The 57,671-nt window shown below is 34.9% G+C and carries 50 protein-coding genes, 1 tRNA gene and 1 pseudogene (2 of these 52 cut by a window edge); 18 read left to right on the forward strand and 34 right to left on the reverse strand.

What is annotated here, in order from left to right; translation table 11 throughout:
* Positions 1–2,468 carry the 5' portion of a caspase family protein gene (locus OLM58_RS13120; protein ID WP_264529260.1) on the reverse strand. The gene continues 1,537 nt to the left of window position 1, outside the view, so only the first 2,468 of its 4,005 coding nucleotides appear in the window; it begins with the start codon at positions 2,466–2,468; its stop codon lies beyond the left edge, outside the window.
* 204 nt (positions 2,469–2,672) lie between these two features.
* Between OLM58_RS13120 and OLM58_RS13125 the strand changes: the two genes are divergently transcribed.
* Together OLM58_RS13125 and OLM58_RS13130 are read left to right on the forward strand one after the other, a co-directional pair.
* Positions 2,673–4,634 carry a caspase family protein gene (locus OLM58_RS13125; protein WP_264529261.1) on the forward strand — a complete coding sequence of 654 codons (1,962 nt, stop codon included), beginning with the start codon at positions 2,673–2,675 and terminating at the stop codon, positions 4,632–4,634.
* Positions 4,635–4,781: 147 nt separating this feature from the next.
* Positions 4,782–5,708, forward strand: coding sequence for a hypothetical protein (locus OLM58_RS13130; protein ID WP_264529262.1), 927 nt, complete (start codon positions 4,782–4,784; stop codon positions 5,706–5,708).
* Between the two features lie 820 nt (positions 5,709–6,528).
* Here the strand turns inward: OLM58_RS13130 and OLM58_RS13135 are convergent.
* The 25 genes from OLM58_RS13135 to OLM58_RS13255 all read right to left on the reverse strand — a co-directional run bounded on the left by OLM58_RS13135 (position 6,529) and on the right by OLM58_RS13255 (position 35,019).
* Positions 6,529–7,536, reverse strand: a complete 1,008-nt coding sequence (locus OLM58_RS13135) for a PDDEXK nuclease domain-containing protein (RefSeq protein WP_264529263.1) — start codon at positions 7,534–7,536, stop codon at positions 6,529–6,531.
* An 83-nt stretch (positions 7,537–7,619) separates the two neighbouring features.
* Complete coding sequence (locus OLM58_RS13140) at positions 7,620–8,843, reverse strand: site-specific integrase (protein ID WP_264529264.1); 1,224 nt, start codon at positions 8,841–8,843, stop codon at positions 7,620–7,622.
* Positions 8,844–9,104: 261 nt separating this feature from the next.
* Positions 9,105–9,192 (reverse strand) — tRNA-Ser (locus OLM58_RS13145).
* 151 nt (positions 9,193–9,343) lie between these two features.
* Positions 9,344–9,742 (reverse strand): acyl-CoA thioesterase, encoded by a 399-nt coding sequence (locus OLM58_RS13150; protein WP_017495517.1) that lies wholly within the window; start codon positions 9,740–9,742, stop codon positions 9,344–9,346.
* 3 nt (positions 9,743–9,745) lie between these two features.
* Positions 9,746–10,879 (reverse strand): 3,4-dihydroxy-2-butanone-4-phosphate synthase, encoded by a 1,134-nt coding sequence (ribB, locus tag OLM58_RS13155; protein ID WP_264529265.1) that lies wholly within the window; start codon positions 10,877–10,879, stop codon positions 9,746–9,748.
* A gap of 2 nt (positions 10,880–10,881) precedes the next feature.
* On the reverse strand, positions 10,882–12,336 hold the full coding sequence (locus OLM58_RS13160; RefSeq protein ID WP_264529266.1) for an LptF/LptG family permease: 1,455 nt from the start codon (positions 12,334–12,336) through the stop codon (positions 10,882–10,884).
* 8 nt (positions 12,337–12,344) lie between these two features.
* Complete coding sequence (locus OLM58_RS13165; RefSeq protein ID WP_230000218.1) at positions 12,345–13,037, reverse strand: LolA family protein; 693 nt, start codon at positions 13,035–13,037, stop codon at positions 12,345–12,347.
* Positions 13,038–13,044: 7 nt separating this feature from the next.
* Positions 13,045–15,498, reverse strand: coding sequence for an FtsK/SpoIIIE family DNA translocase (locus tag OLM58_RS13170; protein WP_264529267.1), 2,454 nt, complete (start codon positions 15,496–15,498; stop codon positions 13,045–13,047).
* A gap of 18 nt (positions 15,499–15,516) precedes the next feature.
* Positions 15,517–15,891 carry a diacylglycerol kinase gene (locus tag OLM58_RS13175; protein ID WP_017495512.1) on the reverse strand — a complete coding sequence of 125 codons (375 nt, stop codon included), beginning with the start codon at positions 15,889–15,891 and terminating at the stop codon, positions 15,517–15,519.
* 9 nt (positions 15,892–15,900) lie between these two features.
* On the reverse strand, positions 15,901–16,398 hold the full coding sequence (gene tpx / locus OLM58_RS13180; protein WP_017495511.1) for a thiol peroxidase: 498 nt from the start codon (positions 16,396–16,398) through the stop codon (positions 15,901–15,903).
* 401 nt (positions 16,399–16,799) lie between these two features.
* On the reverse strand, positions 16,800–17,057 hold the full coding sequence (locus OLM58_RS13185; protein ID WP_017495510.1) for a DUF6952 family protein: 258 nt from the start codon (positions 17,055–17,057) through the stop codon (positions 16,800–16,802).
* 84 nt (positions 17,058–17,141) lie between these two features.
* Positions 17,142–17,450 (reverse strand): thioredoxin family protein, encoded by a 309-nt coding sequence (locus tag OLM58_RS13190; RefSeq protein WP_007805605.1) that lies wholly within the window; start codon positions 17,448–17,450, stop codon positions 17,142–17,144.
* Between the two features lie 223 nt (positions 17,451–17,673).
* Positions 17,674–18,312: a peroxiredoxin gene (locus OLM58_RS13195; protein WP_173967336.1), complete on the reverse strand. Its 639-nt coding sequence runs from the start codon at positions 18,310–18,312 to the stop codon at positions 17,674–17,676.
* 137 nt (positions 18,313–18,449) lie between these two features.
* Positions 18,450–20,057 carry a glycoside hydrolase family 3 protein gene (locus OLM58_RS13200; RefSeq protein ID WP_413614481.1) on the reverse strand — a complete coding sequence of 536 codons (1,608 nt, stop codon included), beginning with the start codon at positions 20,055–20,057 and terminating at the stop codon, positions 18,450–18,452.
* An 8-nt stretch (positions 20,058–20,065) separates the two neighbouring features.
* The gene (locus OLM58_RS13205) at positions 20,066–20,515 is read right to left on the reverse strand and encodes a GNAT family N-acetyltransferase (RefSeq protein WP_264529269.1); all 450 of its coding nucleotides are present in this window, start codon (positions 20,513–20,515) and stop codon (positions 20,066–20,068) included.
* A 125-nt stretch (positions 20,516–20,640) separates the two neighbouring features.
* The gene (locus OLM58_RS13210; protein ID WP_264529270.1) at positions 20,641–21,522 is read right to left on the reverse strand and encodes an XAC2610-related protein; all 882 of its coding nucleotides are present in this window, start codon (positions 21,520–21,522) and stop codon (positions 20,641–20,643) included.
* A 35-nt stretch (positions 21,523–21,557) separates the two neighbouring features.
* Entirely contained in the window at positions 21,558–21,899 is a 342-nt protein-coding gene (locus OLM58_RS13215) for a hypothetical protein (protein ID WP_264529271.1), read from the reverse strand.
* Positions 21,900–21,922: 23 nt separating this feature from the next.
* On the reverse strand, positions 21,923–23,245 hold the full coding sequence (locus OLM58_RS13220) for an MFS transporter (RefSeq protein WP_070907088.1): 1,323 nt from the start codon (positions 23,243–23,245) through the stop codon (positions 21,923–21,925).
* On the reverse strand, positions 23,232–24,803 hold the full coding sequence (locus OLM58_RS13225; RefSeq protein WP_264529272.1) for a glycoside hydrolase family 10 protein: 1,572 nt from the start codon (positions 24,801–24,803) through the stop codon (positions 23,232–23,234). Before OLM58_RS13225 ends, OLM58_RS13220 begins: the two co-directional genes overlap by 14 nt.
* Before the next feature lie 319 nt (positions 24,804–25,122).
* Positions 25,123–26,391 (reverse strand): acyltransferase family protein, encoded by a 1,269-nt coding sequence (locus OLM58_RS13230; RefSeq protein ID WP_264529273.1) that lies wholly within the window; start codon positions 26,389–26,391, stop codon positions 25,123–25,125.
* 15 nt (positions 26,392–26,406) lie between these two features.
* The gene (locus OLM58_RS13235; protein WP_264529274.1) at positions 26,407–27,615 is read right to left on the reverse strand and encodes an anhydro-N-acetylmuramic acid kinase; all 1,209 of its coding nucleotides are present in this window, start codon (positions 27,613–27,615) and stop codon (positions 26,407–26,409) included.
* Between the two features lie 232 nt (positions 27,616–27,847).
* Positions 27,848–29,353, reverse strand: coding sequence for a sodium:solute symporter (locus tag OLM58_RS13240; protein ID WP_264529275.1), 1,506 nt, complete (start codon positions 29,351–29,353; stop codon positions 27,848–27,850).
* 228 nt (positions 29,354–29,581) lie between these two features.
* Positions 29,582–30,403, reverse strand: a complete 822-nt coding sequence (murQ, locus tag OLM58_RS13245) for an N-acetylmuramic acid 6-phosphate etherase (protein ID WP_264529276.1) — start codon at positions 30,401–30,403, stop codon at positions 29,582–29,584.
* 263 nt (positions 30,404–30,666) lie between these two features.
* Positions 30,667–31,944 carry a RagB/SusD family nutrient uptake outer membrane protein gene (locus OLM58_RS13250; RefSeq protein ID WP_264529277.1) on the reverse strand — a complete coding sequence of 426 codons (1,278 nt, stop codon included), beginning with the start codon at positions 31,942–31,944 and terminating at the stop codon, positions 30,667–30,669.
* Positions 31,945–31,959: 15 nt separating this feature from the next.
* On the reverse strand, positions 31,960–35,019 hold the full coding sequence (locus tag OLM58_RS13255; protein WP_264529278.1) for a SusC/RagA family TonB-linked outer membrane protein: 3,060 nt from the start codon (positions 35,017–35,019) through the stop codon (positions 31,960–31,962).
* A 223-nt stretch (positions 35,020–35,242) separates the two neighbouring features.
* On the opposite strand from OLM58_RS13255, the gene OLM58_RS13260 reads away from it, so the two are divergent.
* From OLM58_RS13260 to OLM58_RS13275, 4 genes are all read left to right on the forward strand, one after another.
* Positions 35,243–35,992, forward strand: coding sequence for a DeoR/GlpR family DNA-binding transcription regulator (locus OLM58_RS13260; RefSeq protein ID WP_264529279.1), 750 nt, complete (start codon positions 35,243–35,245; stop codon positions 35,990–35,992).
* Positions 35,993–36,158: 166 nt separating this feature from the next.
* The gene (locus OLM58_RS13265; RefSeq protein ID WP_264529280.1) at positions 36,159–37,583 is read left to right on the forward strand and encodes a hypothetical protein; all 1,425 of its coding nucleotides are present in this window, start codon (positions 36,159–36,161) and stop codon (positions 37,581–37,583) included.
* 4 nt (positions 37,584–37,587) lie between these two features.
* Positions 37,588–38,166 (forward strand): hypothetical protein, encoded by a 579-nt coding sequence (locus OLM58_RS13270; RefSeq protein ID WP_264529281.1) that lies wholly within the window; start codon positions 37,588–37,590, stop codon positions 38,164–38,166.
* Between the two features lie 31 nt (positions 38,167–38,197).
* Complete coding sequence (locus OLM58_RS13275) at positions 38,198–38,593, forward strand: hypothetical protein (protein WP_264529282.1); 396 nt, start codon at positions 38,198–38,200, stop codon at positions 38,591–38,593.
* A gap of 175 nt (positions 38,594–38,768) precedes the next feature.
* On the opposite strand, the gene OLM58_RS13280 is transcribed toward OLM58_RS13275, so the two are convergent.
* Positions 38,769–38,978, reverse strand: a complete 210-nt coding sequence (locus OLM58_RS13280; RefSeq protein WP_264529283.1) for a hypothetical protein — start codon at positions 38,976–38,978, stop codon at positions 38,769–38,771.
* Between the two features lie 45 nt (positions 38,979–39,023).
* On the opposite strand from OLM58_RS13280, the gene OLM58_RS13285 reads away from it, so the two are divergent.
* Both OLM58_RS13285 and OLM58_RS13290 read left to right on the forward strand, forming a co-directional pair.
* On the forward strand, positions 39,024–39,953 hold the full coding sequence (locus tag OLM58_RS13285; protein ID WP_264529284.1) for a hypothetical protein: 930 nt from the start codon (positions 39,024–39,026) through the stop codon (positions 39,951–39,953).
* Positions 39,954–39,992: 39 nt separating this feature from the next.
* Positions 39,993–40,391 (forward strand): hypothetical protein, encoded by a 399-nt coding sequence (locus OLM58_RS13290; protein WP_264529285.1) that lies wholly within the window; start codon positions 39,993–39,995, stop codon positions 40,389–40,391.
* A gap of 101 nt (positions 40,392–40,492) precedes the next feature.
* Here the strand turns inward: OLM58_RS13290 and OLM58_RS13295 are convergent, their stop codons facing one another.
* Entirely contained in the window at positions 40,493–40,726 is a 234-nt protein-coding gene (locus tag OLM58_RS13295) for a hypothetical protein (RefSeq protein ID WP_264529286.1), read from the reverse strand.
* 152 nt (positions 40,727–40,878) lie between these two features.
* Here OLM58_RS13295 and OLM58_RS13300 point away from each other — a divergent pair, with 152 nt between their 5' ends.
* Complete coding sequence (locus OLM58_RS13300; RefSeq protein WP_264529287.1) at positions 40,879–41,115, forward strand: helix-turn-helix domain-containing protein; 237 nt, start codon at positions 40,879–40,881, stop codon at positions 41,113–41,115.
* A gap of 62 nt (positions 41,116–41,177) precedes the next feature.
* Positions 41,178–41,639 carry a GNAT family N-acetyltransferase gene (locus OLM58_RS13305; protein WP_264529288.1) on the forward strand — a complete coding sequence of 154 codons (462 nt, stop codon included), beginning with the start codon at positions 41,178–41,180 and terminating at the stop codon, positions 41,637–41,639.
* A gap of 503 nt (positions 41,640–42,142) precedes the next feature.
* On the opposite strand, the gene OLM58_RS13310 is transcribed toward OLM58_RS13305, so the two are convergent.
* Positions 42,143–42,826, reverse strand: a complete 684-nt coding sequence (locus tag OLM58_RS13310) for a hypothetical protein (RefSeq protein WP_264529289.1) — start codon at positions 42,824–42,826, stop codon at positions 42,143–42,145.
* 406 nt (positions 42,827–43,232) lie between these two features.
* On the opposite strand from OLM58_RS13310, the gene OLM58_RS13315 reads away from it, so the two are divergent.
* Positions 43,233–46,139, forward strand: a complete 2,907-nt coding sequence (locus tag OLM58_RS13315; protein WP_264529290.1) for an FAD-binding and (Fe-S)-binding domain-containing protein — start codon at positions 43,233–43,235, stop codon at positions 46,137–46,139.
* A gap of 429 nt (positions 46,140–46,568) precedes the next feature.
* Positions 46,569–48,509, forward strand: a complete 1,941-nt coding sequence (locus tag OLM58_RS13320; RefSeq protein WP_264529291.1) for an amino acid permease — start codon at positions 46,569–46,571, stop codon at positions 48,507–48,509.
* A 421-nt stretch (positions 48,510–48,930) separates the two neighbouring features.
* Here the strand turns inward: OLM58_RS13320 and OLM58_RS13325 are convergent, their stop codons facing one another.
* Positions 48,931–50,157, reverse strand: a complete 1,227-nt coding sequence (locus OLM58_RS13325) for an aminotransferase class I/II-fold pyridoxal phosphate-dependent enzyme (protein ID WP_264529292.1) — start codon at positions 50,155–50,157, stop codon at positions 48,931–48,933.
* 284 nt (positions 50,158–50,441) lie between these two features.
* Here OLM58_RS13325 and OLM58_RS13330 point away from each other — a divergent pair, with 284 nt between their 5' ends.
* From OLM58_RS13330 to OLM58_RS13345, 4 genes and pseudogenes are all read left to right on the forward strand, one after another.
* Complete coding sequence (locus OLM58_RS13330) at positions 50,442–50,900, forward strand: Lrp/AsnC family transcriptional regulator (protein ID WP_017495489.1); 459 nt, start codon at positions 50,442–50,444, stop codon at positions 50,898–50,900.
* A gap of 90 nt (positions 50,901–50,990) precedes the next feature.
* Positions 50,991–51,236, forward strand: coding sequence for a hypothetical protein (locus tag OLM58_RS13335; protein ID WP_264529293.1), 246 nt, complete (start codon positions 50,991–50,993; stop codon positions 51,234–51,236).
* Positions 51,226–51,516: a type II toxin-antitoxin system RelE/ParE family toxin gene (locus OLM58_RS13340; protein ID WP_264529294.1), complete on the forward strand. Its 291-nt coding sequence runs from the start codon at positions 51,226–51,228 to the stop codon at positions 51,514–51,516. Before OLM58_RS13335 ends, OLM58_RS13340 begins: the two co-directional genes overlap by 11 nt.
* A 246-nt stretch (positions 51,517–51,762) precedes the next feature.
* Positions 51,763–51,858: pseudogene (locus OLM58_RS13345) on the forward strand (AsnC family transcriptional regulator); the annotation flags it as partial.
* 36 nt (positions 51,859–51,894) lie between these two features.
* Here OLM58_RS13345 and OLM58_RS13350 read toward each other — a convergent pair.
* Positions 51,895–52,353, reverse strand: a complete 459-nt coding sequence (locus OLM58_RS13350; RefSeq protein ID WP_264529295.1) for an SRPBCC family protein — start codon at positions 52,351–52,353, stop codon at positions 51,895–51,897.
* Positions 52,354–52,648: 295 nt separating this feature from the next.
* Between OLM58_RS13350 and lpdA the strand changes: the two genes are divergently transcribed.
* The gene (gene lpdA, locus OLM58_RS13355) at positions 52,649–54,052 is read left to right on the forward strand and encodes a dihydrolipoyl dehydrogenase (RefSeq protein WP_264529296.1); all 1,404 of its coding nucleotides are present in this window, start codon (positions 52,649–52,651) and stop codon (positions 54,050–54,052) included.
* A 52-nt stretch (positions 54,053–54,104) separates the two neighbouring features.
* On the opposite strand, the gene OLM58_RS13360 is transcribed toward lpdA, so the two are convergent.
* From OLM58_RS13360 to OLM58_RS13370, 3 genes are all read right to left on the reverse strand, one after another.
* Positions 54,105–54,758 carry a hypothetical protein gene (locus OLM58_RS13360; RefSeq protein WP_264529297.1) on the reverse strand — a complete coding sequence of 218 codons (654 nt, stop codon included), beginning with the start codon at positions 54,756–54,758 and terminating at the stop codon, positions 54,105–54,107.
* A gap of 585 nt (positions 54,759–55,343) precedes the next feature.
* On the reverse strand, positions 55,344–55,718 hold the full coding sequence (locus tag OLM58_RS13365) for a DoxX family membrane protein (RefSeq protein ID WP_017495484.1): 375 nt from the start codon (positions 55,716–55,718) through the stop codon (positions 55,344–55,346).
* Positions 55,719–55,925: 207 nt separating this feature from the next.
* Positions 55,926–56,822 carry a DUF4349 domain-containing protein gene (locus OLM58_RS13370; RefSeq protein ID WP_264529298.1) on the reverse strand — a complete coding sequence of 299 codons (897 nt, stop codon included), beginning with the start codon at positions 56,820–56,822 and terminating at the stop codon, positions 55,926–55,928.
* Between the two features lie 278 nt (positions 56,823–57,100).
* Between OLM58_RS13370 and OLM58_RS13375 the strand changes: the two genes are divergently transcribed.
* Positions 57,101–57,671: the 5' portion of an anthranilate synthase component I family protein gene (locus OLM58_RS13375; protein ID WP_264529299.1), read on the forward strand. 716 nt of this gene lie beyond the right edge of the window; the window shows 571 of its 1,287 coding nt (coding positions 1–571); the start codon lies at positions 57,101–57,103; the stop codon falls past the right edge of the window.

The raw sequence follows: 57,671 nt of genomic DNA on the forward strand, positions 1-57,671 counted from the left end.
GAAGTTTTAATATCGTCATCAAATAGGTAATTCATGTTTATTGCTATAAATGTATTACTCGTTTTGCTGTGTTTATTACCTGAAAAATCTCTTTTGAAAGCGCTTGCTTTATTTAGGAAAACTTTATCTTCTAATGTAATCACTGGATTTTTAGAAAATTCGCCACAAAGACCTAATTTCTTTTCTTTGTATAATGACTTAGGATCCAGACTATTTAATGTAAGACTCAAGTTGTCAAATTCATTTGGGTCGTCAGAATCTTCACTTCGAACGCGTTGGGCTCCATTTTCAGCTTTATCAAAAAGTTCAATTTTTATATTTCCATAGTCATCATAACCGTTATTGCTCCAGCTATCAAAATTTCCATTAAATTCTTTAGTGACATAAGAAAGCTCATTTACATAGTTTATACTATAGATACTAACTTTTAGTGTATCTGAGTTCTTAAAATTAGTTGTGTTCGATTTAATAACATTTCTAATGTTTTCTTTATCTGAAACATCAAACTTTAAATAAAAAGGAGGTTTATCATATTTAAAGATATATTTTCGAATTTTATAAGGTATAGAAAATGTTTGCTTTTCCAGATCGATAACAAAGGTTTCAAATCCATTTTTTGAAAACGAGATGGTATTGGCGTTTTGAGTGATTTGAAAATAAAAAAGATCATTTTCACTTTTTGGCTCTTTATTGAAATTGTCAAATTCCATAATTTTGATACTGTTCTTTTTTAAAATCAACAGTCCAGAAGGTTCTTTAAAAATAGAATCTATAATGAGGTAACCATTTTCACATTTATCACAATTTACGTAAGTATTTTTAACTAAATTATCTTTAATCTCTTTAATAAGCTCATATTGATTTTCTTTGTACTTAAAATATAAACTGCTTGGAATGAATTTAATGAATTTGTAGTTTTTACTGTCGTAAACGAAACTACCTTTTTCTCTTACATAACCAACGATTTCTTTTTTATCTTGAGTGTAATAAATTGTACTATAGTTTTGGTTTTCAAAAAGAGGAATTTCTTTTAAAGTTGTAACATCAAATAAAAAATTTTTGATATTTCTTTTTGTTGTAAAGTCTTCACTTAATCTATTGTCTGTCTCAAGCTTTAACCATAGTTTTTCATTTTTGTTGTCTATTTGTAAGTCTTCGAATTTTCCTGTATCAAAAATTTGTACACTATCTAAAACTTTTAAATTCTTTATATCAATTTTATAGAGAAATATATTATCTCGTTTTGCTACTGAAACAATAACCGTTTGATCAAAATGCAAAACACTTTCTATAGATTCATAAGCATTACCAGATTTTGTTATTTTTAAAGAATTATTTTCACCAGTTTTAGTATTAAAGAAACTAATGCTGCCGTTATCAAAACCAGTGATCCAATATGGTCCAGATTTAGCAAAAGAACTGGTCTGTCTTTCAAGTCCTTTTAATAGTTTGTGAAGTTTATACTGAAAGAGGTAACCTGAATAAATGACACTATATTCGGTGGCAAAAATCTGTTCTTTAGATTCATAAAATTCCTGAATACTGCTTCGACCATCTACGCTGATTTTATTAATTATCTTATTTTGTTCTAAATCATAAACTACAATAAGTTCTTTTCCAATACTTCCATCGTTGTTGTCCAGATACAGTAGTTTTTTGCAATCATCAGAAAATCTTACCGAAGTAGGATAGTAGTCTCTATACATAAATTTTGTCGAATCGATAACTTGCCTCGACATAGTTTTAGTATTGAATATGCAAATGCTGTCTGTATAGCTAAGGGCTATATAGTGTTCATCTTTAGAAATAGCAGGTTCGATATTATTAAATTTTTCCGGTTTTTTTACTTTTAAAAGTAATTGGTCATTTGAGGATTGAACTAGATAATTTGTATTGTCCTCAAAAAAACAAACTATATTTTCATTTGTTTTTTCGATATATTTTAAATCAAGTTGATTTTCTTTTAAGTACTTTTTTATTAATTGTTTGGTTTTTGTTTTTAAATTATATTTAAGAATTTCAAATTCATGATAGGTATCGTCTATCAAATAAACTGATTGATAATCACAATAGAATATTTTATTAAATGGATATACTAAATCATTACTTATATTATATTCAGAAATAATGGTATTATTTAAAAAATCATAAATGATTATTTTTTTTGCTTCAGGGAAGAATATTAAAAGTTCATTTGAGTTTGGATTTACATCAATAAAAAAAGTACGAAAGCCAATATTGAAAATACGTTTAGTATCTATAGTGCATACATTTGCTTTATTTTGAATGTCCCAGACTTTGATTTCATTTTGTCTTTGACAACTGGTAAAAAGATATTTTTGATTTGCCGAAACTAAGACACGATCGGTCTGATCTTTTGAGCTTAAATTCACATGCATATTAAATTTTTGCCCCAAAACATTAAGATTTAAAAGGAAACAAAGCAAAAGAGTAGGATATATTTTCATTTAATTTTAATATTTAAGCATGATAAATTAAACCTGGACTATGATTGCGAAATGTGTAAATTAAATTTATTAATTTAAGGCCATTTGTAAAACACTGAAAATCATTTTATAAATAAAAGAAAAGTTATGTTAAAATTAGTTATTTTTGTTAAGATTTTATTTTTTTATAAAAACTATTTTTAAGTAATTGACAATATTTGCAACATGAAAAATAATATTTTGTTACTTATACTTGTTTTAAGTTTACAATTGCAGGCAAAAAAACTAGCACTCATAATTGCAGTTGGAACTTACCCTATTGAATCAGGGTGGGGAAATATCAGTTCTCTCAATGATATACTTCTAATTAAAAACAGCCTTTTGCAAAATGGATTTTTAGAAGAAAATATTACTATTATAACGGATGAAAAGGCAAGTAAAAAAGGTATTTTAGATGCAGTAGCAAAATTGCAGGCTAATGTAAAAAAAGGTGATATTGTAGTACTTCATTATTCGGGCCATGGGCAACAGATTTTTGATGACAATGGAGATGAAATTGATGATAAAGACGAAGCTATTATTCCTTATGATGCTTTTGCCGATTATTCTGATTCTTATAAGGGAGAAAAACATCTTAGAGATGATGAACTTGCAAGAATCATTACTAATTTTAGAAATAAGCTAGGTAAAGCCGGTCAACTGTTAGTCTTATTGGATAGCTGCCATTCAGGTTCAGCTACTCGTGGAGAAAAAACAAGGGGTGGCTATCCTACTTTTGCTCCTTTGGATTGGAAGCCTAAAACCAGTGAAAAAACTAAAGGAAGTGCTATGTTTGAAAAAATGGCGATAGATGAAGATAACTCACCTTTTATAATGATTACTGGTGCTTCTGCTGATGAATTAAATTATGAATATCAGGGTTTTGGTTCGTTAAGTTATGCCTTTTCTAAGGCGATGGCTGATTTGGGAACTGATTTCTCTTATAGGCAATTATTTTGCAAGATTGCTGCAAACATGAACGTGATTACTCCCAAGCAAACTCCAACTATCGAAGGAGATATTGACTACAAATTATTTAAAGGAGATTATTTAGTACAGCAAAGTTATTATGAAATTAGTAAATTTTCAAAACCAGATTTACTTCAGCTTAATGCAGGAAAATTAAATGGATTGTTCGATAAAACTACTGTTTTTGTTCTTCCTGCGGGTACTTTAAAGGTAGATAAATCGAAGGTCATTACTAGTGGAACCATTACAAATGCTAATTTTAATACCGCCATAATAAAATTAGATAAATCTTTACCCGATAGTAATCCAAAAAAGTATTGGATTTTTGTAGATCAATTCGGTTATGGAGATATTACTTTACAAGTTTATATAGAGCCTTCAGACATAGAATCTTCGATTAAGGACGGTGTCAACTGTTTTTTGATTAAAAATAATCTTGGAGAGGTTGTGGAAGATTCTCAGAGGTGCGATATTATTATTTCAGGAGGAAAGTCTGAGTATATATTAAAATCAGCTCATGGAGAAATTATTATAGATCACTTTACGACTACTAGTGAAGCAGATGATTTAGAAATAATTAACGAAAAGTTGTTCAATTACGCACAAGGAAAATATCTTAAGGATTTAAGTTTAAAAAATTATAATTACCAATTTGAATTTAAGTTGATACCTGTGGAATATAATGCAGATAATAATAGAGCGGGAGAATTAAAACCTGAAAATTCCTTTTATGATGAAAGTGGAATATTTAAGGTAAATACAACTGATAATTTTGTGGTATTGCAGGTTACTAATAAAAGTGAAATACCAATTTATTTTAGTATTATCGAAATTAATTCTAAAGGAGAAATAAGCTCTTTTATGCCTAACACTAATTGTGAATTAAATAATAATGAACGAAGATTGGATCCAGGAAAAACGATGCTATTTAAGGACTGTGTTTATTCTTTCAGTCCACCCTTTGAGAGGCTGGTACTGAAAGGATTCGCAACTTCAACCCCCATTAATTTTCAACCTACGGTCCAAACAAAAGGAAGAGGGACTCGCAGGAATAATGCAAATCCTTTGGAAAATTTTATTCAAAAAAGTTATACACACGGAAGGGGAGCAGATGGCAATTCGTCCTCCGAAGAAATCGATGGCTATAGTGCCGAATTTGTATATGAAATTGTGAAATGAAGTGCTAAGATTTTGTTGCTAAATACATAAACTCTATGCTAAAGAAAAGATAAAAGTTTTAATTAAATTTTATTTTATAAGGAAATTATTGTTTTAATTTTCAATTTGTTAAATTTGTTTTGTTAATTATTTGTTAAACAATGGTTTATGCTTTTGCTTTTAAGAGTAAATTATTTTAATTTTTTAATTGTATCACTTATGAGAATTATGAAAATCGCCATTCTTGCAGGATACCTGCTAATTTACATGTCAGGATTTTGTCAATCAAATTTTAAAACAACAATGAAAAGCTTACTTGGAAAAGATTTTCCAAATTACCAGTGGTTAAATGTACCGATAAATAATTATGGAGTAGCTACATGTTATGCAGGAACAAATACAAACACAAAAAAAAATAGTTTTTTATGTGGTACATACTCTTTCTTTGGAATTAAAAAGCTTCCTCAAAGTATAGATTCGTTGTTAATCCCCAATATAATGATTGAAAAAGGATGTAGTCCTTCTATAAATGCTACGATTCAGGTAGAGAAAAAAAGTATCTATAAAGCGATATTACCAAATATTGCGTCTTTATTTGGGCTGAATGCATCCCTTACAGATTCTCTTGCTCAGAATGCAGTAATTGATGAATTAGAAATTTGCGACAGACGTATTCAGGAAGGAGAAGTAAACACTTATATCGAAGATTTTAAAACAGACCCAAAAGAAATAAAGAAAAATTTTAGAAATCAAAGTTTAATACTTGTCGTAAAAGATATTGTTATAACAAAATTAAAAATATCAATAAAGAGTAATGCACAATTGGCAGCAGAGCTAGATTTGAAACTTAAAGGAAAGCTTGTAGAGCATGTTGGGGACAATGCTGAAATTGGAATGTATCTAAAAAAAATAAATAATTCCACTTATACTATGGAAATAAATTCTCCAATGGTAATTGGATTTTTAGCAGTAAAAAAAGGAGATGCAACCAGGGGAGGAAATAAAGGAAACGATAATGATTTTAAGCTTACAGGATGGAAAGGGTATGCAATTACTGAAGTACAATTGGATGATACTAGTTTTATTGCTAATTAGAGAAAGAATCAGCCTTACTGGCTATCAATTTTAAGGTTCTAATCATCTATTGTAAGAGACCGAGAATAGAAAATAAAAAGTAGAAGGATGAAATCATATTAGTAGTATTATTTATAAAGTACCTAAAATTGCAAAAATTTTCGTTAACAAGAATTTGATTTAACATTAATTTCGACTTTTTAGTTACTTGGGATCTATATATGTATTGTCAAATAGTGGAAGTACACCGATAAATTAATACTTTGCTGGATCTTATATTTAATAATTAAAATGGTTTAAACATGGCTTTCTCAAGCTTTATTAAGAAAAGAGTTACCAATAGATACACTCATTATTTAGAACATAAATGACTTAATTTATCAATAACTGTTTTCCATTCATTCAGATGTAATGCACTTTATATATATATCCAAAGAGAAGTTCTAGTTTTGATTAAGACTTTTGTTTGGGCGCTTACACATTCGAACCTAAATTTGTCAGCACTTGTTTCTAAAAGTTTCGAACCGAAGCTTGGCAGACCTTGATTTTGTTATAAGTCTCTTTTTCTAATTATCCGTGTGCCACGATTCTGCCACAAAATGCAGCATACTAAAATTTTCAATTATTTGTAGGGCTTCAGACTACGCAACATAAAGATGATTTGGAGAATTACCTTAATCGATTCAGCAGAAAGACTGGATTTTAAGAAAGCCTGCAGATTTTCTGCAGGCTTTCCGTTTTGTGCTCTATCTGTACCTCATTTTGCTGCAATGCCTGCGGATACTGCTCTGCGATTTTCTTGCACAGAAATTGATTTATTTCTTTTAGACTATTTTTAAAATCATTTTTTGTCTTCTTCGAAATTTGCCAGTTCTTTCTTGACTTCTTCAAGTAGTTGTTCTTCAGTCGGAAGGTATAAATGATACTGGCTTGCAATTATGCTTTTGTTGCTTTCGGGTAATGTGAATTTTACTACTCCGTCATTCTTATCAGCACACAGCAATATTCCTATAGTAGGGTTTTCGTTGTTGTTTTTTTCAATGCGGTCATAATAATTGACATACATCTGCAATTGTCCAATATCCTGATGGGTAAGTTTGTGCGTTTTAATTTCTATCAAAACAAAACACTGAAGTAATCGATTGTACAAAACCATGTCTACAAAAAACTCATCTCCATTAATATGTATTCTTTTTTGTCTGGAAACAAATGAAAATCCATTTCCAATTTCTAACAAGAACTCCTGAAGATGAGTGATAATTGCCTTTTCCAAATCTTTTTCATAGTATGCAGCTTCACGTTTTAAGCCTAAGAATTCTAAATACATTGGATCCTTTATGATTTCTCGGGCATCAGAAGGTAGTTTTTCATTTTGTGCAACTGCCAGTACACTTTCTTGATCACTGCTTATTAGGAGTCGTTCGAATAAACTGCTGTTTATCTGGCGCTCCAGCTGGCGAACTGTCCAATTATTTTTTACTGTTTCTGCAATGTAAAATTCTCTTTTGTTTTGATTATCAATTGCTAATAGTAGTTTGTATTGGCTCCAGCTCAATTGTGTCCACAGTGTAGACACAATTGGAAAAGTCCTGTAAAACTGTCGGTACCAATTTAACTGTCGGTATGAAAACCCACTCCCATATTCAGGTTGCAACTGCTCTGCAAGGTATTTGATTAAGTAAGTTCCGTAATCAGCTCTTTCTTTTCCCTGTTGTTCTTCCTCAAAAATGCGTTTTCCGATGGACCAGTACATCGTAGTTCTTTCATTATCGACGGCTCTAATTGCAAGTTCTTTTGAAGTCTCAATTATTGCTTTTATATCAGGGATTAAGGATTGGTTTTTAAGCATTTTTTTTAAATTTAATAGTTAGGCGTAGTTGATTAAAGTTTTAAAAGTAGGTTTTAAATCAAGAAACCTTTTTTGAAAGTATTTTATCTAAACTTAGATTTCAGTTTCTCCATATCTTCCATAATGTTTACATCCAAAACTTTTGCATAGTGCTGGGTCTGTTTAGTGTTGGTATGTCCCATCATAGCTGATACGTTCTCCAGTCTTACTCCGTTTCCTAAGGTTACGGTAGTCGCAAATGTGTGTCTTGCTACATACCATGTAAGATGTTTGTTTATGCCGCAGACATCAGCGATTTCCTTAAGATAAGCATTCATTTTCTGGTTGGAAATTTTAGGGATAAGACCTTTCTGCTGTTTTTTATATTTAGAAATAATTTTCTCCACGGTAGGCAGTACTGGGACATTGGCTCTAATAGCAGTTTTGGCTCTACTTGTCATAATCCATAAATTTCCATTCGAATCTTCGGATAAGTTTCTTTCAGTCAGTTCCAAGGCATCGACAGGCGCATATCCTGTGTAGCAGCTGAAAAGAAATATGTCCTTAACTTTTTCCAGACGAGGTGTTGAAAATATTTTATTCTCAATTGTGTTTAGTTCCTGCTGGGCCAGGAAAACAGCATCTTTCACGCTGAGCCTACCGTCATAAATGTTGAATGGGTTTTTTATGATCAAATCCATCTTAATGGCGTAATTGCATGCAGTTTTATACATTTTCATATATTTTACCACCGAATTGTTTTTGATGCCTGTCTGCTCTTTAAAACTGCTTTCATACTTAAGGAACTGTTCCAGTTTAAAGACAAATGAGCTGGATAGCTCAGATGCTGGCATATCTTCCTTTTTGTAGTTGCTACTGATGAAGCTTAAAAGCAGATCTTTAGCCCTTTTGTACTTCTGCAGAGAAGCTGGTGCGCGCTCTCCTGAGTTGACTCTTTTTGTGAAAAATAAGTTGTAATTGTCCATAATCTCAATTATGGTTGGGCCTTTAGGTTGATCGATTTTGACTTTTCCTGTGAGTTCAGCTTTTAATAATTGAAGGTTAACCTCAGGATCAATTCTGAAGAGTTCAGTGAATTTTTTGGCTGAATTAAGCTGGAAAAGGTCAAGCAGGTTTTTCATTACTATTTCCTTTTCAATTTTAAGCTGGTTTCTGAGGTTATTTGTGCTTGTCCATCTTTCTTTTGAAATGGCTTGGCCGGTTGACATTAAAATTTGTTTGTCATTGTAGCTCAAACGGGCATAGATTGGAGATTCGCCGTTCTTGTTTACTTTGTCGGATTTCTGGTAAAAAATTACTTTTAACATGTTATCTAGTTTTAAAATTAATAATCAAATTGAATTAAAAATTTTAAGAGAGCCCATTGACAGCAGGGAATTCCCAGGGAATTCTTTTGCTTTAGTTACCATTTTGTGAGAAAAAAGATTCAAAAAAAGAGGGGGTAACTAATAGGGTAACCATTCTTTGATAAAACATGTGCTTTTTGAAAAGTGTGTAAAAAAGAAAAAGCCTTTAAACAGTGATGTTTAAAGGCTTTTGACTTTTAAAGTTTCTTTTGAAACTTCTACTGGCGGAGAAAGAGGGATTCGAACCCCCGGACCTGTTACAGTCAACAGTTTTCAAGACTGCCGCATTCGACCGCTCTGCCATTTCTCCAATATGTTGCGATCATTTGCTGATTGCGAGTGCAAATATAAGATGCTTTTTCGGTTCTCAAAACTTTTTCAGTGCTTTTTTTTGAGCTATTTTTGAAATAATTTTCAAGTGTCTAATTATCAGTATTTCCGAAAAATAGATTTTTGAAAAATTAGTTCAGGTCGTCCAAAATAGGCACCGGTTTTTTGTTTTCATCCACTGCAACAAACGAAAATGTTCCTGAAACTACGGTTTCGCGAAGTTCGGAATACATTTGCTCCATAAAAATATCGACGTGAATTTTACAACTCGTTCTTCCAACGCTGATCACTTTGGCTACTAATTCGATTAAAGTTCCCGCCGGAATGGCTTTTTTAAAATCGATTTGACCAGTTGAAATCGTTACTACTTTTTTTCTGCTGAATCTTGTCGCACAAATAAAAGCAACTTCGTCCATAACATGAAGCGCTGTTCCTCCAAATAAAGTGTCGTAATGGTTTGTTGTACTCGGGAAAACCGCTTTAAAAATGCGTGTTTCCGATTTTATAATTCTTTCTTCTACTGTTCCCATATATTAATAACTTACGTATTCGGTAATTTCAAGTCCATATCCAATCATTCCCACACGTTTTGTTTGTTCCGTGTTAGAAACCAATCTAATTTTTGAAATGTCGATATCGTGTAAAATTTGAGCGCCAATTCCATAATCTTTACTGTCAATGATTACTTTTGGAGCTTTCATTGTTCCTCCCGCCTGTAAAGTTTTAAGTTCGGCAATTCTGTTCAACAAATTTATAGCCGTCATATCCTGATTAATAAATAACACGGCTCCCTTACCATTTTCATTAATCACTTTAAACATATCGTCTAATTGCTGTTCTGCATTATTAGTTAAGGTACCTAGTAAATCATTGTTTACCTGTGAAGAATTGATTCTGGTTAGAATAGCTTCTCCCAGATTCCAGGTTCCTTTTGTTAAGGCAATATGAATTTGTTTGTTGGTGGTTTGCTCGTATGCTCTTAATCTGAAAGTTCCAAAACGAGTCTCAATATCAAAATCCTCTTTTTTTACAATCAGACTGTCGTGTTGCATTCTGTAAGCTACCAGATCTTCAATCGAAACTAATTTTAAATTGAATTTTTTAGCCACTTTTGCCAATTCAGGCAAACGAGACATCGTACCGTCTTCATTCAAAATTTCGCAAATAACGCCAGCGGGTTTAAATCCTGCTAATCGGGCAAAATCTATAGCGGCTTCGGTGTGTCCGGTTCTTCTTAAAACTCCCCCTTGTTTGGCCACTAAAGGGAAAATATGTCCGGGACGTGCCAATTCATGTGGTTTAACATTTGAATCGGTTAATGCTATTACCGTTTTAGAGCGGTCAGCTGCCGAAATTCCTGTCGTTACCCCGTGTCCTTTTAAATCTACAGAAACCGTAAAAGCAGTTTCCATATGATCGGTATTGTTGGTTACCATTGGTCTCAGGTCTAATTCCTTACAACGGCTTTCTGTCAATGGAGCACAAATTAATCCACGTCCGTGAGTAGCCATGAAATTGATCATTTCCGGAGTTACTTTTTCGGCTGCAGCCAGAAAATCACCTTCATTTTCACGATCTTCATCATCCACTACAATGATTACTTTACCCTGACGAATGTCTTCAATAGCTTCCTCAATGGTGTTTAGTTGTATTTTTGTTGTTGACATAGTTATTTTTTATTTTGAGCTGGAAAGAACCGCTCGGAAATTTTTTGAAATAGTTGTGAGATTGGAGTTGTAATTGCATCAAAGTTGATTAATCCGTTGTCGTTAGTAGCACGATACGTTAATAATACAGCTAATGGTAATAGTATAAAAGAGGACATCCATGCTCCTAAAAACGGATTCATTGCGCCTTCCTGTGAAAGTCTTTTTCCGAAGGTATTAATGAAATGGAATGTAATAAAAATTAAAACGGCAAATACAATAGGCAGACCAAGTCCTCCTTTACGAATGATAGCTCCTAATGGTGCGCCAATAAAAAACATTAAGAAACAGGCAAAGGCGATTACAAATTTTTCGTATAAGGCCGTTAAATGTTGATTAATATCTCTTTGTTTTTCTTTTAAATCGTTTTGTGTTGATTCAATAGAATAGACATTGCTTGTAACATTGCTGCTTGCCATTCTTATTACATCAGCCTTCTCTTTATTCGTGTAAAGTGATAAAAGGTTATTAGGCAGATTCTTTTTCTTTTTATTTGTTTTTACAGGAACGGCTGATTTGGTAATACCCACACGCTGATTGATATTTTCCGAAAAAGAGATGATTTCATTATCCAGATTTTTATTCAGGGAATCCAGTGTATAACGGAGTTCGTTGATATTCAACATTCCGTTTGTGTTGCTTATATTTTCTTTATCGTCATCGGTTTTGTTTAATTCGGATAAATCAATATTAATGATCTGTTTTTTGAAAGCACTTTTTATGAAAGGCAGCTTAGCGCGATCTTCGTATTTTTTCGGAGTAACATCCTGGTAGTAATATCCGTCATTTAAAACTAATTTTAAAATACTGGATTTTTCGTTACTCATCAATTCACCATCTTTGGCTTTAATAACGGTTTTGTTTTCGCCGGTATTGGTTGGTTTTTCGTGAATCGTAACACCGGTTAAAATGTTTCCATTTTCACCAGATTTTTTGTTGACTTTAATGTTGTAAAAACCAACATCATTAAACTGTCCTTCGGCAATTGCCATGGCGGGCTTAGCTTGCGCAATGTTTTTTCGGAAATTAATAAATTTATATTCCGCATACGGAATCACATTATTAGCGAACCAGAAAGCGACAATACTTAAAACAAAGATGAATACGATCAAACCTCGCATCGCTCTCTGAAGTGATATTCCTGATGATTTCATCGCTGCGAATTCATAATTCTCAGCCAGATTTCCGAAAGTCATAATAGAGGCCAGTAAAACCGATAGAGGTAAAACCAGCGGTATGATTCGCGGCATGGAGAATAAAAGGAACTTCACAACCAAAATCAAATCGAGATCTTTACCTGCAAGTTCAGAGATAAAGAGCCATACGGTTTGAAGTATGAAGATAAAAAAAAGGATTACAAATACCGTAGTAAATGTAATCAGGAATGTTTTTAGTAAGTATTTGTCTAAAATTTTCAACCTTGTAATTAATCTAATTTATTGATGTAGTATTTTGGATATTTGCTCGCTACAAATGTAAATTGATTTTTTGATAAAGGCTGATTGGTTTTAAAAGAATTAACGGTTAAAGTGGTTTTTGTTCCATTTTTTCCGGTTTCGATCAAATTATAAATGTGTTTGGTCTGAACATCAATACCTAATAGGATCTCTTTTCTTTGGTCTTTAGAGCTTGTAGGAGCTAATTTGATATATTGTATTTTTCTTCCTTTCACATTTTGAACAATATCCATGTTGTATTTGTAGCCCGAATTGAAGAAAGTCAGCATTTTTGAAGGTGTAATAGCAGTATCGTCCTTCTCATTTACTTTAGAAATTGTAACTTCTTCGTCTTCCGGAACGATGGTGTAGGTTTTCTGACCGTCAAATATTTTGGTTACTCCCATAAAATTCAATACATATTGATTGCCTTTCATGGTTACATTTCCTTTACTGTCCTGGTTGATGTTCTCTTTAGTGTTATTCAGTGTGTATTTAAAGTCAATAACAATGTTGTTGTAGCTTTTTATTTTTGAAGTTACTTCATTCAATAAATCTTTGGCTTTTTTATCCTGAGCCTGAATAGAAGTGAAGCTCAAAAGCAATAAAACCGCCATTTGAATGCACTTTTTAGTCATCTTAGTAATAGAATTGTTTTGGATTTCCTGAATTTTTGTTTTCATGATGGGATTAATTTTGTTCATTATTAAAAAATTGATCAAGAGCACTTAAGTCAGTGATGTTTACTGTTCTTGCTTTACTGCCTTCAAACGGACCAACAATACCTGCTGCTTCCAGCTGATCGATCAAGCGACCGGCTCTGTTGTACCCTAATTTTAATTTTCTTTGCAGTAATGAAGCCGAACCTTGTTGTGCATTGACAATAATCTCTGCAGCTTCTCTGAATAAAGTGTCTCTTTCGGAAATATCCACATCAAGATTGATGCCATTTTCTTCTCCAACAAACTCCGGAAGCAAATAAGCTGTAGCATAAGCTTTTTGCGAACCGATAAAATCCGTGATTTTTTCTACCTCAGGAGTGTCTATGAAGGCGCATTGAACACGTATCACATCATTTCCGTTGGTGTATAATAAATCTCCTCGTCCAATTAACTGGTCGGCTCCCTGTGTGTCCAGAATGGTTCGGGAATCAATTTTAGAAGTTACTCTGAAAGCAATTCTCGCAGGGAAATTGGCTTTAATTAAACCTGTAATAACATTCACCGATGGTCTTTGTGTAGCAATAATCAGGTGAATACCAATAGCACGGGCCAATTGAGCCAAACGGGCAATAGGAACTTCAACTTCTTTGCCGGCGGTCATAATTAAATCAGCAAACTCGTCGACTACCAGAACAATGTAAGGTAAAAATCGGTGGCCTGCTTCGGGATTTAGTTTTCGTGCTTTGAATTTTTCGTTATATTCTTTAATGTTACGTACCATCGCGTCTTTTAGTAAAGAGTAGCGATTGTCCATTTCAACACAAAGTGAGTTCAGCGTATTCACTACTTTTGCATTGTCGGTGATGATAGCGTCTTCTGTATCCGGAAGTTTGGCTAAGTAATGTCTTTCAATTTTATTAAAAAGCGTAAGCTCTACTTTTTTCGGATCTACCAGTACAAATTTAACTTCGGCCGGATGTTTCTTGTATAAAAGAGAGGTTAAAACCGCATTCAAACCTACCGATTTTCCTTGCCCGGTTGCCCCAGCCATCAGTAAGTGTGGCATTTTGGCCAGATCGACCACGAAAGTTTCGTTGGAGATTGTTTTTCCTAAAGCAATTGGCAGTTCCATTTCAGCTTCCTGAAATTTAGCAGATCCAATAACGCTTTTCATCGAAACCATTGTAGGGTTTTTGTTCGGAACCTCGATACCAATAGTTCCTTTTCCCGGAATAGGAGCTATGATACGGATTCCTAATGCAGAAAGCGATAATGCGATATCGTCCTCTAAACTTTTAATTTTAGAAATTCTGATTCCGGCTTCCGGTACAATTTCGTATAAGGTTACCGATGGACCAACGGTTGCTTTGATCTGCGCAATTTCAATTTTATAATTGCGAAGTGTATCAACAATTTTGTTTTTATTTTCTTCTAATTCCTCCTGATTGATCGTAATTCCTCCGGTTGAGTATTCTTTCAATATATCTAGCGTAGGGAATTTGTAATTGGATAGGTCTAAAGTAGGGTCGAATAAACCAAAATCAGCTACCAGACGAGAAGCCAGATTCTCTTCGATAATATCTTCCTCTTCTGCTTTTTCAATTACAAATTCTTCGGTATGAGCAGGAGTTTTTACAGTTACCGGATTAACATCCATTTGAACTGGTTTTAAAACCGGATTCAAATCAATTTCTGAGGCGTTTGAAATGGTTGGTTTTAAAGCTTCTTTGTTGATTTCGAATTGGCTGATATCAGATTTTAGATGAATGTTGTCTAATTCCGGATCTTCTTCCTCGATAGCAAATTCTTCTAAATTATAAGCACTTTCTGCTTCCTGAGGTTTTTTTATAGAAGCCAATTCTGAGTTGAATTCCTTTTTAGTAGAATCAAAATACGACTGTATTTTTTCAGGGGATAGTTTGATTTTAAAAATCAGGTACACAATTAATCCGAAAAGTAGCGTAAGCAAAGTTCCGGTTTTTCCGATGTAATCTTGTAAAAACAGATTAAGTTCATATCCAATCGTTCCGCCCAATTCAGGTGCTGAAGTGGCGAAAAATCCAAATAGTACAGAGACAATAATAAGGGCAAAAAGATCCCAAAACCAAGTGTTTTTTAATTTTTTGGTAGAAAGCTCCAAAGCGAGAAACATTCCGGTAAGGAAAAATAAACGGACGAATATAAATGAGGCAATACCAAAACCTCTGTATACAATTAGATCAGCGAGGAATGCCCCGAATTTTCCGAGCCAGTTTTCTACAATTTCGGTACGATCGCCAAGCTGGCTTACCGCACTTTGGTCAGATTGCCATTGTCCGTTGACATAAAAAGAAATAAAGGCAACTAATAGTGCCACAGAAAAGAGTATCAGAAGACATCCCAAAACAAATTTTTGTTGTTTGGATAGATTTCCGTACTTTATCTTTTCAGTCTTTGATTCGTTTTTTTTGTCTAAAGTTTCCTTTTTGGTTGTTTTTGCCATTCTTGCGTTTCCTGTTGCCTATATAAATTTTGGGATGTAAATGATTAAGCCTATTGCTATCGCTGTCATCGCGGCAAAAAATACCGCTCCGGCTGCAATGTCTTTGATAAAACCGATTCGTTTGCTGTAATCAGGGTGAATAAAATCGGCAATTTTTTCTACTGCCGTATTCAAACCTTCAACACTTAAAACGAGGCCTATGGCTAATGTTTGACACAGCCATTCGGTTTGTGAAATATGAAAATAAAACCCGGCAATGGTCATGATAATTCCCAGAGAGAATTGAACCATAATGCTGTGTTCTGTTTTGATTAATTTTACCGCTCCGTTAAAAGCATAGGTCATACTTTTTAGTCGGCCGGTAACAAAGGTATTGTCTTTTTGAAATTCCATTTAAAGATCTTATAGTGCTGCTAAAGCTGCTTCGTAATTTGGTTCGTTCGCAATTTCAGCTACTTGTTCAGTGTGAGTTACTTTTCCATTAGCATCAACTACAATGATTACTCTTGAATGTAAACCAGCCAAAGGTCCGTCAACAATTTCTAAACCGTTTGTTTTTCCAAAATCTCCTGCCTGGAAATCGGATAAGTTAACTACATTTTCTAATCCTTCAGCACCACAAAAACGTTTTTGCGCAAATGGTAAATCTCTTGAAATACACAATACAGTTGTGTTTTCTAAGTTGCTGGCACTTTCGTTGAATTTTCTAACAGATGTAGCACAAGTTCCGGTATCGATACTTGGAAAAATGTTTAAAACCAGTTTTTTCCCGGCAAAATTGCTTAAAGAAACAACTGATAAATCGTTTTGTACTAATTTGAAATCAGCTAGTTGTGATCCAACTGTTGGTAATTCGCCTGAAGTATGAATAGGATTTCCTCCCAATGTTATTGAAGCCATGATTTTTATTTAAATTAATGAGGTTCAAAAGTAAGGATTAATATTCGAATCTAAAAGTATTTGTTGATGGGTTTAAGGAGAGATTAAGAATGGTTTTTGGGGTGGTAAGAATTAACGAATTATTTTGGATTTATCACAAAGTATGTCATTTCGATGAAGGAGAAATCGCATTAGGGAATCGATAAAGAATGGCGATTTTGATTGTGGAGTTTCTTGTGTGATCTGCTTCGTCTATTTGCTATGGCTCCGGTCTCCTTCGACTTCGCTCAGGAGGACACTCGTGGTTTAAACTGAGAGTGTGACTGCAAACTTTGGCCACGACAGAAAACTGAAAACTAAAAAAAAGCGTCTCAAAATTGAAACGCTTTCTCTTGTCATGTTTTTTTTATTTGTATGCTCGATTATTTATCGATGGAACCTAAAACACGTTTCATAAACGCATTTAGAGCTTCTTTTTTATCAGTGCCCTGAACTACCATTTTGTGTACTTCAAGCGCACCATACATATTCGAAATTAATTCGCCAATTACATCTAATTCTTCATCCTTTAAAGATGGAATTTCGGTCATCGCTTCTAAAACTTCGATAGTTTCAATGATATAATCCTGATCGTTTTCTTCGATAAATTGGGTTAACTGCTTTATTACGGGTAATTTCATTTTTCTAGATTTTTAGATTACTCGATTATTGGATTTTTAGATAAGGTTCAAAAAATCTAACCGTCTAAAAATCTAACAATCTATTTACGCGATCGCGTTTACCAAGTCGATTAAAACTTCTTGTTTGTTGGTTTGAGTTTCTCCAACCAATTGCCCGTTTACAAAGGTTGCGAACGTAGGCAGATTGCTTACATTGGCTAATTTTCTTGATTCCGGTGAATTTTCAGCATCAACCAAAACAAAAGTGATAGCTTCGTTTTCTGTGGCTAATTTTTTGAATTTTGGTTTCATAATACGGCAATTTCCACACCATGAAGCTGAATATTGCACTACTACTTTTTCGTTTTTAGCAACTAAATCTGCTAACGTATCTTCGTTTAAGTCGATTAACATCTGTTTATATTTTAAGGTTCAAAGTGGCAAAGGTGCAGAGGAACAAAGTTTTGAAAACTTTGTTTAATATCACAACAAATATCTTTCGTTGTTTAATCTTTGCCGTATGTTTTTAGGAGAATTAAAGTGACAAAGGTCCATGGGATTGAAGTTTTAAACTGTATTCATTGTGACAAAAACACTTTGCCACTCTGTACCTATGAACCTTTGTAACTTTTAAAAATTAGTTTGCGCTCAAATACTCAGCAGTACTTAATCTGTCAGCAGACATTGCTTCTTTTCCGGCTTCCCAGTTTGCAGGACAAACTTCACCTTTAGTTTGAATGTGAGTGTAAGCATCCACCATTCTTAAATATTCGTTTACGTTACGTCCTAATGGCATATCGTTAACACTTTCGTGGAAGATTTTTCCAGTTTCGTCAATTAAGTAAGTAGCTCTGTATGGTACGTTTGAACCTTCGATGATAACTGAATCAGTTTCTTCGCTGTAGCTTGTAGCTTCGATGTCAAGAATACCTAAAATGTTAGCTAAGTTACGGTTTGTATCTGCTAAGATTGGGTAAGTAACACCTTCGATTCCACCGTTGTTTTTTGGTGTGTTTAACCATGCAAAGTGTACTTCGTTTGTATCACATGAAGCTCCGATTACGATAGTATTTCTTTTTTCAAATTCTGGTAAAGCAGCTTGGAAGGCGTGTAATTCAGTTGGGCAAACAAAAGTGAAATCTTTTGGGTACCAAAACAATAATACTTTTTTGTTGTTGTTTACTGCTTCTTCAAAAATGTTGATTTTTAAATTATCACCCATTTCAGAGATAGCATCAACTGCAATACTTGGGAATTTTTTTCCTACTAAAGACATATTTTTCGTTTTAAAGTTAAAAATTTATTTCTGGTGCAAAAGTAGGGCATAAGTGCGTATTCTTACAATAAGAAGTAATTATTAATATTTATTAGGTGATAGTTTTTGGTTATAATTTACTGTTTTGTTTTTGTAAGTTATTGGATTTCAATATTTACAGGTAGGTTTCCTTTGCAGATATTATTTTCAAGAAATTGAATTCCTGCATTTTTTTGAAATTCTTCGAAATCCTGATACACCTGAATAATTCGGGAAGCTTTAGAAAGATTCGGAATTATTGGCAAAACATAAGGATTTCCGAAAACGTAAAGGAGGCACTTTCTGGTTTGAAGAAGGTCGGAAAGTAATTCTAAAACTTCATCATCGATTTCGAAATTATTCATTGGTTTTGCTTTAGGGACAAACAAAGAAATAATAACGGTTTCGAATGGCTCGAGACTTTTTTTGATTTCTGAAATGGATGAATCTCCTGCATTCTCAAAAGCAAATTCTGCTGAATTTAGTACGGTATTTAAAGTCTGAAAAAACGGATTTTTTGTGTTTTTATATAAACTTAATTTGGCTAACTGGTTGTTTTTTTGTGCTTCAAAAACCTGTTCGATGGTGAAATTATCAATGATTTTTGTGATGGAATTTTGAGCAATTTCAAGGTTTAAAGACGAGGCTCTTTCGAAATTTAGTTCACCTGAAGTAAAGTGATTTTCAGCTAGAATTCCAACTTTTTGCTTGGCTTTGATGATTCGGTTGAAACTTTCTTCAATACGTTCCGGAGAAGCATTTTTAAGAATGGCTTCGATTCCTTCGGGTACATTTTCGGCGAAACATAAAACATCATTGCCCGCATTAAAGGCTTCCCATTCCAATTCTCCTTTGGTTTCGTATAATTTAGAAACACTATGCATGTTCAGCGCATCAGAAATGACCAGACCATCGTAACCCAGTTTTTCTCGTAAAAGTGTTTCAATAATAGGTTTTGATAAAGTTGCCGAAGTATTTTTTCCTTCATTCAAACTTGGAACTGCTAAATGCCCAATCATAATCGAATCGACATTGTGTTCAATTCCTTTAATAAAAGGGTACAGCTCGTTTTCAAGTAATTCTTCTAAGGTCTCGCTTAAAACCGGTAACCCCAGATGCGAATCGACATTGGTATTACCATGTCCGGGAAAGTGTTTCAGACAGCCTAAAATCCCAACTTCTGACATGCCTTTTAAATATTCTACAGTAAAATGGGCTACTTTTTCTTTGTTTTCACCAAAAGAGCGATAACCAATTACGGGGTTGTTCGGGTTGTTGTTGATGTCGGCCAAAGGAGATAGATTGTAATGAATTCCGGCCGCTTTTAAATCTAAACCAATTTGTTTCCCCACTTCATAAACCAGATTCGATTTATTTTCCGGTAAGGCGCCTAACGTAATCGCATACGGATACTGCGGTGTTTTTTCAATGCGCATGGCCAAGCCCCATTCTGCATCAATGCTGATTAGGAGGGGGGTAGTGGCAGCGTTTTGATAACGGACAATCAGGGCTTTTATTTTTTGATAGCTGTCGTCATTGAATTCGACTTTTTTCTTGCTTTCGTAGTTTGTTGCAGCACTGGCACGGCTGTGGAAAAAGGTTAGTCCGCCAATGTTGTGATCTTTTATTAAACGTTCGGTTTCCTGAATGTTTTCTTCGGTATCGTTTATAAAAACTGCAGGAAAAAAGAATTGTCCCACTTTTTGTCTTAATGCTTGTGCTGTCATTTTCATTATTATAAAGTCATTTTCATACAAACACTATTGTCCATTTTCTCGTAAGGAGGATAGTTTGGAATGATAGTGTAGCCTAATTTTTGGTATAAGCTGATGGCTTCCGGCTGATTTTTACCGGTTTCTAAAATCGTATAACGGTATTCAATTTCCTTAGCCCATTGTTCCAGTTCTGCCAGTACCTGAGAAGCAATTCCTCTTTTTCGGAAATCGGGGTGCACAAACATGCGTTTGATTTCGACCGTATCTTTTTCTTTTTCCCTGAAAGCACCACAACCAACTGCTATATTATTTTCATAAAAAACGACAACATGTTTGATGAGATCGGTTTTGTTAAACTGATTGTAAAAGTCATGGTCGTCTCCATCTCTGATTTTTAAATCCTGATCCAGTAAAACTACCAGGTTTCTAAAATCAGTGTCGTCAGAGTTTGTTCGTTTTAAACTAATCATGATATTAAATTTATTTTCGTTTTTGAAAAAAGGATCTTTATAATATAGTGTTTTGGCTAAAATGAAATTTATTACTCAGGATTAAAAGTTTGCATTTTCGTAAAAATGCTCTTTAAAGCTGTTTTTTATTCATAACCTTTCCCAGTAAACCAATCATAACCTTCAATTATTTTATATTCATTAGGCATTGAACTCAGTAGCACGGTTTCTTTTTTGTTATTGTTATAAGGTTTGTTTTTTGAGATAATCAATTTACCAGTTTTCTTGTCTTCTCTGTCTTTTTCATAGTAGACATATTCCAGAGTGTCAATTGTTTCGCCATTCCATTTATATTTATACATCTCAGTTTCTCCGGGATGGCCATATTGTACGCCTCTTATTATTTTTTCTTTAGGAAAGAAAGTCGGATTAATAAATTCAAAACTATTTGAAAAAGTTTTTTGGTCTTCTCTGAGTAAGTAAATATTACTGAAAGCTTTTAAGCAACATCCGGTAGCACCATACCAATTTAAAACGAAATCTTTTAATCCATCTCCATTAATATCTCTAATAGTGTCATTTCTATAAGTCATACTCCATTCTTTATGAGAGACCACCTTTTTAAATTTATTCTTAACTTTTAAATAGATGTCGATGTATACATCGTCTATTCCGTATCGGTGAATAATTAAATGAGGATGCTTTTTTGTGAAATGATTATCGAAATTTATATCCACATCAATTGCAGTATCCACTTTATATTCCTTGTGAAATTTGTTCTTGTCACTATTTTGTGTTGCAATTTTTATTGCATCTGTTAGAATCTGGTCAAATCTTAAGCTATCAATTCTATTTTGCTGTTCTAATTTTTTTCTTTTTTCTAAACGTTCTCTTTCCTTTTGTAAAAACGTTGCCGAAACCGAATCTTTTCTAACTGCGGATTTTTTTTTCTTTTCGTTTGATTGTCCGCATGAAAATAATGACAGTATGATTACTACTATTGCTAATATGTTTGGTTTTGTCTTCATACGGTTACGAAAACTTAGAAAATGACAATTTGTTCTTATTTCAGTTTGCTTTTCTTTTGTTTGGTAAGTTGTGTTTTGGTATGTAATGCTTTTTCTAGTCGGTTTTTAAAGCGGAAAAGTTTTGGTAAGCCTTCAATTCTGTCTTCGATTGTAATTTCTTCGTAAACGATTATGGCTTTTTCTAAAACTCTAATTTCATTTTCAATATTATTTTCGTTTTTGTAGATCGTTGCTAATCGATCATAAGGATGATTTCCTTTAAAGCTTTCCTTGACATTTTCCTCATATAGCTCAATTGCTTTTTCTAAATTTCCTGTTTTCTCGAACTCAGCTCCTTTTAAGTTGCGTTCGGCTTGCAAATTTTCATTGATTTCCATAGGTAAGATGTTTGATTTGGGGGTTAAACTTCTTCAGATTTTTTCCCAAAATCTTTCGGGAAAATTAAAAAACGTGATAAAATAAGACCTGGGATTGTGGCGATTACTACCCAGATAAAGAAGTTTTCATAACCTAGATATTTTTGTATAAATCCACTTAACATCCCCGGAAGCATCATTCCTAATGCCATAAAACCGGTTGCAAGCGCATAATGTGCCGTTTTTGATTCTCCTTCTGCAACATGAATTAAATACATCATAAACCCTGTGAAACCAAAACCGTATCCAAATTGTTCCAGAATAACAGTAATACAGGTATAGAGATTTAAAGGAGAGTTAATTTCGAAAAAATACAAATTGATATGAAGATGGAAAATATCTTGCGGCTGAAAATGAGCCAGTCCGATAAAACCAAGAATAGGGAGATGCATGGTCAAAAACATAGGAAACATCCATTTGGTAAGACCATGTTTTGAAAGTGCGATTCCGCCTAAAATTCCTCCAACAGTCAAAGCAAAAATCCCCAGAGTTCCATAGATTATTCCAACTGCTTCGGTATCTAATCCCATTCCGCCTAATTCCCTTCCGTCCAATAAAAAAGGGCTTAACATTTTAAGTAATTGAGATTCACCAAGTCTGAAAACAAGGATAAAAGCGAGAATTATTCCAATTTGTTTTTTCTGAAAGAAACTTATAAATATAGTTGCAAAGTTTTGATGATGCGTTTTATCTGTACTTTCTAAAGCGTTTATCTCTTCTTTTGGCGTAAAAATGAAATTGTAAAGGGTAATAAATGTCATTAATAAACCAACAATAATCATGGTATAGGACCAGGCTTTGGTATTGTCGCCATATTTATGTTCTAAATAACCGGCAAGCAAAACAATTAATCCATTTCCGGCAAGCATCGAAAGTCTGTAAAAGGTACTTCTGATTCCTAAGAAAAAAGATTGCTGCTCTTTGGGTAAAACCAATAAATAAAAACCATCACTGGCAATATCATTGGAGGCTGATGCAAAAGCAGCAACCCAGAATATGGCTAAAGTCATCATGAAAAAACCACTTGTTGGAATGGTGAATCCAACGATCAAAAAAGCAATGGAGATGAGCAATTGCATCGATAAAAACCATTTTCTCTTAGTTCCTGTCAGCTCAATAAAAGGGCTCCAAAGTGGTTTTATCACCCAAGGCAGGTATAATAAACTGGTGTAGACGCCAATATCTTCGTTTGATATTCCCAGATTTTTGTACATAATTACCGAAACAGAGATAATTATGGCATAAGGCAATCCAGATGCGAAATTTAGAAACGGAATCCAGAACCATGGTTTATTATCTGTTTTCATTTGGCTGGGCAGGGGTATAAGGTTTAAAAGGTTTTTTTAGGTCGATAGCTGCGGGCGTACTTTCATTGGCATAATAATCAATAAAGGTTACGGCGCAGGCTTTGTACTGATTTATCTTTTCGGCAGGAATGCTGAATGAAATTACTCCGTTCGCTTCGTACACGGTAATTTTATCGATAATTTTTGTAGCGTCATTAATGTCCACTTTCGAAACATGATCTCCGCCATAAATTACGATGTAGCGCACTTTTGTATTCAGCGCACTTTTGATCGTGAACGTGTATTTACTGCTGTCTTTTGAATACTCACTGAAAACCGGTGTATCGATTATAATGTGCTTTAAATTGGGTACTGCAGCCGGAAGTGCCGGGTATTTATATTGATTTTCTTCTAAAAGACGAACAATGTCAAAGTTTTTGTTCATGAACCATTTAGAACTGAAATACGCGCTTCCGCTTACTTTTTTGAAGCTTCTCGCATAATCAATCTGATTTGGAATTTCACTGGCAAAATTCCAGCTTTTGTCATTGTCTCCTCTGATTTTATAAGAGGCATGTCCGATATAAAGTGCAGTATTATTAGAGTTCTCTGACCACCATTTGACTAATTTTGAATAAGAAGCTCTTGGGTTGTTCATACTCCAATACAATTGAGGCAGGATGTAATCGATCCATTTTTGGTCCATCCATAGAACAGGATCTGCGTACAAATCGTCGTAATTGGACGTGGACTGGGTTTCAGAACCCTTTGGATCCTGAGATTTATTGCGCCATACCCCAAACGGACTGATTCCGAATTGTACCCATGGTTTACTGGTTTTGATCATGGTCGAAATCGTGTGTACAAAGTTGCTCACATTTGCACGACGCCAATCACCAAGACTTAAGCCGGCTCCGTATTTTTTGTAGGAAGCGGTATCGTTAAAGGTTTTTCCGGGAACAGTATAAGGATAAAAATAATCGTCAAAATGAATGGCGTCGATATCGTATTTGTCGACTACTTCTTTTACCACTTTGGTTAGATGTTCCTGAACCTCAGGTAATGCGGGATCGTAATATATTTTTCCGGCGTATTCAATCATCCATTCCGGATGTTTAAAAATGTCGTGATCGGGACTTAACTGTTGTTTGTTCAGGTCGAAAGTAGCGCGATAAGGATTCAGCCAGGCATGAAATTCAAACCCTCTTTTATGGGCTTCCTCTATCATCCAGGCCAAGGTATCGTAATACGGATTGGGTGCCTGTCCTTCTTTCCCTGTCAGGAAACGGGACCATGGTGCGAGTTCAGTTGGATATAAAGCATCTCCAACGCTTCGAATCTGAACTATTACGGCGTTGTAGTTTAATTTTTTATAAGCTTCTAAAATCTCAAGATAGTCCGCTTTTTCTTTTTCTACGCTGTCTTTAGCCGTTTTAGGCCAGTCGATGTTGACCACAGTTGCAATCCAGACCCCTCTAAATTCGTTTTTAGGGTAAAGTGTTTTTTCCTGTGCGTCGGATTTCCATCCGAAGAAAAATAAAAATAGAATAGAGAATAATAGTTGCTGATTTTTATGCATTTCAATCTTTTTTAACAGAAACCAAAAATAGTTTTTTTAGATGAGTATAAGAAATTATAATTTTAGAATAGTAATTAAGGGGAATGCTTAATTGTTTAATCGTTTATTTGTTTAATTGCGGGTCAATTTGATTGTTCATGGTTTATCGTTTATAGTTTGCAAATCAAAATCAAAAGCGTCAGTCTGGAGCGGAGTCAAAATTGTCTGTCTGAGCGGAGTTGAAGACAGACAATTTTGATTCTGCTCAGCTGGACATTAGTTTTAACTTTGTAAATCAACAATCGTTAATCAAAAAAACTAAATCTTAAATCAATAGGATTTATACCTTAAAAATGAGCCTTTTTTTGTAAAAATATCCTAAAACACAACTCCATAATAGTACATACAGTACAGAATAGGTAAGGGACGATAACAATTGATTTTCAAAAAGAGGACTGATCCAGTACTGGTATGCATAGTCTCTAACGTTTATAGTCTCGGAAATATTTTGAGGATTCTGAATTTTAATCATCGCAAGTGCACGAGGCAGTATGCCGGAAACAAAAAATACAATCATTGGATTTACGCCCCAGCTGAGTAAAAAGGTTGTCCATTTTTTGTGATTGAGTATATCTACTACATAATAGATCAGAGTGAGGAGAATTAAACCAATCCCGGCAGTTAATAAAACATACGAGCTGCTCCAAAGTGCTTTATTTATAGGGAAAAATAGAGACCACAGTAATCCTGAGATAATCAGCGCAACACTAAGGATTCCCATTTTTTTTGCAATTTCGGTTTTAGTTACGGGTTTTAGAAGCAATTGTCCTATTAGTAGTCCGATCAATCCGTTTGCTATAGTGGGTACGGTGCTTAAAATGCCTTCCGGATCCCAGGTTTTCGTAGCGATGTACATGTGATCTTTGAGTAAAATACTATCGAGCCATGACGCTAAATTGGTACCCGGTTCCAGATTTGCGGGACCAATTCCGGGAACCGGAACCAGTGTCATGATCGCCCAATAGCCCAATAAAATAAGAACACTCAGAATGATTTGGGTTTTTACGTTTGTTTTTAAATAGACGAGTGAAACCAGCAGATAAACAACTCCGATGCGCTGTAGTACACCGGGAAGTCTGACATCGCTGAAATTTTCGTGTCCGCCATAAGCTAAAGCGAGAAAAATAATGAAAAGACCAACGGCTAAAATGGTTTTAATTTTAAGGTTGAAGTTTCCAATTAAAGCATATCCAACTAAAGCGGTGAGAATTAAACGTACGAGAAGAAGCGGAAATCCGTCAAGTCCCAGAAAATAAATACTGTTGAAAAAATACAGAAAAAATCCAAGGCAAATGATGCGCAGGGAACGGGTGATTATTTTTAAGATGTTTTCGGGTTTGTCCTGTTTAATGGGCATGGCCAAAGGAATTGCGATTCCGACAACAAGTATAAAAAACGGAAAAACGAGATCGGCTAAGGTACAGCCGTTCCATTTTGCGTGATCGAGAATGGGGAAAACATAATCCCAGCTTCCCGGATTGTTTACAACGGTCATTAATAAGACGGTAAGGCCTCTTAAAACATCAACTGAAATGATACGATCTTTCATTTTTTGGTCTATTATTTAATCAGGTAACGAGATTTTTCCCATGGTTACGGATGGAATTCCTTTGTGTGAACCAAAATTAAAATTTTCCCCAGCTATAGTTTCATTAGCCAAAATAGCAAACAAAACGGCTTCTTTGGCATCGCCTGAAATGCCCAGTTCATCTGTTTTGTGAAAATCGCAAGGCAACAACTCTTTGAGCCATTGCACCAGTAAAGGATTGTGCATGCCACCGCCGGACAGGTAAATTTTGAAATCTTCCAGTTTATCGGCGGAGCTGTTTACAGCATAATGAATGGCTTCGGCAATCGTTTCGGCACTAAAACGGGTTAAAGTGGCCAGTAAATTGGGAGCAGAAATGTTTTCAGAGAAACTTCTGGCCAAAGCTGCTTTTACGTATTCGGCACTAAAAAGTTCGGGGCCGATTGTTTTTGGGAATTCCTGACGGAAAAAAGCATCGTCTTTTAAATGATCGAGCAATAACTGATTTACAGTTCCTTTTCGGGCTATTTCAGCATCTTTGTCGTAACTTTTTTCAGGGTAATACTGTTTCGTAAAAAGATCGATCAGTGTATTTCCGGTTCCGGTATCGGTTACGAAAGTTTCTTCGGGATTTAATGAAGCGGGTAAGAAGGTAAAATTAGCAATACCGCCCATATTGAGCATGATGCGATTTTCGCCCTTTTTTCCAAATAAAAAATAATCCCCGTAAACAGCTAACGGAGCGCCTTCGCCACCTGCTGCAATGTGTTTTTGCCTGAAATCTGAAAGAGTAATGATGCCTGTTTTTACGGCTATGTGGTCGCCATCGCCAATTTGTAAAGTGGCGTTTGGAAATTTTTCCTGCTGGTGTAAAAACTTAGGAGCGTGCAAAACCGTTTGTCCGTGTGAAGCAATCAAATCGATTTGGGTGGCAGGAATATTTCGTTTTTTGAGAAAATTATTGATCATTTCGGCATGAAGCAAACCAATCCATTCGTTGAGCATCACCAAATGCTGAAAATCAATTTCTTTCTTCGCAAAAACTTTACGGATTTCGATTTTAATTTCTTCCGAATAATCTATGGTTTCAAATTGAGCGATTCTGACAGCAGTACTCTGACCTGAACCTGAAATTTCGCATAAGGCAATATCAAGCCCGTCAAGGGAAGTACCCGACATTAGTCCGATAATGCTGCGGGTTTCTTTTTGAGCAATTTGGTACAGTGCATTTATATTTTTATTCATGAAAATTAAATTTTATGAAGACGATTTTGAATTATAAAAGTGCAAAAAAAATAAGTTGTTGGATATAATTTATCTTAACGCATAGATTTGTTTTCCGTCACGAATTCACGAATTTTTGCTTTATAATAATTCGTGAATTCGTGGCGAAATTTTTTATTCACGAATCATATGTAAAAGATGTATCATTTATTTGTTAACGGGTTAAAATTAGAGTATTTTGGCATTAATCGGCTTAAAAGTATATTTTTTCGTCGGTTTTTTTACTGGTAAAATAAAGGCCTGTATAGGTAATCAGTGCATTTATAAGGATCAATTCATTGTCAAAGACATAACCGAAAAGGGCTTTCGAATTTTCGCTTAGTACATAAGTTAAAATAGGAGCTACGATACAAAACCAAGGTACCAGTTTGTCGGTTACAATTCGGTTTTTCTGAAGTAATCCAAAAGCATACAAGCCCAGCAGCGGCCCATAAGTATAGGAAGCTGCTTTGAAAACTAAAGCCACAACTGAACTGTCATTAAAAGAATTCAGAACTATAATGACCAAAAAGAACAGGAACGAAAAGGAGAGGTGTACTAGATGTCTTCGTTTTATATTTTTAGGATTTGAAATGTTTTCGCTTTTGTCCATTCCCAGAAAGTCAACGCAAAATGAAGTGGTCAGGGCCGTTAAAGCAGAGTCGGTTGTAGCAAAAGTGGCTGCAATGATTCCTAACAAAAATACCAGAGCGGGAACAGTTGCCAAATGATTCAGTGCAATCTCTGGAAAAAGAAGATCCGTTCTGGGTTTGTTGGTTACTAAATCCAGGGGTACGGAAATGTTGTTTTTTGCAGCATACATATACAGTAAAGCCCCAAGACTTAAAAAAAGAAGACTGATCGTAACAAAAATAACGGTAAAAGTGTACATGTTTTTTTGCGCTTCTTTAATGTTTTTGCAACTGATGTTTTTTTGCATTAAATCCTGATCCAAACCCACCATTGCAATCATGATCAATAACCCTCCTAAAAATTGCTTGGCAAAATGATATTTATTGGTTAGGAAATCATCAAAGAAAAAAGTTTTAGAATAATTACTGTTTCGAATTGCTGAAACCGATTCGAAAACGGTTAAGCCTAAACTGTTTAACACAAAATATATGGTGATAAAAACAGAGGACACCAAAAAGAAAGTCTGTAAAGTGTCTGTGATAATAATAGCTTTTAAGCCGCTTCGGTAAGTATATAAAAAAACAAAGGTCAGACCTAAAAATACGGTGAGCGGAAACGGAATGTGATAGTAGTCAAAAACATAACGCTGTAGTACCAGAATAACTAAATAAAAGCGTAAAGCAGAACCGATGGTACGACTTACCAGAAAAATAGAGGCGGCCGTTTTGTAACTGTTGGCTCCCATTCTTTTTTCGATATAGCTGTATATCGAGGTAAGGTTCATTCTGTAATACAAAGGGAGCAGTACTTTTGCAATAATGATAAGCCCTACGGCCTGTCCCAATATAAACTGGAAGTATTTGAACTGCTCTCCGTTTGGTGATCCCACCTCACCCGGAACGGAGATAAACGTTAGTCCGGACAGCGAAGTGCCAATCATTCCAAAAGCTACTAAATACCATTTGGAGTTTTTATTGGCTTTGAAAAACGAATCGTTGTCTTGTCCTTTTTTGCTGATGATTTGAGAAATCAGTAATAGTATGCCAAAATATACGATGATGAAGATTAAGATGGTGCTTGAAGACATTTTGGTTTTGGATTAGTGATGAGATTATTTTTTAATTTGTATGATGTGCTTGACAAAAGGTTAATTAAACATAATATTGTCATTTCGACCGAAGGGAGAAATCACACACGAAACTCCACATAGAAAGTCGTCAATCTTTGTCGAATTACTAGTGTGATTTACTTCGTCTGTTCGCTATCGCTCGAGTCTCGTTCTTCGAAATGACAGTTACTTTGCGGGAAACGGGCTTTATTTCTTAGCGTTGTTTGCCTGTAACACGGCTCTGACGCTTTTGTGTTTTTCCAACAGTTCGGCAGCCTGATCGTGTTCAATTTGAAGCTCTTCTACTATCATTTTAATGGCTCTTTTTACTAATTTTTCGTTAGACAATTGCATGTCGACCATTTTGTTGCCTTTGATTCTTCCCAATTTGATCATAACCGAAGTTGAAATCATATTTAGAGTTAGTTTTTGTGCTGTTCCGGCTTTCATGCGGGTACTTCCGGTTAGGAATTCGGGGCCAACCACCACTTCGATCGGATAATCGGCGACTTCGGCAATCAGTCCTTTACTGATACAGGAAATACTTCCGGTTTTAATATTGTTTTCTTTGGCTTTTTGGAGTCCGCCCAATACATACGGAGTGTTTCCGGAAGCGGCTATTCCGATAACAAAATCCAGACTAGAGATCTGATGTTTCGATAAATCTTTCCAGGCCTGCTCGGTATCGTCTTCGGCATTTTCTACGGCTTTTCGAATGGCGGTATCGCCTCCTGCAATAATTCCGATAATCATATCATGGGATACTCCAAAAGTAGGAGGGCATTCAGAAGCATCTAAAATTCCAATACGCCCTGAAGTTCCGGCACCAATATAAAATAATCGTCCGCCCAACTGCATTTTTTTTACGATGGCTTTGACCAGTTTTTCAATTTTCGGAATTTGCTTTTCAACAATATGAGGTACCTTTTGATCTTCTGTATTCATGTTGATCAGCAGTTCTTTGGTGCTCATCTGATCCAGATTTTTATAAAGGGATTCTTGTTCGGTTTCGGGAATTTTATTTTTCATAATACATAGCTGTAGTATTGTTTAATCGTTTATTTGTTTAACCGTTAAGCTGTTTATTGTTTATGGTTTATTGTTTATGGTTTATGGTTTGTTGTTTGTTGTTTGTTGTTTGGAAAGCAAAAAATAATAATCAGAGAATGTCAGTCTTCGACTTCGCTCAGACTGACAGACTCAATTTATAAATCAAAAAATAATAATCACAGAATGTCATTCTGATCAGAGTTAAAATTGTCAGTCTGAGCGAAGTCGAAGACCGACAATTTTTAAATAGCCGGATCAGCAGGGGTATTGGTATTGTTGTTTCGTTCAGAATCCGGATAAGGGTACCAGTTACGGTTTCTTTCGGCTCCGGCTGTTCCTGCTGCCGGACGGTCAAATCTTCTGCTGTCTTCCAGTTTTAGGCTCGACATGTACATTTCGATACAGCGGTTGCGGTAAATTTCGGTTAAGATAGCCGGTTTGGTTACAGCTCCTGCATATGGCGGAAGATTAGCACCAATGCCATAAGTATCTGCTCCGGCTGTTTTAGTTAAAACCTTATTGAGCTCGATAAGTGCTTGCGGTAAATTGTCTTTTCGGGCATAACTTTCGGCTTTAATCAGGATCATCTCACCCGGTAAATACAGTGGAATCGATTTGGTATTCGAATCAAAGAATCCTGTGGCAACAGTTGGGTTTGAACCCGGTTTGATGTAAAAATTCAGCCTTCCGTCTGAGTTTGAAGGAGCTAAAGCAGCAGGTAATCCCAAAGTCAGATCAACAGGCTGAAAAACATTGTTGGTTGTAATTGAGATATAAGCAATCGGGTTGGCACTAATCTGGTCAAAAGCAAAAACCGATTTTACCGAGAGGTCAACCATACCGGCATAGGTAATGGCGTTGTCGTAATCTCCGGTCATCAGATACGTTCTGGCTAATAAAGCATAAACGGTATTTTTGTAATTGATGCTAGTAACCAAACCCGTTACTCCGGTAGCTTTGTCCAGCAATGGTTCTGCTTGTTTTAAAATTTTGATGGCTTCGGCCAATACATCAGCTCTGGAATCAAAAGTGGCATTTTTAGCTGTTTTTAACGGTACGCTTTGAAAATACTGAACAAGAGTGGTAAGCGCCATTGCCTTAAAAATAGAGGCGTGAACCAAAATGCTTGCTTTTTCGGTATCTGAAGTTAATACGCCAACATTATCGATTACTTTTTGCGATTCAGATTTAATTACAAGGCATTGTGACCACAGATTGTTTACGACCTGATTTTTGGTCGAAAGTACGCCGCCACCCACAGAAAGTTCACCTTCGTCGACATTTCCGGCGTTTAGTAATCGCAGTTCTTTTGTGGTAAATCCGTTTCCGGTAATGGTATTGTAAACGGGGCTTGTTCGGTCAACGCTCCAAAGAAGCTGTAGTCCGTTGGCAGCACCAATAACTCCCTCTCGGGTTCCAAAAACTAATTCCTGAGAGGGCTTGGTAGGGTCTAGATAATCTTCGTTACAGCTTGTTAAAAGCATTGTAAGGGCTACTATAGGGATGAATATTTTTTTCATGATGTTTTAATTTGGTTAGAATTGAACTTTTACCGCCAAGGAATAAGAACTTGGAATTGGCACCGTTCCAAAATTGTATTTCGCAACAGAAGACTGTCCGCCCGAGTTGGTTTCCGGATCGAAACTGGTAAAATTATCCCAGGAGATCAGGTTTCTTCCACTGGCTGTAACAGTCAGATCGTCAAAGAATTTGTTTAATTTTCCGAAAGAATAATTAAGTGAAACTTCTCTTAATTTCAGGTAACTTCCGTCTACCACTCTAAATTCTTCCACATTGTAAACAGACCAAATGTATCCACGAGGTAACTCTCCATTAAGCTCCTGAGTCACAATTTTTCCTGATCCTACCCCTTGTCTGGTTCTGTAATCGGCATCAAAAACATCTACGCCCTGAACGCCGTCAAACAATACCGAAAGACCAAATTTTTTGTAATTCAAATTCGCTCCGAAAGCGATGATATAATCCGGGTTTGGATTCCCGATTTGTTTGTTCAAAATGGTTCCGGTTGGTTGTCCTGAAGCATCCCTTTGTGGTGCTCCGGTATTGACATCTCCTTTTTCAGTTTGTGGATATCCGCTTGGAGTTAACAATAAACTACCATCAGGATTTCGGGCAAAATAAGTTCCGTAGAATATTCCGATAGGTTTGTCCATCTCTACAAAAACAGGAGCTCCTGCTAAGTTACTGTCCAGTTTGAAACGGGTTTGTGGTAATCCTGTCACTTTGTTTCTGTTACTGCTGTAGTTCACAAATACATCAAGGTGGAGGTTTTCTTTTTTGATCAAATCGTATTTCAAATTGATTTCGAACCCTTTGTTGTTCATTTGTCCGATGTTTTTAATCGTATTCGTTGCGCCTTCAGAAGCCGCCAACTGAACCGGCAATAATAAATCATCAATATCAGCATTGTAATAGCTGAAAGATAAATTCAGACGGTCTTTGATGAAACCGAAATCACCTCCAATTTCATACGTAACACTTTGTTCCGGTCTTAAATCTAAATTTCCTTGCTTGAATCCTTCGATCGTAAAAGCACTGTTTCCTAAAAGCGTTCCCGTAGAATAATTGGTAAAACGTGCATAAGGTTTAATCGCGGTTAAACTTCCTGATTTTCCCCATGAAGCTCTAAAACGTACAGAACTTACGGCATCGTGAATGTTTTGCATGAAGGGTTCATCTGAAAACACATAACTCACACTCGCTTTTGGATAAAACTGAGAGCGGTTGGCGCTCGAAAAGATAGTCGAAGCATCCTGTCTTCCGGCAACTGTAAGGTATAATTTGTCTTTGTAGCCAACGGTTTCCTGAAGGTAATACCCCCATAAATTATATTTGGACTGACTGGAACTTGGCGAACCCGGAATCAAAGTATTAAAAGCATTGATGGTTTCGATAAACGGTTTTAAGTTACGTCCTTCAACTGCTGCAAAATTATCGCGATACGTCTGCACATTGTAACCTCCGTAAGTAGTAGCTTTCCATTTGTCGTTAATGTTCCAAAGGTATCTTAAGTTCAAATCGTTGTTGAATTGTACCACTCTGTTGGTCGCTTCAGAAACGTAACCGTCATTGTAGTAAGCCGGATTCACGACATACGGATATCTTGGAATGAAGACATTTCCTCTCTGATTGTAGTTGTCAATACCAAAAATCAAATCGGCATTGAAATTTTTAAACGGTGTGTAGTTCAATTGCAAATCAGAAATAATACGGTCTGTATTTTGTTTGATTTTGAAAGTTTCGATAATCGAAAGCGGATTCACCCTGTTGGGATCAACAGCTAGCAGATTGCCATTTACGTCTCTTTGATTGATGTCGTAGATATTATTGGTAATGTTGATCGCATTAATCGGACTCCAGAAGACGTTTCCATCCGGTTTTTCATTCGAACTGGAGTTTACATAATTTAATCCCACCGTGGCGGATAGTTTTGAGTTGAAGTCATGTTTCAATCTCACTTTAGCACCGGCTCTTTTAAAATCGGTATTTTTTATAATTCCTTCGTTTACCAGATAACCAAGAGAAGCAAAGTATTTCGTTTTCTCGTCTCCACCCTGTAGGGAGAAATAAGTATCGGTTCCAACACCGGTATTGAAAATATCATCCTGATAGTCGTGTCGCTGTACGTTAGTCGTTCTCGTTTCAAGGTTTCGGCCTAAAACCGTTACTGTGGTTGGGCTTGCAGGATTTCCCTGAATTGGGAACAGGGCAGGTGAAGTACTTACGAACTGCTTGTCAGACATATTCATATCCAGTTTTTTGCGAATTTGGTTAGAAGTCACGCTGGTTGAAAATGTATATCTTGTTTCGCCGGCAACACCTTTTTTAGTCGTAATCAAAACCACACCGTTGGCCGCTCTCGATCCGTAAATGGCTGCGGCAGCACCTCCGTTTAAGACTTCAACGCTTTGAATATCGTTAGGGTTAATGTCCGCAGATCTGTTCTGACCAATTTGCATGTTAGAGTTTCCGGTAGTCACGTTTAGGTTGGTTACGTTGGTAGTGGCGTTGTTTAAGACCACACCATCAATAACATATAAAGGATCTGAAGAACCTAATATCGAAGAAGTTCCTCTCAGTTTGATGCTGAAGCCTCCCGCAGGATCACCCGAGTTTTGAGAAACCTGAGCACCGGCAATTTTTCCCTGCAGCGCCGTAGAAAGACCTCCGGGCTGTGCTTTAACTAAATCTTCTCCTTTTAAACTGGTTACGGCATTCCCGAGTTCTTTACGGGTGGCACGTACGGTGGAACCCAGTACAACCACTTCAGAAAGAGCGTTTGTTTCTTCGGTCATTTTTAGGTTGATTGTAGTCGTGTTTGCTGAGACCTTGATTTTCTTCGAAGCAAATCCTACAAAACTAAAAACGAGTGTTTCGTTTTCATTTGCAGTGATGCTGAATTTTCCGTCCAGATCAGTTGTAGTGCTTTTAGAAGTACCCTCAATCAAAACGGATACTCCCGGTAGAGAAAGTCCGTCGGTAGTACTGGTAATGGTACCGGTTACGGTTTTTGACTGCGCAAAAATGGGCTGCGCAAACAAAATAATTCCAAATAAAAAGAATAGTTTTTTCATTTTTAAAATATTTGTTTGGTTAGAGATTCTAAATATAGGAATTAATTTTAATAAATGCGATTTAATGCAAACTTTTTATAAAATTTGTTATAAAACGCATAATAATGCAGTTTTTGTTTTAATTTTTAGCGTTATAACGCTTGTGTAGGATAATTTGTAAATTATAGCAGGTAAATAGTGCATAATAACGCATTATAATTTATATTTGTTCAAAAAAGTTAAAATGCTTAAGAAAGAAAGGCATCAGTTTATCCTGGATAAATTTAAGGATGTCGAAAAAATACATACGATCGATCTTGCCGCAGAGCTCAGCATCTCTGAGGATACCATACGCAGAGATTTTAATGAGTTGCACAATAAAGGATTGATCAATAAGGTATACGGTGCTGCTTTTCCGGTAAAGGAAAAATCCAATAACGTTTTTGATATCCATATAATCAATGAAGACAAAAAGAGAATAGTAGGGCAGAAAGCCTTATCGTTTTTAAATGAAGGTCAGGTGATTATCATGACGGGAGGAACCACTAATTTGTCTTTTTGCAAACTCATTCCAATCGATTTTTCGGCTACCATATATACGTATAGTCTTCCGATAGCCATGCAATTGTCTCAGCATCCCAATATCGAACTGATTTTTATTGGTGGAAAACTGCAGAAAAAAGCCATGGTAACTGTGGGCATCGACGTGGTTCAGGTGTTGTCTAAAATCAAAGCCGATGTTTGCTTCTTGGGGGTGAGTAGTTTAGATGTCAATCAAGGACTTACCGAAATGGGTTACGAAGTTTCAATCATCAAAAAAGAAATGATTAAAGCTTCCGATAAGGTAATTGTGCTCGCGACGTCTGATAAAATTAATGGTAAAATGCCACATCAGGTCTGTGGTCTCGATAAAGTAGATGCTATCGTGACTGATCTCAATTCTAAAAGTACCAAAATCAAAGGTTTTATAGAAGCAGGAGTACGGATGGTTTAATGGAATTGCGTTTTTGTGCGGGATTTTGTTTGAAATAAGAATCCAAAATATATGTTAATGAGAAGTTTTTTTAGATGACAAATCTTTCAAATATTTAATATTTGTAGGTTTTTTCTTTTTTAAATAGTAGGTTTGTTTTTTAACTATAAACCAAGAGTATATAAAAATGAAAAGTCATGTAAAAATAATAATGCTATTTTGTACCTCATTATTGATGTTTAATTGTCAGAACGAAGAGAATTCGTCAGATCAGTTGCAAAATGAGATTGAGACGGTACCTATTGATGAGGCAAGAAGTTTTCTGATGCATTCAAAAAATAGTTCTTCATCAAAATCCGTAAATAGAGAATTAGAGAACCTCGAATTCGATAAAATTACACAAGAAAAAATAATGGGTAGCGATCAGTTGTTGACTGTAATTCCTTTTGCAACTAATAATGATGTTGAAAATAATAGAATTTTGCTGTTGAAAATTGATAACGATATTGAAAGTGTCGTTTTTAGTATGTATGCGGATGAGCATTCTGTAAAAGGAAGTTTTTCTGGAGAGTTGTTTGTTTATTCTTTAGCAGGTGATTTTATTAATGGATTCAGAGCTAAGGATGGAATTATTGTAAGTCGATTTGTTGAAACGAATATCGAGAATGGAAAAACATCTAAATCAACAGGAAGAGCCATACAATTAAAAGAAGTTGTTGTACGTGGCAAAACGGTACATGCTTTAGATATGTTTGGAAGTACCGGAGGTATGTATGGAGATGGTCTTTTTGGTGGAGGAATAGGTAACTCCGGTGGCGGTGGATATTCCTGGGATGCTGGCGGCGGTATTTCAGCGCCTACGTCAGAGGAAATTGCAACAGCGTTAGAAAAGCAAATCAATGGTTCTCAGTTGGATCCATGTACAAAAGCAGTTTTAGAAAAACTTAAAAATTTGAAACAAGGTGATATTGCCAATATGATTGCTCGTTTTGCTCCGGCTGGGTCTATTTTTAATATAAATATGTCCATTGGACAAGTGCAAAACAATGATCCTAGTACTTGGGCACAAACGACTTCTGTTTCAGGTTCGAATACTGATATTAATATGATTTTTAATCAGGATTATATTAATGGTAAAGATAATCCAACTCGTCCTACCGATTTATCGGTGGCCGCAACAATGGCACATGAGGTTATTCATGCTTATTTAATTAGTCTGTTGAATGAAAATAAAACTCTGGGAGCTTCAGTAATTTATGACTTTCCAACTGTATATGAGGCTTATGTGCAGCAGCAAATCATAAAAAATCCTAATATACTCCCTGATGCACACCATGAATTAATTGCAGAAAAGTATATTGATGCTATAGCGGCAACCATACAGGAATTTCATACAGGGCAACCTGTTAATTCAAATTTCCCGTATCAAGTTTATCGAGATATGGCTTGGGGAGGTCTTCAAGACACATATATATTTAATAAAAACTTTCCAAATGATCCTACTCATATAAACTATAAAGAAAGAGAAAGAATTTTTGCCAGAATAAATACAGAAAAAAAAGGAGAGAAATATGGTATTAATTTACCTATCGGAACACCTTGCAAAAAATAAAAAGATGAAACAAGTAAAAAAAATATTAGGAACAATTCCTTTTTTCTTTTTGTCATGTGTCAGTGCACAATACATTGATAATTATGAGCCTATCAATGTCTTTTTAGAAACTCAAAAAATAGATAAAAATAAAAAATACATTTTACAGGCGGATAAAGAACCCAATGCTATAGCATTACGAATTTTTAATGGTGGTGAGGGAGTAGAACATATTGTAACTCAAACAGATTATACAGATGGTTTGTTTGTAGAAAGACATTGGAAAAAAATCTATAACACTTATGTAAATGATACAATTAAAAAATATTGGAAGAAAGAGAATTTTCCAAAGTATGATTTTATATTAGAAAAAGGTCGAGGGTTATTAATGAAATCTGCCTTTCTTGATAAGTATGTCAATAATTTAAATTATGAGATTATATTAATTTCTGAACCAATGTACTATATGGATCAAGAATACATCATGTTTTATTTTAATGTTTTAAATTTTGGACATAGTCAAAAGCCTCGAACTGTGATTATGAAAAAGGAAAAAGATAAATGGGTTGTTGTTCGAGTTATTGGAGATTATATTTACTATTAAATAGAATACCCTCTCGCAATTTGAATTAATTATGAAAATACAAATTATATTATTTATACGAGCTTTTTTCTTAATAACTATTTTGACAGCCCAAGAAAAATCAAAAGATACACTTTTTTTCAAATTAGATAATCAATATATTTATGAATCAAAATATAGTCCTAAGAGTTATTTGCTTAAGGATAGTGACAGTAATGAAACTTTCTTTTTTGAAGAAATAGAGATGATGAATAATTTAAGACCTAAAAAAGTTCTTAATATTAAAAAATTTGTTGTTTCCTCAGCTTTTTATCATAAAAAAAGGAAAGTGAAATTGAGTGCTTATGGGCTTTGGGAGTATCTTAATGGTTATGTTGTGGTTTTAGTTAAAGATGATAATGAAAATAAAAAATATATTAAAGTCAAACCAAATATCCAACTTGAATAAAGTTAACCTTAAGCTGTTGATTTCATTATATAGATTCAAAGTCAAATAAGGAATTATTCTTACTTAAAGATGATACAGCTATAATAAACAATACCGAGAATGGAAAAACATCTAAGTCAACAGGAAGAGCCATACAATTAAAAGAAGTTGTCGTACGTGGCAAAACGGTACTGCTTTAGATATGTTTGGAAGTACTGGAGGTATGTATGGTGATGGTCTTTTTGAAGGTGGAATAGGTAACTCCCCATTGTACGAGGTCTCCCGACTTCGTACCCGTTCCAATAATCCAGACGTTTTTTGAATTTGTTCGATCATTGTTGTTGCTACGAAGTCGGGAGACTTCGCAGAGCGCGGGGATATGGTGCTGATTCCAATGGCGGAACATCTGGAAACCAGATTGCGATTGGAAAACCTTGTAAAATTTAGAAGTATGAAGAAAAGGATTATTTTATATTTATTCATCATTTGTTTTGTTAGTTGTGTTTCTGCTAAGAATACAAATAAGATAGATAATTTAGAGACAACTGAAGATGTGGTTAAATTTGCGAAATCGATAAACCCTGATTTTGCAAGAGAGAATTTTGGAGAATTACAGATAAAGACCAATAAGTCAATTATCACCGCATTAAATAATTGTGATCTTTATAAAAGTTGGGGAATTAAAAATTGGCAAAAAATTGATGTTAATAATGATGGAAAAACAGACTTGCTTTTTACTGCTTATTGGTATAGTGTTTATTCTCAATATGCTATACTTGAGTCGGAATTTGGTGATTATGAATTGTTTAACCTCTCGCAAAATTTAGATTATGCTTGTAAAGTTTTAAAACCAATAGTAATAAATAATAAAAATGAGCTGTTGGTTAACAATTATAAAACGGATGCTGAAACTGTATCTAAAGGAGAAACTATTCACTTTATAGATACGCTCACGTACAAATTTAATTCTTTTATAGAAATAAATAAGAAAGTTGTGAATTATGACATAGAACATGTAAAATTTATCTTGAACAATAATTTTGAAATTGAGATTGACAATAACAAAAATGCTCACTACAATTGCTTAGATACTTTGAATGCTTCAAATAGGAAAGGTAATTTTTATAAAATGGAATCTAGAAAAAAAATTGCCCCGATTTATTTTGATGAAATTGAGAAAATTCTTGAATATATCTGTGTTAAAGATTTGCCAGATGAATATACATTAGATGGGTATGATTTTCCTACAGTTTGGCTTGAGATTGAATTTAAAGACGGAAGTATTAAGAAAATAAAAGATTATGGTTATCAAGGAACTTATGGATTAAATACTATATATGATAAAATGAAAAAGATAGCATTAGAAATAGACTGGAAATAGTAACTGAAAACTCAAACTAATATTAAAAACTCTTTTGCTATGAATATAAAAATTTCACTTATTATTTTATCTTTTTTTTCGATGACCGTTGTAAAAGCTCAAGAGAAAGTTAAAGACACGCTTTTTTTTAAATTAGACAATTATTTATATCAGTTTAAATTTGATTCTAAGCAGTATATTGTAAAAGACAATTATGATATAAAAGATGGAGCAATTTATTTTGAAACATTTAAAATTATTAATACTGCTAAACCGAAAGAAATTCTATGTTTTAGAAAATATGCAAAAACTGCAAATCTTTATATGATTAATAATCCGAAGAAGCTGAATGATGTTAAGGTGACTAAATTATTTGACAATTACATAATAATCTTAGTTAATAAAAAAAATAAACAAACAACATATACTGAAGTTGGACCTGTTTTTGCGATCGAATAATGTGTCGTTTTTTATTTCGTTACTAACATAAAATTTTGAAAACCTGCTGATTGGCAGGTTTTCTAGTTTGTTATTGATTTTAAAAACGGGGTGATAAAATCTTACTCCTCACCCAAATAAGGATTTAAAACTTCTGCTAATTCATTGAGCCAATAAAAGCTATTTTCGAGATTGCTTACTTCATTTTTAAACGTTTCATGTTCTCTTAAAACGCCTAAGGCAAGGATATAATTGACTTGTCTTATGGCTTTCGCCATTTCTTTTGGGGCAATAGTGTTGTTGAAGAAATTGGTTAGTCTGGTTTCGGTTTCTTGTGAAAGATTGGTTGTACTCATAATCTAAAATTTTGGGGAAATATGCATGATTGCAACTTCCGTTATTGAGTTATGTTTAATTAGTTGAATACAAATATATAAAATAAACAGTTGAATACAACCGATTGTTTTCAATCATATAAAAACAATCTGTTACTTGTAAATTCATTCCCATGAAAAGGACAAGAAAAAGTGAAGTTCCAGAAGTTGTCAAACAATTAGGAATCAGGATAAAAGATGTCATAGAAGAGCAACAGTTGAAACAAAGGGAGGTTGCTCATGATGCTGAAATGGATGTGGAGAATTTGAGGAAATACATCAAAGGCTCTCAGGAAATGAAGATAAGTACTTTGTTTAAAATTGCTCAATCTTTAAAAGTAAATCCAGGTGATTTGATTAAAGATTTGTAGACTTTGTTATCTGTTAAAACGTTGGTAATTGGTGATAAAAGGTTCTAATTAGTATTATAAAAATGGAAACAACAATCAGAGAATATTTAAGCAGTGACTATAATGATTGTATAGAAGCCTTTAAAAGTAATGTTCCGGATTATTTTGCAAGTAAGGAAGTACAGGATTTTGAAAATTTTTTAGAGCGTATTGAAAAAGGGAAAGATAATGTTCGGTTTTTTGTTGTTCAGTACAATCAAAAAGTAATTGGCTGTGGAGGATTTGCAGACATGAATGATGATAGCCTTTTCGCATTGGCATGGGGACTTATTCACAAAGACTTTCATGGAAGAGGATTTGGTGAAAAGCTTTTACAGCATAGAATTGAACAAATCAGACAAATCAACCCTGAATTTTCTTTAATTATTGATACTACACAATATGTAAAAGGTTTTTTTGAAAAACACGGGTTTCGAACCACAAAAGTAACGAATGATTATTACACCATTGGAATGCACAGACACGATATGATATTACAATTTTAATTTACTAATTGTGATTGCAAAATGAAAATTTTACTTTTTATTTGAGTTTAGATTTCATAAGCCTTCGACTCCGCTCAGGGTGAACATTGGGGCGAAATTCTAAGTCAAAAAAATCAAATTCCAATTCAAAAAGACGTAATCAAAGAAAAAACTTAGAACCTTAGCCTCTTAGAGTCTTAGAGCCTCAAAGTTTCATAAACCTTCGACTCCGCTCAGGGTGACCATTGGGGTGAAATTCTAAGTCAAAAAAATCAAATTCCAATTCAAAAACACGTAATCAAAGAAAAAACTTAGAACCTTAGCCTCTTAGAGTCTTAGAGCCTCAAAGTTTCATAAACCTTCGACTCCGCTCAGGGTGACCATTGGGGCGAAATTCTAAGTCAAAAAAATCAAATTCCAATTCAAAAAGACGTAATCAAAGAAAAAAAATGAGCACCTTAGAACCTCAAAAAGTTTCATTAACCTCTGACTACGCTTAGGGGGGCAATTGGGTTGAAAGAAATTTATTTCTTTTTGAATTTGTATTCTCGGTTTTTGCTTTTTGGGTTGAGGTCGACAAATTCGTATTCTTCAAAATCTTCAAAATTAGTTTTAAAGAAATCTGCAGCTTTTTCGTGCGACCAGGATTTAGGATAATAGAAACCATCGAATTCAGTATTGTGAAGAAGAAGTTCAAAATCATGTCTAAATTCGTCGGCTCCGGAATAGGTTAAAGCAATTTTTCCAGTCCATTCAATATCATATTTGTTTTGAGCTGTGGGAGTAATTTTTATTCTATGATTGGCACAGGTATCGTGTCCTAATAAATAAATTCCGAATGCAATTTCGTCATAATCAAAATCATCATCAAGGGGAAAAGTGTCTGCCAATAAATCCTCTTTTATAAAATCATTGAAAACAGTTTTTTGTGAAGTTTTATTGATTTTAATTCCATAATCTCCCCAATGTGTTGAAGACATTGTACATTGATGAAAATTGCCCCAGACTCCTTTGGAATGCCAGTCACCTTTATATTCTTCATCGTCGTCTTCGGATTGATCTTCAGCATAATAATCATCTGTTTTTAAATGAAAATCAAACCAAATCGATTCATCTTCGTTGATTCTTCCGTTCCATTTAAATTGTTCTAAAGTGTGACCTTTTGGATATGGATTTCCTAAAAAATAGATTCTGTTTGGCTGGTTCATATATTGGAGATTTGTAACTCAAATGTAAATTTCAATTTTTGAAATTCCAAATTTCAAAAGGTTGTATTGAAATAGTGGTTTTAAGTCTTCCACAACGGTCTGGGTGACCATTGAGGTGAATTTCTAACTCAAAAATTCCAAATTCCAATTCAAAAAGACACAATCAAAGAAAAAAACTTAGAACCGTAGTCTCTTAGCCTCTCAGGGCCTCAAAAAGTTTCATAAGCCTTTAACTACGCTTAGGGTTGCACATTGGGGTAAATTCCGATAAAAAATCTCAAATTCGAGCTCAGAAAAGCCAAAGAAAAGAAAATCTTAGAACCTTTGTTCCTTTGTATCTCTGAACCTTAAAAAAAACTATTTTTGTAATTCACTGAATTCGTTTTAGGCCATAAATCAAGTTATAATGTCAATAATTAAAGAGTTAGAACAATTAGCAGCATCATTAGAAGGAACCCTTTTGTATGATGATCTTCATAAAACGCTTTATTCGACCGATGCTTCTGTGTATCGAATTAAACCCAATGCGGTGGCGATCCCCAAAACAATTGAAGATATTGCCAAGCTGATAAAATTTGCAGGACAGCATCAGCTGTCGATTACGCCAAGAACGGCCGGAACTTCGTTGGCAGGACAAGCAGTAGGAGACGGATTGGTCGTTGATGTGTCGAAGCATTTTACGAAAATTATTTCGTACAATGCAGAAAAGAAAACCGTAACGGTTCAGCCTGGAGTAATTCGCGACGAGCTGAATCTGTTTTTAAAACCGCACGGTGTATTTTTTGCTCCAATTACATCAACATCAAACCGTGCAATGATTGGCGGTATGGTGGGGAATAACTCTTCAGGAACAACTTCGATTCGATATGGAGTGACACGCGATAAAATTGCTGAGGTAAAAGCTCTTTTAAGCGACGGTTCGGAAGTAGTTTTTAAAGATCTGACTTCTGCTGAATTTATCGAAAAAACCAAAGGGGATACTTTAGAAAATAAAATATACAAAACCATTTACGAGGAGCTTTCTGTTTCCGCTACTCAGGAAGAAATTGTAAAAGAATTTCCGAAACCCGAGATTCACCGAAGAAATACAGGTTATGCTGTTGATATTCTGTTGAAATCGGATTTGTTTGGCGGAACTGAACCCACTATCAATTTAGGCAAACTGCTTTGCGGAAGCGAAGGAACACTGGCTTTTACAACCGAAGTGACGCTGAAAGTAGACGACCTGCCTCCACCTCACAGCATTATGGTTGTGGGACATTATCACACGATTCAGGAATCATTAGAATCTGTTGTTGTAGCGATGAAGCATCATTTGTACACGGCAGAAATGATTGATGATACGATTTTAGATTGTACCAAAACGAATCGGGAACATATTAAAAACCGTTTCTTTTTGGTGGGAGAGCCCAAAGCCATTATGTTGTTTGAAGTGGCGTCGCATACTTTAGAAGATGCCGAAAAACAAGCGGATGCTTTGATTGCTGATTTGGAAAAAAACAATTTTGGTTATGCACGAGTAAAAATTTACGGGAATGATATTGACAAAGCCAATGAACTGAGAAAAGCCGGTCTGGGTCTTTTAGGAAGTATCGTTGGTGACAATAAAGCAGCCGATTCAATCGAAGATACTGCGGTTGAATTGAGTGATTTGCCGGCTTATATTGCTGAATTTTCGGCCATGATGAAAAGTCACGGACAAGAGGCAATTTATTACGCACATGCGGGAGCAGGAGAACTGCATTTGCGTCCGGTTTTGAATTTGAAAAAAACATCCGATTTAAAACTTTTTAGAACCATTGCAACCGATGTGGCTGTTTTGGTTAAAAAATACAGAGGATCTCTGAGTGGAGAACATGGCGACGGAATTGTGCGTGGTGAATTTATTCCTTATATGATTGGGGAATCCAATTATGAATTATTGAAAAGAATCAAGCTGGCGTTTGATCCGAACTCGGCTTTGAATATTGGTAAGATTGTGAATGCCTTAAAAATGGACGAGAATCATCGTGTTGTTTCGGGCAGAGTTGAACCGGATATTAAGACATTTCAGGATTTCTCGGATAGTTTGGGGATTTTACGTGCTGCCGAAAAATGCAACGGTTCGGGCGATTGCAGAAAATTGCCGTCAGCAGGAGGAGCAATGTGTCCGAGTTACCGAGCTACCAAAAATGAAAAAGAAACCACGCGTGCCAGGGCGAATGCCTTACGCGAATATTTGACCTATTCAGAGAAAGAAAACAAATTTGATCAGAAAGAACTTTACGAAGTTTTTGAATTGTGTGTGAGTTGTAAAGCCTGTGCCAGCGAATGTCCGAGTAATGTAGACGTAGCCACGCTGAAAGCTGAATTTTTATACCAATATCAGAAAGCAAACGGATTTTCGACCCGAAACAAAATCTTTGCACACAACGCCAAACTGAATAAGATGGGAAGTTTGTTTCCGTCGATTACGAATTTTATTTCCAATCAGTCTCTCGTGAAAAAAAGCATGGGAATTGCTCCGGAAAGGCAAGTTCCGTTATTGGCAAAAAAGACGTTCAGAAAATGGTACGAAAATCATAAACCACAGCAAAATAATTTCCCCAACGGACAAGTGTATCTGTTTAATGATGAATTTACCAATTATTACGATGTTAATATCGGTATAGATGCTTTTGAACTATTGACAAAATTAGGTTACGAAGTTTTAATCGTCGATCATGAAGAAAGCGGAAGAACGTATTTGTCCAAAGGATTTCTCGAAGAAGCCAAGAAAATTGCAGATATCAATGTGACTATTTTTAAGGATTTAGTTTCTGCAAATACACCTTTAATCGGAATTGAACCTTCGGCAATATTAACGTTCAGAGACGAATATCTGCGTCTTGCAACGAACAAAGAAGCCGCTGAAAAAGTTGCTAAAAATGCTTTTACGATAGAAGAATTCTTTAAAAGAGAAATTGTCGATGGTAAGATCACAGCTGATTCTTTTTCGGCAGAAAAGAAAGAAATTAAAATTCACGGACACTGCCATCAGAAATCATTGAGTTCTGTTGAAGTGACATTTGCTATGCTGAATTTACCAACGAATAATGTGGTTACCATTTATAATTCAGGTTGTTGTGGAATGGCGGGATCATTTGGTTACGAAAAAGAGCATTATCAGGTGAGCATGCAAATGGGAGAAGATACCTTATTTCCAAAAGTAAGAGCCACCGCCCAAGAGGTAAAAATCGCTGCAGCCGGAACCAGCTGCCGTCACCAGATTTACGATGGAACAAGCAGAGAAGCCCAGCATCCGGTAAGTATTTTAAGAAACTGCCTGAAGTAAAGTGTGTTAGACTCGAATTTCACGAATTAGCACGAATTTTTTTGTTTCACGCAGATTTTGCTGATCAAAGGGGATTAAAGTAGATTAGAATAAATAAAATCTGTGGGCATCTGCTTAAATCTTTTTAAAATCTGCGTGAAAGTAATAAGCAAAGATTTGAAATACTAAAAAAGTTTTCTCGCAGATTCTGCAGATAAGAATAAGTAAAATCTGCGCGCATCTGCTTAGATCTTTTTAAAATCTGCGTGAAAAAAATAAACCAGTGTGACTCTGTTTAATCCGTAACAATCAGTGGGCAAAATAATTCATCACAAAAAGCGATGCAAAACAAAATCGTTTTATATATTTGAAATCAGGATAATTTTTGCATTATTTGCAAAATAAAACCACAAAGACCGAATTAAATTAATTTTAAAAGCATAATTACATATGGCATTATCAGGTTTATTCCGAAAAAAAACGGTACAAGATATTCTGAAGCAGGTTGCAAAAAACGATGCAGACGGTCATAATGCATTAGGAAAACACTTAACTGCCAAAGATTTAACTGCCTTTGGAATCGCTGCTATTGTTGGTGCCGGAATTTTTAGTACGATCGGAAAAGCCAGTGCAGACGGTGGTCCAGCCGTTATATTTTTGTTTTTATTTACGGCGGTAGCTTGTAGTTTTGCCGCTTTTGCCTATGCAGAATTTGCTTCAATGGTGCCTGTTTCAGGAAGTGCTTATACTTATTCTTATGTTGCTTTTGGAGAAATTATAGCCTGGGTAATTGGCTGGGCTTTGATCATGGAATACTCCGTTGGAAATATAACCGTTGCCATATCGTGGAGTGATTATTTTACGGGGCTTCTCGCCAGTGGAGGGATTCATCTCCCGCAGTGGGTTCAGATGGATTACTTAACCGCTTCAAACGGATTTAATAACGCAACAGCTTTGATGCATAGTGGAAAAGCCTTTGAAAATTTAGAACCTGCTCTGCAGTCTGCTTATACGGCCTGGACAACTTCTCCGGTTTTATTTGGCTCGTTTCATTTTGTTGCCGACCTTCCGGCTTTATTAATTATCATCTTGATTACTGCATTGATTTACCGCGGAATGAAAGAATCCCGTAATGCCAGTAATATTATGGTGGTAGTAAAACTTTGTATTGTACTTTTGGTAATTGCGGTAGGGATATTTTACGTAGATACAGCCAATTGGGACCCGTTTGCACCAAATGGAGTAAGTGGCGTCTTAAAAGGAGTTTCTGCAGTATTTTTCGCTTACATTGGTTTTGATGCCATTTCAACTACAGCCGAAGAATGTAAAAATCCGCAAAGAGATTTACCACGCGGAATGATGTGGGCAATTATTATTTGTACGCTTTTGTATATCGCCATTGCCTTGGTTTTAACCGGAATGGTGCGTTATAACGAATTAAATGTAGGTGATCCGCTAGCATTTGTATTTGAAAAATTAGATTTAAAATGGATGTCCGGAATCATTGCCGTAAGTGCTGTAGTAGCGATGGCCAGTGTTTTGCTGGTTTTTCAAATGGGACAGCCTCGTATCTGGATGAGTATGAGCCGTGACGGATTGTTGCCAAAACGTTTCTCCAGAGTACATCCAAAATTTAAAACGCCTTCTTATGCAACTATCGTAACCGGTTTTGTGGTTGCAGTACCCGCGTTATTCTTAAATCTTACCATGGTAACGGATTTATGCAGTATCGGAACTTTATTTGCATTTGTATTGGTTTGTGCCGGAGTTTTGGTATTGCAAAATAAGCCGGAGATCCCAAGAGGAAAGTTTAAAACGCCTTACATCAATTCAAAATATATAATGCCTGCTTTGTTAATTATAGGGTTGGTTTTTGCCTTTGGTTACAATAAAAAGGCTACGATGAGTTTTATTACCAATGAGACCCAGGTGAATAGCCCGGCAGATATTATTACGTCATTGGATAAAACCGATTCTGAAAAAGTTTTCAATTATTTAAAAAGTATCGACGTTCAGAATAAAACTTCAGAAACATCCGATTTAGAGCATTTATTAAGCCAGTATCAGGATGATGAAGCAAAGTATGTTGAGGTTGTAAAAGGTTTACCAATTAAAGACACTGCAAAATTTGAAAGCGGATTGAGTTTATTCAAGCATAAAATTCCAATGTGGATCTTCTTATTGGTATTGGTTGGTTTAACGGTTTGGGCTTTCAAACAGAATTTATCCTTAATTCCGCTTCTAGGCTTAATCTGTTGTTTGTATATGATGGCCGAATTAAGTGTTTGGAATTGGATTTATTTCACAGTTTGGTTGCTTATCGGTCTTTGTATCTATTTTGGCTTCAGCCGAAAAAACAGTAAGCTAAACGCGGAGAGTGTTATAAGTTAAACATTATAAGAGTTCCATCGGAACGAAATATATTGTAGGGATGGATTTTAATCCGTCCCCATTGGACAACAAAATGTGTTGCAGAGATGGATTTTAATTCGTGCTCTATTGAAACGAAATGAATTGAGGATTGATTTTAATCCGTCCATTGAAATATAAAAAAAATAATAGATGATAAGCCGTTCTGAGAATCTTAGAACGGCTTATTTTTTTGTTGTCGCGAATTGCTCGAGTTTTCGGCAATTAAAACCTAATGAATTTACAGTAAAGAAAATCGGTGTGATCTGCCACACGAGTGATAGCAAACTGGCGAGGCAAATCTGCAGGCAAAAAAAATAAACATTTCGAACAGGAATAAAAAAATCCGCCAAAAGAAAAACCTTCAGCGGATTTAAACAAACTAAAAAAAAATCGTGCAAATTTATTTATAAAGAATTGTTTTATTTTGCAAGATGCCAAGCTCTGTCATACAGGCTTTCATCATTTTGTAGGTACGTTCAATGTCATTGTCCAGACCGATAGAGAAACGGATTAAACCATCCGTCAGTCCCATTTCGGCTTGTTCTTCTAACGGAATTTCACTTGAAGTTGAAGTCCCCGGTGCGCTGAATAATGTTTTATAAAACCCTAAACTCACCGCCAGATAACCTAAATTTCGGGTTTGCATCAATTCCATTAACTCGTTGGCTTTTTCCAGCGAACCCACATCTATGGTGAGCATTCCTCCAAAACCATATTCCGGATTAATCATTGTTTTGTACAATTCATGACTTGGATGGCTTTTTAATCCCGGATAAACCGTTTTTAAACCGTCTTTCTCAAATTTGTCGGCCAGAACGTGCGCATTATGACTGTGCTGCTTGATACGAATATGAAGCGTACGAAGGTTTTTCATCACAGAAGCGGAACGCAGACTGTCCATTGTAGGACCTAATAACATACTGGCGCCTGAATTTACATTTTTCAGCGAATTGATAAACTCTTTCGAAGCACAGGTTACACCACCAACAGTATCACTGCTTCCGTTTATATATTTGGTTAAACTGTGAATCACAATGTCTGCTCCTAATTTTGCAGGAGAAACCGATAAAGGTGAAAACGTATTGTCTACCACCAATTTTAGATTATGTTTTTTGGCAATTTTAGCCAGGCCGGCGATATCAGCTACTTCTAGCAATGGATTGCTAACGGTTTCACAGTATAGAACCTTGGTTTTAGAGGTGATCGCAGCTTCTACAATGTCAAGTTTGGTAATGTCCACAAAGCTCGTTTCGATTCCAAAGCGAGGAATGAAATTCTTTAGGAAGGCATACGTTCCGCCATAAATCGTTCTACTTGAAACAATATGATCACCCGCACTACAAAGTTGTAAAAGAGTAGGAGTGATAGCCCCCATTCCGGAAGCCGAAACATTGGCGGTTTCTGTTCCTTCCATCGCTGCGAGTGCCTGATCCAAATACAAGTTGCTTGGAGAAGAATGACGCGAATAGAGATAACAGCCCTCCATATTTCCTTCAAAAGTATCGAACATGGTTTTGGCTGAAAGAAAAGTATAAGTAGAAGAATCGGAAATCGATGGATTTACACCGCCAAATTCACCAAAGTATTGCAAATCCTGAATTTTGTCTGCCGGGTTAAAGTGGTTCATGGTTGGAAGTTTATAGTTTGTGGTTGGTAGTTTTTTGAGACTGCTATTTTGATTTTTACTTCTAATAAGAACCTCGTATATTCTTTTTTGAAAGAAATCTTTTTCAAAATAAGAGCTAATTGGAAAATTAATCAATCACGAAATGAATAATTAGATTTTAAAACTACAAAAATGTATTTATCCTGATTTTTAATCTACATTTGATGAATATAAGATCAGTTAGTAGATTTTCTTTCATTTTACAGCAACAATAAACTACCAACCACAAACTATAAACTGCAGCCATGACTTTAGATGCCACAGATAAAAAACTCCTGGTTTTATTACAAACCGACAGTAAAAAAACAAATAAAGAATTATCCTTAAAACTCAATCTCTCTGTGACGGCGGTTTATGAGAGAATTAAAAAACTAGAGCGTGAAGGCATCATAAAAAACTACGTCGCTCTGGTGAATAAATCTAAAATCGAAAAGGGATTTGTGGTTTTCTGTCATTTAAAACTGATTCAGCATACTAAGGAATTTCTAACCAAATTCGAAAGTGAAGTCACCAAGTTAAACGAAGTGCTGGAATGCCACCACGTAAGCGGCGATTATGATTATATCTTAAAAGTTTTGGTAAAAGACATGGAGGCTTATCGTGAATTCCTGGTCACAAAATTGACTTCGCTTCAACATATTGGCAGCACACAAAGTATGTTTATGATTAGTGAAGTGAAGAACTCAACAGTGATTTCTTTTTAAGGGACTAAGATTCTGAGAGGCTAAGTTTTTGGATTGTGATTCAAATTCAAAAGCGAAAAAAGCTTAAATTTGAATCAAATAGATTTTAGCATGGAAACAAGAGAATTAAGACTTAGACTTATAAAAGATTTTGGGAAATTCATAAAAGATGATTCTAAATTAGAAATTCTGGAAAGTGTTTTTGATGCGATAAGTCATGATGAAAAAGAATCACTTGTTCCTGATTCTCATTATGATTTTGTTGCTGAAGAAAGAGAAAAGTATCTTTCACAGGAGAATGAAGCGAGTTCCTGGGAAGAAGTAGAACAACGTTTGAATGCTAAGTATGGTTTTTAAAATTAAAATTTTACCCTTAGCTGAAAATGAAATTGATAAAACTATTGAATTCTATGAAAGTAGGAGTAAAGGTTTAGGAAAGCAATTTCTATCCTACTTAAAAACATATTTACAGGTTTTAAAAACACATCCGGAATTATTTCAAATAAAAAAAGAACCTGGTTACCGTGAATTGACTTTGGTGAAATTTCCATTTGTAATTATTTATGAAATTATTGGAAATGAAATAATCGTTTACTCTGTTTTCCACACTTCCAGAAATCCTAAGAAAAAACCTTAATTCGGCATCTAAATTTTCAGCGGGATAAAGGTTTTTTTAAAAGTGCTAAGAATCTAAGTTGCTAAGTTTCTGAGTTTTTGGTGTAAAGATTCAAAGGAATAAAGGTTTTTCTTAAAAATGTACAGCTGTGCGTTAAAAACGCGATAAATCTTTGCTTTTTTCGCGATTTTATAAGAATTAAAAATAGTCTCGGAGATCTGCAAAATCTGCGAGAGACAAAAATATTTCGAGAGAATTTGTGTAATCTTGGTCACAAAATTGACTTCGCTTCAACATATTGGTAGCACACAAAGTATGTTTATGATTAGTGAAGTGAAGAACTCAACGGTGATTTCTTTTTAAGGGGCTAAGTTTTTTTAATAGTTTGATTTAAAGTAATTATCGCTCTGAAATTTCTTTTAGTTTATTTAATGCCGTTGGATAGGTACTTTTAAAATAATCTAAATATTCGTCTACGGTATCCAGATCTACAGTGACAGTAGTTATACCGTTATTTTCCTGATAGGAATAATTTTCATGTCCGCCAGTCCATTTTTCAACTTGTTCCCCCGTAGTAACTTCAGTTTCGCCATCCAGGAAACCGTAATGCCTTATAGATATAAATTTGGCTGGTTGGTTTTCTACAATTTCAGAAACCATTCCGCCCTTTTTTCCGTTTTCATCCAGGCCTACAAAATAAATTTTACCGCCTTTTTCCCAGCTTCCTTCATAGGTAGAAGTTGGATTAAATGCTGCTGTCCAATGTTCATAGGTGTTTTTGTCTTTCAAACCCAGCATCGCCTCATAAACTTTTTGAGCCGTTGCATTTATCTCTATTTTGAATTGTAGTTTTTCCATTTTTAATTAGCATTGATTAGATTTCAAATTTACATTTTATTTTTTTTTTTTTTTTGCTTATGTTTTTTGTTGTCTGATTATCAGTGCTTTTTGTTTTTGTGTGTCTTTATAATATATAAAAATAAGATTTATCACAAACCAAAAAATAGCGAATCTCTGCGAACTTAGCATAAATCTTAGTGCTCTTAGCGGTTAAAACTCCATCTAAAATTTCACCCAAAAAACATTGAAAATTAAACTTCAAACAAAACTTTATTCCTTAATTTTGTAACGCTAAAAATAAAATAGACAAACTATGAGTTCATTTGACGTAGTCATTATAGGTTCAGGTCCTGGCGGATATGTATCAGCAATTCGTTGCGCACAATTGGGATTTAAAACTGCAATTGTAGAAAAGTATAACTCTTTAGGCGGAACTTGCCTTAACGTAGGTTGTATTCCTTCAAAAGCATTGTTATCGTCTTCTCATCATTATGCGGAAATTGCACATTTTGCAGATCACGGAATCGAAGTTTCAGGTGATGTGAAAATCAATTTAGAGAAAATGATCGCGCGCAAGCAAGCTGTTGTAGATCAAACTGCTGGTGGAGTTAACTACTTAATGGATAAAAATAAAGTTACTGTTTTTAATGGTTTAGGTTCTTTTGTAGATGCAACGCACATTGCTGTGACAAAAGCTGACGGAACATCCGAAACTATTGAAGCAAAATATACTATAATTGCTACAGGTTCAAAACCATCTTCTTTGCCTTTCATTAAAATTGACAAAGAAAGAATCATCACTTCTACTGAGGCTTTAGCTTTAAAAGAAGTTCCAAAACACTTAGTAATTATTGGTGGTGGAGTAATCGGAATTGAGCTTGGACAAGTTTACCTTCGTTTAGGTGCTCAGGTTTCTGTAGTAGAATTCATGGACAGAATTATTCCGGGAATGGATAGTTCTTTGTCTAAAGAATTGACTAAAGTATTGAAAAAACAAGGAATGAAATTCTACGTTTCTCACAAAGTAAAATCAGTAGAAAGAAACGGTGATGCTGTTGTGGTTCAGGCTGAAAATGCAAAAGGAGAAACAATCACTTTAGAAGGAGATTATTCATTAGTTTCTGTTGGACGTCGTCCGTATACAGACGGATTGAACGCTGACAAAGCAGGAGTAAAAATTTCTGACAGAGGACAAGTGGAAGTAAACGATCATTTGCAAACTAGCGTTCCAAATATCTATGCTATCGGTGACGTTGTTCGTGGAGCAATGTTGGCACACAAAGCAGAAGAAGAAGGAACTATGGTTGCTGAAATCTTAGCAGGTCAAAAACCACATATCGATTACAACTTAATCCCTGGTGTTGTATACACCTGGCCAGAAGTTGCGGCAGTTGGACAAACAGAAGAGCAATTGAAAGCTGCAGGAGTTAAATACAAATCAGGAAGTTTCCCATTCAAAGCTTTAGGACGTGCGAGAGCAAGTGCTGACTTAGATGGATTCGTAAAAATCCTTGCTGATGAAAAAACAGATGAGGTTTTAGGTGTTCACATGATTGGAGCCCGTACAGCAGATTTAATCGCCGAAGCTGTTACAGCTATGGAATTTAAAGCTTCTGCTGAAGATATCTCAAGAATGAGCCATGCGCATCCAACTTTTGCTGAAGCAATAAAAGAAGCGGCTTTGGCAGCTACTGATAACAGAGCATTACACGTATAATTTACGTAAAATATATCTTAAAAGCCCGTCAGAATTATTTTTGACGGGTTTTTTATTGTCTTAGTATGTTAAAAATATAGTAAGTTTCTTTATTTTTTAAATAGACATTATAAGTTCCATTTTCTTCTTTATACAAATGGTACAAATATTTGTCGCCTTTAATACTTAAATTTTTTCGTGACAGATTGTTACTTTCAATAAATTCCAGCTCAAATTCACAACTGCCTTTTTTTCTGTAATGTAATTTTGAGAATGTACCATCACTAAAGCTTTCTGTCCATAAATGATCGCTTAAAGTTACGGCTACTTTAGCACCGCTATTTTCTACATAATAGTATTTTGAAGATTCATCAAAATGATTGCATTCCTCTCTGGATATTTCATCAAGAGGCTTTTCATTTTGCATGGACCAGCTGCTTTTCTCGGATTCGTTTGGAAAAAGAGCTACAAATTCGTTACAGTTTTTATGCAACCTGAAAAATAACTGCTCAAATACTCTTCTTTGAACAATACTATCCTTAAATTTTGTCAGGTAAGGAGTGATATGAGAATTATTGATTGTATTAATTCTGATTTCATTGTCTAAAGCCTGATTTTGAACCAATGATTTACAGATTTCGGTCGTTAGCGAATCTATAGATTTTATAGATTGTGATCTGGAAAAATGAACAAACAATAATAAGAAGGCGAGTAAATATTTTTTCATGTAAAATGGAAATTTTCATCAAATATAATTGTTTAGTAAAAGTATTCGGAGAATTGAATTTTATTCTTGTAATATTTGAGTCTAAAAATGAAAAAGTTCAGGAAAAATTTCGTAAATTAGAGGTATGATTCTGAGGTTGTATTTGCAGATTTTAAGGGTTTAATTGTTTGATAATTAAGCTTGTAGTTTTGTTTTTGCAGAAGCCGAAAAATGGTAGAGATACTATGTTTTAAGAGCACTGAAGAATTCAAAAAAAAGGTAGTTTTGAACTGCTAAATTTTTTTAGTAAATAAATTAAAGTTATCAGAGCAGATTCTAAATGACGGTTGTTATTATTCTTTTAAGTAGTAATATAGAGATAAAGGTAAATAACAGGGGCTATAATGTCATAAAAGACGAGTGAGAGGAAAGTATCGGGAAAAGCCAGCTTTATCAGAAAAGATAATATTGGTATGCTTAAGGTCTCATTTTTTGGTCCTTTTTATTCTGATTGTAAAGCAAAATAGTGTAAGTATTAAAAAAAGCAAACCCGACAGGTTTTTAAATCTGTCGGGTTTGCTTTTTAAGTCTAAAGTGAAAAATTGATTATCTGGTGAAAACGCTTTTGTAATTATCCCAATATCTGTAAATTAAGAACAAGTTGCCCAGGAATAGTAATACAGCAAGCGGCAATCCTTGTGGTGCCAGAAAGTAGTTGATAAACAAAATGTTCACCGTAATGGGTAAGATCAGTATATTGGCTAGTGTTACATATCGTCCTGTTACAAACGCAATTCCGCAAAGTAGTTCGATTGATTTTGCTAATGGCAATAAATATGTTGAGGCAACAAGTCCCATATTAAAAGCTTTAAAATCACCGGTAGTTTCTGGTTCCGGAGCCAGTTTGAAGAAAAAACTAAGAGAAGCGAATAATAACAGAAGGCCAATTAAAACACGGACAATAATGGTAGCAATTTTCATAATATTTAAGATTTTTAATGGGTTAAAAAAGTCTAATTTATTTTTGGAAAACGTTATAATCTGAACTCACCAATGATAAAAAGTAATTTTTATGACTTTTATATTGAGAATTTGACAGTCATTATCGTTCTATTTTGAGATAAATAGAATGCTATATCAAATATAACGATTTTTTTCTTATGAAATTGTTGTTTTTTAACACTTTTCTTATTTCTTAAAGTATTTTTTGTAAAGGAAAAATCCTCCAAAACCAATCAAAAGAAATGGCCACAAATTAATTAGAAAAACAAAGATCGTTTCAAGAATGTACCAGCCATTTTTTAGCGAATCGATGATTTGAATTCCCAGATTAGGTTTGTAAGCATCGCTGTCTTTTTCACTGGCTATTATCTCCTGTTTTATCGTTTCGTTTTGATACAGCTGTAAAGTTATAGTACTGAAGTTGATTTGATCCTCTAAAGATAAATTCTCAATAATGTTGTTATCATTGGCTTCTTTCTGGTTCGCCAGCGCATTTTCGGCTTCCATAACATCATTGATTTTTTTGCCTTTAGCATCAATTGCTTTTTCGACCCTTTTTTGTGTAACAGTGTTCCTTTTTTGTGAAAGCTGATTGGATAATAACTTCAATGAAACATCATCGGCTTTGATAAGTCTGAAGTCCAGAAAATCAATTTGTTTGGCTATGATTTTAATAACAGTATCGAGCTGCGTATTGGGAACACGGATTGTAATGTCGTTTTGTACCGTATATTTAGTGGTTTCAAGTGTGCTGTCGGGACTAATTTTGGTTTTAACCTGATCACGAATGGTACTTTGTAAGTTGGTGTAGGTTACAAAACCTCCAAATTTCTGAGTGGCGTTTTCAATTGCATAAGTAGATTTAACGACATTTTTTACCTTAAATTTAATGTCGGCAGTGCGAATAAATTTTTGCTTACCGTCTTTTTTTTCCACTGCTGCTGATGAAGAAACTGCAGTGCTGTCTGTTGCTGTTTGTTGATCTGTAATGTTTTCTGATGTAGCGGGATCGAATTTTTTGCAGGAAAAGAATAAGATGATAAGCACTAAGGAAGTCAATCCAAGGTTGGCAATTGTTTTCATAAATTTTTTTAGATTTAATGGGTTGAGTAATAATTTAGAGAATCCGTTTTTCAGGAGGAGACTAGGAAGATTCTTATCGATTTTTTGGTATAACGAATTCAATCTGTGTTAGTCTTTAGTGGCTGTGTTTTTTAGAAGTGTATTTTATCAATAGGCAAAAAAAGGTTTGAGTATTCTTGTTAATTCGATATACTAAAAAGTGTGCCAATATTTTTTGTTTAATATTTTATTGAAGGATTTTTTTTGTTGTAATTTTGAGGCCTAAAATTTACCTATTTTTGAGAGTTACCATTTACAAAGACATTTCAGATCCAGAGCATTTTAAACAGCAGCTTTTAAGCTGGTCACAACAATTTCGAGAGGTAATTTTTTTGGATAGTAATTCGTATCCACAGGAATATTCAAGCTTTGATTTTGTTTTGGCGGTGGATGCTTTTACCTCTTTAAAAACAGATTTTCATAATGCTTTTGAAGATCTGAAGCAATATCAGCAAACGACTAAAGACTGGCTTTTTGGATATCTTTCCTATGATTTAAAAAATGATACGGAAAACCTCTCATCATCAAATTTTGACGGTTTAGATTTTCCGGATTTGTTTTTCTTTCAGCCTAAAAAGATTTTTACGTTAAAAGAGAATAAACTTGAGATACAATATTTATTGCTTTGCGATGATGAGTTGGAAGAGGACTATGAAGAAATCGTTAATAATGAATATGATGCCTTTGAAACGGTTAGCACGATTGAAGTCAAACAACGTATTTCAAAAGAAGCTTATGTTGAAAAAGTCAACAAAATGCTGGAGCACATTCATGTAGGTGATATGTATGAAGCTAATTTTTGCATGGAAT

It is taken from the genome of Flavobacterium sp. N502540, assembly GCF_025947365.1.
Classification (GTDB): domain Bacteria; phylum Bacteroidota; class Bacteroidia; order Flavobacteriales; family Flavobacteriaceae; genus Flavobacterium.

What these genes read in the sequence shown, in the direction of transcription:
- OLM58_RS13230 (WP_264529273.1), bottom strand. Translation starts at nt 26,391, where the DNA reads ATGAAAGATCGTATCATTTCAGTTGATGTTTTAAGAGGCCTTACCGTC.
- OLM58_RS13315 (WP_264529290.1), top strand. Translation starts at nt 43,233, where the DNA reads ATGTCAATAATTAAAGAGTTAGAACAATTAGCAGCATCATTAGAAGGA.
- tpx (WP_017495511.1), bottom strand. Translation starts at nt 16,398, where the DNA reads ATGGCTTCAATAACATTGGGAGGAAATCCTATTCATACTTCAGGCGAA.
- OLM58_RS13125 (WP_264529261.1), top strand. Translation starts at nt 2,673, where the DNA reads ATGAAAAATAATATTTTGTTACTTATACTTGTTTTAAGTTTACAATTG.
- OLM58_RS13290 (WP_264529285.1), top strand. Translation starts at nt 39,993, where the DNA reads ATGAATATAAAAATTTCACTTATTATTTTATCTTTTTTTTCGATGACC.
- OLM58_RS13335 (WP_264529293.1), top strand. Translation starts at nt 50,991, where the DNA reads ATGGAAACAAGAGAATTAAGACTTAGACTTATAAAAGATTTTGGGAAA.
- murQ (WP_264529276.1), bottom strand. Translation starts at nt 30,403, where the DNA reads ATGAAAAATAAAATTCCCGAAACCGAACAAGAATCCCTTTATAAAAAT.
- OLM58_RS13255 (WP_264529278.1), bottom strand. Translation starts at nt 35,019, where the DNA reads ATGAAAAAACTATTCTTTTTATTTGGAATTATTTTGTTTGCGCAGCCC.
- OLM58_RS13185 (WP_017495510.1), bottom strand. Translation starts at nt 17,057, where the DNA reads ATGAAATTACCCGTAATAAAGCAGTTAACCCAATTTATCGAAGAAAAC.
- OLM58_RS13220 (WP_070907088.1), bottom strand. Translation starts at nt 23,245, where the DNA reads ATGAAAACAGATAATAAACCATGGTTCTGGATTCCGTTTCTAAATTTC.
- OLM58_RS13325 (WP_264529292.1), bottom strand. Translation starts at nt 50,157, where the DNA reads ATGAACCACTTTAACCCGGCAGACAAAATTCAGGATTTGCAATACTTT.
- OLM58_RS13340 (WP_264529294.1), top strand. Translation starts at nt 51,226, where the DNA reads ATGGTTTTTAAAATTAAAATTTTACCCTTAGCTGAAAATGAAATTGAT.
- OLM58_RS13170 (WP_264529267.1), bottom strand. Translation starts at nt 15,498, where the DNA reads ATGGCAAAAACAACCAAAAAGGAAACTTTAGACAAAAAAAACGAATCA.
- OLM58_RS13260 (WP_264529279.1), top strand. Translation starts at nt 35,243, where the DNA reads ATGCTTAAGAAAGAAAGGCATCAGTTTATCCTGGATAAATTTAAGGAT.
- OLM58_RS13295 (WP_264529286.1), bottom strand. Translation starts at nt 40,726, where the DNA reads ATGAGTACAACCAATCTTTCACAAGAAACCGAAACCAGACTAACCAAT.
- OLM58_RS13130 (WP_264529262.1), top strand. Translation starts at nt 4,782, where the DNA reads ATGCTTTTGCTTTTAAGAGTAAATTATTTTAATTTTTTAATTGTATCA.
- OLM58_RS13320 (WP_264529291.1), top strand. Translation starts at nt 46,569, where the DNA reads ATGGCATTATCAGGTTTATTCCGAAAAAAAACGGTACAAGATATTCTG.
- OLM58_RS13270 (WP_264529281.1), top strand. Translation starts at nt 37,588, where the DNA reads ATGAAACAAGTAAAAAAAATATTAGGAACAATTCCTTTTTTCTTTTTG.
- OLM58_RS13305 (WP_264529288.1), top strand. Translation starts at nt 41,178, where the DNA reads ATGGAAACAACAATCAGAGAATATTTAAGCAGTGACTATAATGATTGT.
- OLM58_RS13135 (WP_264529263.1), bottom strand. Translation starts at nt 7,536, where the DNA reads ATGCTTAAAAACCAATCCTTAATCCCTGATATAAAAGCAATAATTGAG.
- OLM58_RS13225 (WP_264529272.1), bottom strand. Translation starts at nt 24,803, where the DNA reads ATGCATAAAAATCAGCAACTATTATTCTCTATTCTATTTTTATTTTTC.
- OLM58_RS13275 (WP_264529282.1), top strand. Translation starts at nt 38,198, where the DNA reads ATGAAAATACAAATTATATTATTTATACGAGCTTTTTTCTTAATAACT.
- OLM58_RS13300 (WP_264529287.1), top strand. Translation starts at nt 40,879, where the DNA reads ATGAAAAGGACAAGAAAAAGTGAAGTTCCAGAAGTTGTCAAACAATTA.
- OLM58_RS13165 (WP_230000218.1), bottom strand. Translation starts at nt 13,037, where the DNA reads ATGAAAACAAAAATTCAGGAAATCCAAAACAATTCTATTACTAAGATG.
- ribB (WP_264529265.1), bottom strand. Translation starts at nt 10,879, where the DNA reads ATGTCAACAACAAAAATACAACTAAACACCATTGAGGAAGCTATTGAA.
- OLM58_RS13370 (WP_264529298.1), bottom strand. Translation starts at nt 56,822, where the DNA reads ATGAAAACAATTGCCAACCTTGGATTGACTTCCTTAGTGCTTATCATC.
- OLM58_RS13360 (WP_264529297.1), bottom strand. Translation starts at nt 54,758, where the DNA reads ATGAAAAAATATTTACTCGCCTTCTTATTATTGTTTGTTCATTTTTCC.
- OLM58_RS13280 (WP_264529283.1), bottom strand. Translation starts at nt 38,978, where the DNA reads ATGTTCCGCCATTGGAATCAGCACCATATCCCCGCGCTCTGCGAAGTC.
- OLM58_RS13240 (WP_264529275.1), bottom strand. Translation starts at nt 29,353, where the DNA reads ATGTCTTCAAGCACCATCTTAATCTTCATCATCGTATATTTTGGCATA.
- lpdA (WP_264529296.1), top strand. Translation starts at nt 52,649, where the DNA reads ATGAGTTCATTTGACGTAGTCATTATAGGTTCAGGTCCTGGCGGATAT.
- OLM58_RS13175 (WP_017495512.1), bottom strand. Translation starts at nt 15,891, where the DNA reads ATGGAATTTCAAAAAGACAATACCTTTGTTACCGGCCGACTAAAAAGT.
- OLM58_RS13200 (WP_413614481.1), bottom strand. Translation starts at nt 20,057, where the DNA reads ATGACAGCACAAGCATTAAGACAAAAAGTGGGACAATTCTTTTTTCCT.
- OLM58_RS13250 (WP_264529277.1), bottom strand. Translation starts at nt 31,944, where the DNA reads ATGAAAAAAATATTCATCCCTATAGTAGCCCTTACAATGCTTTTAACA.
- OLM58_RS13350 (WP_264529295.1), bottom strand. Translation starts at nt 52,353, where the DNA reads ATGGAAAAACTACAATTCAAAATAGAGATAAATGCAACGGCTCAAAAA.
- OLM58_RS13210 (WP_264529270.1), bottom strand. Translation starts at nt 21,522, where the DNA reads ATGAAGACAAAACCAAACATATTAGCAATAGTAGTAATCATACTGTCA.
- OLM58_RS13285 (WP_264529284.1), top strand. Translation starts at nt 39,024, where the DNA reads ATGAAGAAAAGGATTATTTTATATTTATTCATCATTTGTTTTGTTAGT.
- OLM58_RS13150 (WP_017495517.1), bottom strand. Translation starts at nt 9,742, where the DNA reads ATGGGAACAGTAGAAGAAAGAATTATAAAATCGGAAACACGCATTTTT.
- OLM58_RS13235 (WP_264529274.1), bottom strand. Translation starts at nt 27,615, where the DNA reads ATGAATAAAAATATAAATGCACTGTACCAAATTGCTCAAAAAGAAACC.
- OLM58_RS13265 (WP_264529280.1), top strand. Translation starts at nt 36,159, where the DNA reads ATGAAAAGTCATGTAAAAATAATAATGCTATTTTGTACCTCATTATTG.
- OLM58_RS13365 (WP_017495484.1), bottom strand. Translation starts at nt 55,718, where the DNA reads ATGAAAATTGCTACCATTATTGTCCGTGTTTTAATTGGCCTTCTGTTA.
- OLM58_RS13190 (WP_007805605.1), bottom strand. Translation starts at nt 17,450, where the DNA reads ATGTTAATCGACTTAAACGAAGATACGTTAGCAGATTTAGTTGCTAAA.
- OLM58_RS13215 (WP_264529271.1), bottom strand. Translation starts at nt 21,899, where the DNA reads ATGGAAATCAATGAAAATTTGCAAGCCGAACGCAACTTAAAAGGAGCT.
- OLM58_RS13205 (WP_264529269.1), bottom strand. Translation starts at nt 20,515, where the DNA reads ATGATTAGTTTAAAACGAACAAACTCTGACGACACTGATTTTAGAAAC.
- OLM58_RS13330 (WP_017495489.1), top strand. Translation starts at nt 50,442, where the DNA reads ATGACTTTAGATGCCACAGATAAAAAACTCCTGGTTTTATTACAAACC.
- OLM58_RS13310 (WP_264529289.1), bottom strand. Translation starts at nt 42,826, where the DNA reads ATGAACCAGCCAAACAGAATCTATTTTTTAGGAAATCCATATCCAAAA.
- OLM58_RS13140 (WP_264529264.1), bottom strand. Translation starts at nt 8,843, where the DNA reads ATGTTAAAAGTAATTTTTTACCAGAAATCCGACAAAGTAAACAAGAAC.
- OLM58_RS13195 (WP_173967336.1), bottom strand. Translation starts at nt 18,312, where the DNA reads ATGTCTTTAGTAGGAAAAAAATTCCCAAGTATTGCAGTTGATGCTATC.